Here is a 56,376-nt window from a genome sequence, read left to right as displayed (position 1 = left end):
CTTTTTTTAAGAGTAGTGCTGCGATTGGAAAAGCGACGTAGAGAGGACCAGCTGCAATTCCGCCTAATAATAGAGAGAATAAGATTCCATATATGCCGGACTTTTCTCCCATGTATTTCATTAGCGTCTCTTTCTTCACCCACTGATCGAGTAACCCTACAAATATTAGGACAGGGGGGAGTAGAAATAGCATATCTAAAATGCTATTCCCTGTTAGTTGTAATGCGCTCCATCCTAAAGATTGATTTATAAAAGTTAATAAGAGAAGCCCTAGTAGTAAGATGAAAAAGAAGCGATATCTTTTTAGTTCTTTCATACCATCACCACCCAAATAATATAGGAGAATAGGAGAGACATGAGTAATGCAGATGCATTACGTGCATAAGCAAATCTTCGTCCGAATATCTTTTGTTCCATCGGCAAGGTTGTAATTCCTACTGACATGAGTGTAGACATAAGTGCCGCAACTTGAGGAAGACCTGCGCCATGTTGGACTAACGTATTACCAAGTGGGAATACGACAAAGCTTGGAATGAGTGCAACGGATCCGAGTATTGCAGAATAAATAATACCTAAGAATCCAGACTGTTCTCCAATGATGGAAGAGATGAAGGATGGCGTTAAGATAGAAAGTGATAGCCCGACGAAAAGCATAATGGAGAGCATGGCAGGGAGAAGGTTTTGAAATATTTTCCATGATTTTAAAAGGGCAGCTTTCGTTTTATTCCGATCCTTCATAAAAGAAATCCCCGTAAGAATAATGGCCAAAGTGTAAAGGATAGCGCCATTAATCATGATCGGATTCCTTTAAGTCTTTATATTTGTCTAAGAAAAAGGTTAAGTTTTTCATTTTTTCCTCAATATCCATTTGAAAATCTGCTAATTGTTCTTTTCCGGCTGTAGTAATTTTGTACATCTTTCTCGGCTTATCTTGAACGGATGTACTTACATAAGATTCAATCGCACCTTCGTTTTCTAATTTCTTCAGCGTGCGGTAAAGAATGGCACTATCGATTGGATTGACCGGAAGTTCTTCTTCACATTTCTGAAGTAGTTGCCCGCCATAGTTATCACCTTCTGCTAAAAATAACAAAAGAAATGCACCTGTATGTCTTCCTGTATGTTTCATGAATATACCTCCTAGAATGAATTGGAATTTATACTGTTAATGACAGTATACTGTTGTTAACAGTATATGGTGCATGAAGTGCTATGTCAATTTTAAAATGTTGATTAGTGCAAAGGGTGATCCCTATTTTCATCTTTCTAAATAACAAAATAAAAGCCTACTGTTTTCTTGTGACAGTGGCTTTCATAGTTGGTAAACTACTATATTACGCTTAGAGAATCTCGCACTTTGATAGTAACACAAATAGGTTAGTCACATATTGAGAAATAAAAAAAGACACTCTCAAGAGTGCCTCCCCTTAGCAGCCGAATCCGCCGCCCCAACAGCTAGCCCCAACGATGATTAATAAAATAAAGAGTACAACAAGTAAAGCGAATCCGCCGCCGAAACCGCAGCCTCCACCACAACTACCGCCATAGCCCATATTAACTCCTCCTTCCATAAAGACCATTTAATAATGGATTTAATTCACTTTATGTTTTTCCGGATAAACTTGAGCAGGTCCCTTTGAAAAATAAAAGTACTAGGTATTTTAAGAGAGTTGACGAGCGTATTTTGTCACGAGTATTCCGCTTATTACATATGTTATTTTATTCTGTGTATTGGGGGAAGGAGGATCTTTATGGCTAATTCTGAGATGATTTTACGTTTACTTACGGATTTAAAGATTGAACAGCAAGCTTTAAGAGAACAGCTGGAGAAAATGCAAACAGCTTTGACTATTCTTGAAGAAAAACAAACTACTCCTGAAGAGAAATCAACTATTCTTGAGGAGAAACCAGCTGCTCCAAAGCAAAGAGCTTATTCTGGACGCCCAACATCGTTTCGTGATTGGAGAGCATCTTCTCAAAAGAATTAAGGGATAATGTGATAGTAAGTTACACGAAATCACAAATAAAAAAGTACAGTCTACTGTAGTTAATACAAAGGCTGTACTTTTTGTTATGTTAGGTGATTTATCTATTTTGACTATTCCACTTTTAACTCGATCCCTTTACCCAACGTATCTCCACTAACTTTTAAAGTTAATCCTTGCGTATTTTTCGGTACATCGAATACAATGTTCCCTTCCGAATTTTCATGAGGATTAAGAACACCAAATTTTAATGTAGCGGTATTGGCAGCTTTAAGTATTAATTGAAATTCATTAGAAATGTGATATTCTCTTCCGATTCCGTCAATTAATTTAAAGTTGTTGCTATTTAGTGTAATGGGTTCCTCTTTATCATTATGCACTCTGACGTCTAATACTTTAAATACACCTTGTGCTTTAATTTCTCCATTACCGATAACATCTAATGAATCGACAGGGCCTATAGATATGTATACATCAGAAGAATTTCCACTGGTTGGAAATTCTTTTTGAGGATCCTTGTTGCTAAGTTCATCATTCTTTGTTTCTTTAGATGTCTCTTGTTCGTTTTTCGTGTTACTGCTAGATGTATCATGTGAACCGCAAGCTGATAATCCAAATAAGAATGTGCTACATAATAATGATGTTAATAACCTTTTGTTCATATTTTGTTCCTTCCCTCCAAAATAAAGCACTTTCATGGGTGCCATAATGATTTAATAAATTTATATTTTTCTTTATATGTATTAAATGGTACATTTTATTATATTGGTTTTGGGATAAAAAGGAAACTTAATGCAAATAAAAAAGACACTTTGCAGTGTCTTTTTTATTTGAGTTATGCGCATTGCTAATTAAGACGTTAGTTTCTCAGCTTGAACATGAGTAACTATGTAGGGTGATTTAATTATAACATTTTAACCAATAATGGGTCTATATGGAATTTGTATAATGGGTGGGTATTTCTTAATTGTTATTAATTTAGGATATTACAGCATGAAAGATGCGAAGAAATAAAGTGAAACTTTAATCAACACACACTAATCGTTTTTTTTTACTATATAAGTTTTGAACCTAAGGAATTAAAGTTAGTTGAGCAACTTTGTGTAGCGGAAGGATTATTTGTATTTCACACTAAAGACTGAAAGTGATAACGTGTTGTGTAAATAACTAATTTGAATGACTTGAATGTATAAACCTAAAAACTTTCCTTTATGGAGAGATTTTTTATTATAAAGAAAAGACACCCATATAAGAGTGTCTTTTCCAATAGTTTTTTAGCAGAAGCAAGAAGCTCCAACAATGATCAATAAAATAAACAATACAACTAGTAAAGCAAAGCCGCCACCACAACTACTGCAACTACCACCAAATCCCATAATAGTTCCTCCTTTAATAAGAGGGGAAAACAAGGGGTCACTCATGTATTTTAACGGATTCAAATTACTTTATGTTTTTTACGCAATAATTGAGCAGGTCCTTTTGAAAATAAAGAAAAGACACCCTAAGGTGCCTTTCTCTGACTTGAACCATCTTAATTTTAATAATATATATTGGACTCTCATCCGAATATTATTTTACCATGTTAAGTTATTTTGTCCATTGAGAAATAAAATTTAAATCTATGTTTTGTTGTTTTTGGAAATATGCCATATCGATAATTAAAAGACACGTTTTAGTGTTTGAATTATTTATCTGCTTAAAAGTTGAAATTAAAAAGAACCCCATAAATGATAAACCATGCCACTAACAAAAAACACTAATACTAAAAACAAAACAATTAAAGCAAGTACTCCATTTGGATTATGTTCCATAAAATTAGCTCCTTTTAGATTTATTTTTATCCGGCATTAACTGCCTGTAAACACCCGATTGGTGAAGGCTGATAATTAGTGGGGAATGAACACTCTCCACTGATTAAAGTTTCACTTTATATAGAAAAAAGCCTTTAGTCGTAATTATGGCTAAAGGCTTTGAGCATTATACTTTTTAGTTTATAAAATTTGGAACTGAAAGTGTACTAGCTTGATAATGAAGCCTGGCTATTAGAATTGAAAAATTTTAGTTTTATTATAATTAATAGAAATGAGGGTAGTGTGAATATAAATCCGCTCCAAATAAGCTGGTGAATACCTAGGTTTGCAATGAACCAGCCTCCAATTGTTGTTCCTAGAGTAATTCCGAGATTTGAGAATGAAACGAATAGACTATTACCAAATTCAGGCGCTTCTTTTGCTTCGCTTATTAACCATGTTTGACCAACAATTAATCCGCCAGCATGTACGATTCCCCAAATGAATACCATAAAAATCATTGGAACAAGGTAGGCACCTAAATAATAAACCAATATGTAAACAACAGAATATAGAATTGGGAATGATATTATAGTGTTTATTGTACTTTTTTGCAGGAGACTACCAAATAAATGATTACCTAAAATCATAACTACACCAAATATGAATAGCATGATACTGATGAGAGATCCATTCATAGAAGTTACTTTTGCAAGGTACTCGGCGAAGTAGCTGTATACGGAAAACATAGCTGCAAAAAGGAATGTGACGGTTAAAATATTTAACCATAATCCTGGTTTGCCGAGTATACGAATTTGTTTGCCGAAGGACATTTTTTCTTTAACAGGCATAGAAGGAAGTGAGATTAATATTCCAATGAATGCAAGAGCGTTAACAAGCGCTCCGAATAAGAAAGCAATTTCTAGTGAAAATTGGTCTGCAAGGTAAGAGGTTAATGGTACACCTAGAGCAAAACCAACTGTAATTCCCATAAAAACTTTTGTAACTGCTTGACCACTTTTTTCAGGAGGGACAAGTTTAGCAGCAGTTACAAGAGCGATTGAAAAGAAGAGTGGGTGAAGAGCTGCTGGTAAAATACGAAAAATAAGCATGATTTCAAATTGTGTTGTATAAGCGTAGATTATATTTGAAATAACAAAAACAAAGATTGCTATTAATAAAATTATTTTGCGGTTAATACTAGAGACGAGCAGAATTAAAAACGGACCAGAAATAGCAACAACTAGTGCGAATATACTTACTAAAAATCCCGCTTGTGCAGTTGAAATACCAAATTTCTGAGTGATTTGTGGTAATACACCGACAATACCCATCTCGGTAGTAATAATTCCGAACACACCTATTGCTAGTGTCAGAATAAGTAAAGGATTTACTTTTTTCATATGTAAAACTCCCCAATCTTATCATTATTTTGAAAGAAAAATCGACTCATTAATAAAGAAATGAGCATGATTAGATGCAAATAGTATTAGAATTATGTAATGTTACATACAATAACAGATATCTAAATAACTAGATATGATATATTAAAAAAATTTCTCCTTTCTATGTTTCTTGCTTTTATAGGTAGTGCAATTTTATAAAAAAATAATTGGATACCTGTAAAAAAGCAGAAGATGTAAAAGCTACTAATCAATTGGTAGTTTGATTAGTAGTTTTTACTTTATAATTCGTTTTGGACGTATTCAGAAAACGCTTGTATTGTTTTTTCATTTCGACGATAGTATGTCCATTTTCCAATTCGATCAGAGTCTAGTAGCCCTGCCTTTTTCATAGTTAATAAGTAACTAGAAATAACCGATTGGGCTAAGCCAGTTTTAAGCTGGATATCTCCTACACACACTCCAATCTGAAAATTAATTCCTTGTTCTACATAAGGTTTTTCGTCGAAATGGTTTTCTGGATTTTTTAACCATGATAAAATTTGACATCTTGTTTCATTTGACAATGCTTTATAAATTAATGAAGGTTCCATAAGGATATTATATCTACTTTTATAGATTTGTAAATGGGTTTTGTTGATTTTAAGGGGAAGAGGTATATGTATATTCTTTTAAATGTGAATGAGATGCTCTATTATGGGGGCTTTTTTCTGGATGTGAATTTATAAAAGTTGTACTTCTGTATGAATTTGGAATATGATTGTTTAAAGAGTAGGTGATGAGTACATGCAGGAAACAAAACAATTCCCGCTTATATCTGGAAATCTCTCATTAGATTTAGTAAATACAGAGCTAGTTAGGCGTGGACAACGTTATGATTTATTAATAACGGATGAAGATGTATTAGAATGGCTACATGTAATAAAGGTTAATCTGCCTTTTTGGAATGAAAAAACACTTATAGGAATTCAAGAGCGCATGAATCAAGTTACATCTAGCATATTAGAGGCAAGAGAAGTATTGAGAAAACAGTTTGAGGCAATTGCCGATCAGCACGAAATTTCTAATGATTTTATTACGTATTTAGAAAAACAAATTGAGAAGGCACCATTTACATATAAAGTCATTGAACAGCGTCTAGTACCTGTCCCAGTTGGAGAAATTGAGGATGCACTTGTATCGTTAATTGCATTTGATGCGTTAACGTTAATAGCAGAAAATAAGCTTATTTCTCTTAAAAGGTGTTCAAACCCCGAATGTGTTTTATTATTTATAGATAAAAGTGGAAAACGAAAATGGTGTTCTATGAAAATATGTGGGAACCGGAAAAAGGTAGCAAAATTCCAGGATCGAAAATGTGAAGAAGTTTAGGGGATCAACTTATAGCGGTTGATCCTTTTTTTCTGCATTTTTAAACTAACCCCTAAAATGATTATTGACTGGTTAGTTAGTTTAAAATATAATTGTTGGTAAATAAAGGAGGAGAATGATGAATAATATAACAGCATCTAAGCAGAAAGAGGCTCCACCAATAAGTGTACGATATTTTTCAAAAATGAAAGGGAAAGGAAGAAGTCCATTACAAGTAAACATAAAGGACTCTTTGACGGGACTATTAGGGGGATTTTTAACAATTCTCACCTTAACATATTTAACGAGTATAACGTCTACAGAATTGTTAATGGCTCCATTTGGGGCGAGTTGTGTATTAGCGTTTGGAGTTTGGAATGCACCGTTATCTCAGCCGCGTAATATTATTGGAGGACATTTGATTTCAACTTTCATTGGCCTATCAATATATCATTTGTTTGGGAATGAATATTGGACAATTGCTTTAGCAGTGGGGATGGCAATAGCCGTTATGATGTTAACAAGAACAACGCATCCTCCGGCAGGGGCCGATCCAATTATCGTTATTTTAGGAGCAAATAGTTGGAGTTATTTAGTAACGCCGGTTTTAGTTGGTTCCGTTGTTATTGTAGTTATTGCTTTATTTATTAATAATATGAGTAGTAAAAGGAGCTATCCAACTTTTTGGATATAGTTTGTATAGTATGTTTACTATGTTTCATTTTTTATATAGAAAAAGCCTTTAGTCGTAATTATGACCAAAGGCTTTCATTCTCATGCTTTTTAGTTTACAAAGAAAAGACACCCATATAAGAGTGTCTTTTCCGATAGTTTGTTTAGCAGAAGCAAGAAGCTCCAACGATGATTAATAAAATAAACAATACAACTAATAATGCAAATCCTCCAGAAAAACCGCAGCTTCCACCGCAACTACCACCAAATCCCATAATAGTTCCTCCTTTAATAAGAGGGGAAAACAAAGGGTCACTCGTGTTTTTTAACGGATTCTATTTACTTTATGTTTGACGCATGAATGTGAGCAGGTCCTTTTGAAAATAAAAAAGACACCTTGAGGTGCCTTCTGTCCAATGGATTTTATTACTCTTCGCCAGTGTAAAACTCTTTTATCAGCTTTATGTCATTTGTATCCGGATTAAACTTAAATATTTTAATTTGATCATATTCGTCTTTAGTGGCAAATGTATTCTCACTAATTTGGGTCATATTGCTGACCTTTAAGGCAGGATCGCTACCATGGTCAGTGATTTGCACAGTTTTCTCACGATCCCAAAACGCAATGACAATGATCAAGATGATAAGGCATACACGTATGTTACGTAGTTCTCTCGATACAGTATTCTCCATTTAATAGTCTCCTTTGTAGTTTAATAGGTTTTGTTTATAAAAGAGATAATTATTATGAAAATAAATAAAAAAGACACTTGAAAGTGTCTTTTTTATTTGAGTTATGCGCATTACTTAATAAGACGCTAGTTCCTCAGTCCGGATATGAGTAACTATGTAGGGTAATTAAATTATAATATTTTAACCAGTAATGGGTTTATATGGAATTTTTATTATGATTATGTTTATTTATTAAGAATGATAGATGTACCAGGCCGGGGAGATCGGAATTTGATCAATGAAAAGCAGTGGAAAAGGCAAAGAGCATACTTTATTCCGTATTATTAAGAGAGGATAGAGCTAGATTTCCCTTTACACAAACATAACGGTATAATATAGTTAAGTTAAGTGAACTTAACTATTAAATGAAACAAAATAACAGCATGGAGGAAGAGTGCTATGACTAGAACGTATAAAGAAATAATTAATGAAATGAACCGAGCCTATAATGAATTCTACATTTTACTATTTCAGGAGTTGAAAGATGAGTACGGTCTTACAGGACAGCAAGAGAGTATGCTATTTCATATTAATTTAAATGAAAACACGACAGCAAATCACATTGCGACTACGTTTAATATATCGAAAAGTGCTGTCAGCCAAGTTTTATCGAAGTTAGAAAAGCAGAAGATGATTTCGAAACAAGTTAATCCTAACAATAAACGGGAGTATTTCCTTGCACTTGGTCCAAACGGTAGTAAGTATATAGAGCGGTTGTCTGAGTTAGATGATGTATTAATTGAAAAATACTTTTCTAAAATCGATATAAATGCTTTAGAGCAAATGACTGATACGTTAACGAAAATAAATAAAGTGATATTAGAAGAAAAACAGAAGGCTCTTGATTGTAATGAGTAAGAACTTAGATGAAGCAATGAGTAGAAAGGAGGAGAAGCATGTGATGAGTTACATACCAAATATGATGACGATAGCGAATTTTATTTGTGGGATATTGGCCATTTATTCTGTTTTTGTTCACGATATGTATGGTGCAGTTATGTTCATTATTACAGGTATGGTATTTGATCTTTTTGATGGCATGGTTGCTCGGAAACTAGATGCTGTTTCGGAAATTGGCGGAGAGTTAGACTCATTTGCGGATTTAGTTACCTTTGGCGTGGCACCGTCTATTCTTGCATATAGTGTCGCTTTAAAAGATTTGCAGTCTATCGGATTGTTATGTGCGCTTGCTTACAGTGTGTGCGGAATGCTTCGGCTTGCAAGATTTAACACGCAGCAAAGCAAACTGCCGACATTTATCGGCATGCCCATTCCATTCGCGGCAATGTGTCTTCTTATTTTATGCTTTTTAAATAATCCAGTTTCCGTGGCGTTTGGTACATGCGTACTTGCTTATTTAATGGTGAGTAAAATCAAATTTCCTCATTTTAAAAAAGATATATCTGAAAGCTTGAAGTCCGAAAAATGGAATTGATGATATGGAATTACAATGAAAAAGATGTAGGAGCATAACATGATTCGTATGGCATTAAGATCATTTAACATACAAATATATTGTTTGCTAGGCGTGATGTTAGTAGGATGGTTGCTGACACCTTTTTCAGCCCAGTTTATAGGGATAAGCATTGGCCTTTTAGTTAGTATGTACTGCGCCTGGATTTTAGGAAGGCGTATTGAAAAGTTCGGAGACAGCATCGTAAAAAAAGAAAAAGCACCGATGCTCGGAATGATGAACCGGTTTGCAGCCGCAATACTCGGTGCAATTATTATGTATGAAATTGAACACCATGAGTTCATGTGGACATTTGCTGCTGGAATTATGGGTGGGTATTTCTTGATTATTATTAATTTAGGGTATTACAGTATGAGGGATGGGAAGGAATAGATTAGTACATTTTAAATTAGAAATTAACCTCCGCCTCAAGCATAGAAAGATATACTTGAGGCGGATTATTAACACTTACAATAAAATCACTACAATTCCCCCAAAATAAAACAATGAAAGCAAGTACTCTATTTTGAGTATGTTCTATAAAACTAGCTCTTCTTATTTTTTATTTTTTTAAACATAAATTTGTAAATTAACCATGTAATAATTATTACCACAGGAGTAATTAATGCACCGTTAAACATTTTTTGATATATGTATAACATATTTAAAATTAATAAAGAAATTATTGTAATAATCATATTATATTTTGAAAAGGTTTCTACGAATTTAGAATGTGCAAATAACTTTTTGTATATAAAGTAAAAGATTACAAAAAGGATTGTTGTTACTAAACTAAAAACACTAATTTGAAGATAAAATATAACTATTAAATTTGTTACTGCTATTATCATTAACCAAAAAATTATAAAAAAATTAGATAAAACTTCTACACTTACTAATAGAGCTCCTAGCGTTGCAATAAAAGCAGCAATTTTATTTGAGGAATCATCTTTGTTATTAGAAGAATTTTGTCTATTCATGAATAAAAATCAGCTCCAATTTTCTTTATCCCCTTTAAAATAGATAATCATTTGTATATAAAACAAATTATATATAAATGATTATCTATTTTATATTATCAGAATTTTGTTTTGTGTGGAATTGTATTATGTGGTTGTTAGGCTTTTTTACCTAGGTACAATGTGAAGATTTAAGAAAAATTTTATGTTTACCCCACTCTTTATTTTAAAACTTTTTCCTATCCTATAAATGAGTTACATCAAGAAGGAGATTAAAAACGAAAAAGTCATAAATGAAAATGTAAAGTTAGGGGATTCCACATGCATACAGGAGTTTTGATTAGTTATTTGTACACTTATTTTTTTACTATTATTTTTTGTATTATGTTTCAAATTGGAGTTTATTTTAAAGCGAAAAACAATATATCTATTCGGCATTTTCTATGGGTGTATGTTTTTCTATTCTACCTTTCGTTAGTGTATAGGGTGACGCAGATCGCGACTGTATGGGATATAAGTAGATATGAAACGTGGATTCGTGTAAATCAAATTAATTTGACTCTATTTGATACGGCAGGTAGTACTACGTATCTTTTGAACATTTTCCTGTTTATGCCGTTAGGTTTTTTATTACCGACTATTTGGCCACATTTTAGAAAAATGAAAAACACCGTATGTGCGGGATTCTTTTTTTCATTGGCAATTGAGTTAAATCAATTACTAAATAATAGAATTACAGATATTGATGATTTATTTACGAATACCCTCGGGGCGATTGTTGGGTATTTATTATATAGAGCTTTATTTAAACTGATATTAAAAAGAGAGGGGAAAAAGCTTGATACCAATTCTTCTCTAGTTATAAAATACGAGGCTATTTTTTATTTAGTGTGTTCATTTGTAGGTGCGATGTTAATTTATTATCCAGCTTTATTTGGAAGACCTGTCATCATTCAGTGAGGTGATTATGCTCTTGTGAGATATACTAGTTTATAAAAGGATTCAGTTCTCTAGGCTCAAACAAGGTAAAATGTGAATGGCTTATCCCTTTTTCTAACTTAACAGATACAGTTTATGTATTACATGATAGGTAGGTGTAAATGTGTTAAGTGTTCAATTATCTCAATACTTACTAAAAGAGTCTCAATCTGCGCTTCATACAGATGGAAAACGAGTGTATACGTTAAAAGATGAAGGGTTCTCACCGTATCCTATCTATTTAAATCACCCTATTATGATAGGAGTGGGGACGAAGTGGAATCAGCATACAGGATTTGAAGAAATCATTAAAGGGTTTATAGGCACAAATAATAAATTTCCTATGTATATGTTATTTGAAACTTATTTGCGCGGTGACTTTATGGAAAGGCTTTTAGAAGAGAAGAAATTCCAATTTGAGCTGGTTTTTACTAATAAGAAGAGGGATACGAACTTTTTTAAAGTGTTACTTACCAATAGTGATGATATAACTACACTTATGAAGTATTTCTTCCAATCAGCACAAGATTCCCTCTATACGTTATTAAGCTATTCAGCAGACTGTAAGATTATCGGTAATGGTACTGGTGAGATTAAAATAAAGGCTGACAGTTTCTATCCAAGCTTTTCATTTATGTATGATGCGCAAGAATTATTTGTTATTGGTGGAGAAGAGAAATGGTCAGATATCGATTATATAAAAAGAATTTTCCATTTTGAGCATATTACAGATGAGCTAACTATTGATTTAAGAATGTGAGAGATGAGAAGGAATAGATGAGTAAACCCTCAAGTATAGAACGATATACTTGAGGGTTTTTATTATATAAATTTTTAGTTTGTAAAATTTATATAGATGTCTTTACATAAAAAAGTTTGATCATTTTATACCGGCGTATCTTCCTCACTTGCGCCCGATTGTTGAATAATGAAATATGAAAAGATCTTTATAAGCGGAACACCAGTTATTGACGTTTGATAATTCTCTTCCAACTATCATTCCTTCATAAACAAAACGTTTAAATATGCTAAACTCTCCTGTAAAAAAGCTTGATGCTCTTCAATACCTCTCCTTTTACACCAACCAATTGCATTAAACGCATCGGTAAAGCGATAAAATGGTAAAACTTTTTGTAAATCAATAAGTGGACGAATGGACTCATAGCCTTTTTGATACGCATCCCGTGTTCCGGGATATTTCATGAGAATATCACTATTAATTTTTGTAAAGTCTATTTCGGTTGCACCAATTCGGGCACTTTCAAAATCAATGATGCCGACTACTTGATTTTCATGAACTAAAATATTACCTGGTCGAAAATCCATATGTATAAAACTAGGTCCATCTGGAGCTGGAAGTAATTTCACTTGACGGTCAAAATGCTTCAATGATTGTTCGTATAAACAAGGATCAATCACTTCTTTTACATCTTCTGCAAAGGAATAGAATTGTCGCTCAATAAACTCAGACCATTTCCCATATACATTGGAAACGGAACTTTTGAAATCCTGCTCATTTGGAATGATTGCATGCAGCATTGCGTGGTGTACTCCGATATCATAAGCTAAAGCCGTATCCACCTTCTCTGTAATCGGAACACCGTTGATTTCGGATAATAATAAAGCACCAGTGACATCGTCATTACCTTCCCAACAGTCTAACATTTCTGGTACAGGTAGCTCATTGCGTAATCGTTTAAGTACAGTATACTCACGTTCAAGTTTTACTTTAGAATAAGGAATTTTTATATATACAGTACGATGATTAATCAGCTGGATTTTATATACAGTCGAACTAAAAGACTCAGGAACGTTCTCGACTGCTAACACATTCAACTTAAATTTATCTATTACTTGTTGCAACATATCCATTAGAAAAACCCCATTTCTGTACTGGTTATCTTTTTCAGTACGTCTAACAATATAACATATATATCCATTATTTTTGGACATCTCAATCTATTAAATGTCCCTTTTTCGGGGTTCGCTTCATTTCGCTAGAAGGCTTTTCTTTTTTTCCCGAGAATGAACAGTAATATATAATCTAATTTCCGTGAATGTAATAGGGAGGCAGTGAAATTTGAACAGGAAAATTTGGTTTGTATTTACTTGTTTTGCTTTTTTAATAGCTAGTTATATTGTTGTCCAATATTTTATTATGAATGGATTTCAAACCGGACTTGTAAAAGTGAAGCTTGTGTATGGAGCTAAATTAAGTGAGTTCTGGTATATGATGTTATTTATACATATTACAACTAGTATAGTAGCATTAGTAATTGGTCCGTTTACATTATCCACTAAATTTAGAGAAAGGAATATCAACCGTCATCGAATAGTTGGGAGAATCTATATGGTTGGTATATTATTAGGAGGAGTTTCTGGACTATACCTATCCTTTTATGCTACGGGAGGATTGGTAGCGAAGATAGGTTTCGGTTTGTTATCCGTATTTTGGCTAACATCAGCATATCAAGCATTACATAGAGTTAAGAATAAAAAAATTAAAGACCATCGGAATTGGATGATTAGAAATTATTCTTTAACCTTTGCAGCAGTTACATTAAGAATTTTGCTACCGTTGTTTATAGTTCTATTTGGAATAGAGCGGTTTGAACTTAGTTACGCGGTTATTGCTTGGTTAGCGTGGGTACCCAATTTAATTGTTGCAGAATTATTCATAAGAAAAAGAATTAATAAAGGAAAATACGAGGGAAATGAGGATTTACATTTTTGATGTGAATTTGCTGTAATATTGAGGGCAAAATTTTTCAGTAATTCAATGTTTTTTAATAGATGAATTACGCTTTGTAAATTCAAAAATTACGTATACGGGTAAGCGCAGCGGATATTTCAAGGTGGGGAATGATAAAGAGTTTTTCATGTTTAAGCGTGGTGGCATATGAAAAGTAGGGGAAGTGGCCTTTCAATAATTATACGTACAAAATAGGAGGGCCAATTGAAGCCATCCTATTTTTATTTGTATTACCAACTAACAGTTTCCGTACTTTCCTTCAACCACTTCACCCAATCCAAATCCTCTACCTTAAGCAAACTGAGCGAAACACCTTTCATATCTAAAGAAGTTAACAGCGTACCGACCTTTACGAATTTAACTTGTAATCCTTCAAGTTCACACAAACGGCGAATGTCATTTGCGAAAATGTATTGTTCCATTAATGGAGTGGCACCGAGTCCGTTAATGAGGATGGCGAAGTTATCACCTTTTCTCCAGCGATAAATGCTTTTTAGTTTGTTCATCAGTTCGATCGCTAATATTTCAGAAGAGGATAGTGCTTCTTTACGATAACCTTTTTCGCCGTGAATGCCGACGCCGTAAAAGACTTCATCATCATTTAATGAAAAAGAAGCTTTTCCTTTTACAGGATCGTTTGCAGGTGAAAGGGCAACTCCTAATGTGTGTAAGTTTTTGATGACAGATTGCCCAAGCATTGTTAATTCTTCTAAAGAATGGCCTTCAAGAGCCGCCGCACCAAGTATTTTTTGAACGAAAACAGTGCCAGCGACGCCGCGTCTTCTTTTATTAAAAGAAGCATCATCTTCAATTGAAACGTCGTCATTTACGATGATGTGGTCAATTTTTCTTCCTTCTTCTTTGGCAATTTGCTTCGCTGCTAAAAAGTTTTCTACGTCATCCTTAAAGTTTTTAATGATGAATAAAATATTCTTATCTTGTGGCATTAAGCGAGTTGCTGCCACAATTTGTTCCACTGTAGGCGGAGTGAAGATGCTTCCGTTTACTGCCGCTGTAAGCATTCCTTTTCCTACATAGCCAATATCAGCAGGTTCATGTCCGCTTCCACCGCCGCTTATAATGACAACGTTTTGTTTCAGTTTTTCGATATCTTTTACATAAATGATGTTATTCGTTTCGTCGTAATTTACTTTGTCGTTATGTTCAAAATAAAAGCCATGCAGCATATCTTGAACGATATTTTGTACATCATTCATAATCTTTTTCATTGCTTTTGCCACCCTTTAATTACTTTGCTGATTGCTCCAGTAATAGTAGTAATTGATTGTTTATCATATTTTTCATGAGAGAAGACATAATGGACGGATCTACTTCGCATTTGCTTTCAATCCAATCTTTTATCGTTCCAACGAAGCCGTGACTATAAAAGGAGGCAATCGTATTTTTTGTCTCATCAGAAAGGTTGAATCCACAGCTCATAGATAGTTCATCAATAATCTTCATATATAAGTTTTTCGTATGTTCAAATAAATAGTGATTAAACGAGTTTTGTTCAATGACTTTAAAAGCGTTTCGATAAAATTTTTGATTTTCATAAAAGTAATCAAATAATAAATCAAAAATGTTTTCCCACGTTTCATAGTCGAGAAAGTCGATAATATTTTCTTTCGTTTCTTCTCTATAAATCCAGCTTAATAGTTCAAATTTATCTTTAAAATGATAATAAAAAGTTTGCCTACGCATTTGACAGTGTAACATAATATCGCTCACTGATATTTTATGGAACGACTCTGTTTCCATTAAATACTTCAATGAATTCGCGATTATCTTTTTAGAAATTATAGAAGAGGTCATCTGAATCATCCCTAGAATGTTATTAATATAAAAATCCTATTCAAAAATGAGAGCGGTGTCTTTAGACAGATTGTCCATTTTGTCCGTTTACTATAAAACGCTTTCATTTTAACATGAGTAGTAAGAAGAAGATTTCAAATATATCACAATATATTAAAGGAATTGAGGGAGAATCACAATGAAAAAGATTATAAACAAACCAGAAACATTAGTAATGGAAATGTGCAACGGAATGGTGATGGCTCATCCAGAGCTTGAGCTTTTGAAAAAATATAAAGTAATTAAAAAGAAAGAAATGAACGAAAACAAAGTAACGTTAATTAGTGGCGGCGGTAGTGGTCATGAGCCAGCACATGCAGGACTAGTCGGAAAAGGAATGTTAGATGCGGCAGTGTGCGGAGATGTGTTTGCTTCGCCATCACAAATTCAGGTATATCAAGCGATTAAAGAGACAGCTAGTAAAAAAGGTACGTTATTAATTATTAAAAATTACAGCGGCGATATTATGAATTTTAAAAACGGTGCGCATTTAGCGACTGAAGATGGAATTGAAGTCGACTACGTAAAAGTAGACGATGATATTGCGGTAGAAGATAGCCTGTATACAGTAGGACGCCGCGGCGTTGCGGGAGTTATTTTAGTTCATAAAATTGCCGGCGCAGCAGCGGAAGAAGGTATGGATTTAGGAGCGGTGAAAGCTGTAGCAGAAAAAGCAGCAGCTAACGTGCGCACAATCGGTTTAGCGTTAACTTCTTGTACAGTTCCAGCAAGTGGATCACCTACTTTTACACTTGCGGAAGGCGAAATGGAATACGGCGTAGGTATTCACGGTGAACCAGGAATTAAGCGTGAAAAAACGATGTCAGCTGATGAATTAGCTAACCGTATGACAAATGATTTAATAAAAGATTTAGGAGTAAAAGATGGCGAGGAAATCGCGCTTCTAGTAAACGGTTTTGGCGGTACACCACTGCAAGAACTTTACTTATTTAACAACGCAGTTACGAGAGAATTAGCTGCTAGAAACATTAAAATTAATCGAGTGTTCGTCGGTAATTATATGACGAGTATCGATATGGCTGGTATGTCTTTAACAGTAATGAAGTTAGATGATGAGCTAAAAACATTACTATCGAAAGAATGTAATACACCTGCATTTAAAGTAGATGGACCAGTTGAAAGTGTAGAGTACGTGAATGTATTTGAAGATGTAGAAGAGAAGGAAGTTTCCTTCGAAATAGAAACAGCGGAAGAGCACGCTGTGATTAAAGATAATGTCATTACATTAAACAACATGATTTATCTCGTTGATAAAATGAGCGACATTATTATTAAAAATGAAGTGCCATTCTGTGAGTTAGATACACATGCAGGTGACGGCGACTTCGGGATGAGTGTGGCAAAAGGATTTAAGCAATTAAAACGTGAGTGGCATTCTATTGTAGAACAAGAAAACGTAACGATCGGATCATTCCTTGACGGTTGTTCTATGATTATTATGGAACATTGCGGCGGCGCTTCAGGTCCAATTTGGGGCGGTGCATTCCGCGCAGCTAGTAAAGCAGCTGGCGAAAAACGTGAGTTAACAGTGAAAGAGTTCGCTGAAATGCTGCAAGCAGCACTGCAAGGTATACAATCTATCGGTGAAAGATCGTTCGGTAGAGGAGCGGTAGTTGGTGACAAAACACTTGTTGACGCACTTGCTCCATGTGTAGATTCTTGGTTAGCTAGCGCTTCAAACGAAGTAGACGTGAAAACTGCCTTTGAAAAAGGAGCAGAAGCAGCGGTTAAAGGCGCAGAGTATACGAAAGAAATCGTAGCTCGCATGGGCCGCGCCGGTACAGTTGGCGAAAGAAGTTTAGGATATCCAGATGCAGGTGCGCATGCGCTTGGAGTTATCTTTACGGAGATTGCGGGTAGTTTGAAATAGTAATTAGAAAGTCCCTCTGCCTTAAGGTAGAGGGACTTTTATATTGTATTTTAGACTTAGTTTTTTTGTGATTGCAGCTTATCAATTTTCCAGTTTGTTTCTAGAGATTCTAAAGAGCTTTCAATATAAAACATATATTCATCTGCGATACCTGGTACTTTAAAAGCTATTTTCAATTCTACCGTTTCATTTGGTTTAACTTGTATATCAGAAGGGTTTTGGTCAAGGACCTTTCCTTCATAGACCTTTCCGTCTTTCTCATCTTTTAAGTTATATTTTAATTCTGATAGTCCAATCATTTGACCTCGTACATTTTTTACAGAGACATTAACAACGACGGAATCGTTGCTAGCATTTAAATGTGCACTTTGAACGGTGGTCAAGTAATAGCCTCCTTTAAAACTCTCACCAACTAATAAAATACCTTGTTCCAAGCGGCTCATATCTTCTTTTTCTTCAAAATTTATTAATTCTTCATTTTCATTTTTTGCGGTTGGTTCTTCTATTGGACCATTTTCAACGACACTATCTTTTTTATCTTGTGTGCAAGCAGCTGTAATACTGACTAATACTAGAATTAAAGTAAGTAATATGGATAATTTCCTCATAAAATGTATATGCCTCCTTAAGTTTCTCAATTTTGTGCAGCTATACATATTATAAAGCGATTTTATTAAGATTAACATAATATCTCATTATTGGCTCAAAATAGGGGTTATTTTAGACACCTTATTCTTTTTACTTTTAATATACATTCGATTCGTTTTCGCGATATTTGTTAATCTTTTAAAACATTGGCTTAGTAATACCGAGGGGAATTATGGATATATTAATCACATAATCTGTCCCTATCAAACTGATCGTTTTTTGCATCTAATATATTGTAAATATATTTTATTTTGAAAGGATGTGATTATATGGCTCATAAATCTACTGGAGTGTTTCGAGTTCCAGTTTCTGGAAATGGGATTATTCCAACTGCTCTCAACATTATGTTAAACAATGATTCACGCTGCCATACTAGTAATGTAACGGTAACCGTTAAGAGAAGTCGAAACACTTTTTTTCAAGAATCTATTGGATTAATAGTTTTAATGTTAGTTGTTAATGAGTATAGAAAAATTTATCATGCAATGAAAAATGAGAAATCAATAATTATAAAAAATTTATAGAAACACAAAAGCAAAGGTGGAAAACCAAGCTGATATACAAAGCATTACATCAAAAATCCAAGTTGGAAAATCTAATAACTTTGTAATTCCAACGAGAAGAAAAAGTGGCCAAAAAATAATGTTGGTTCGTAATATAAAACTTACCACCGGCTTTTTCAGTCTTTTATCTTCAGTCATATATAATCCCAACTTAAGCTGAATTTTTAACATACAATAATGTACCTATTCAGCGCATTAGCACAATACACAGAAGCTTCTTTCAAAATATTACTTAGTCAATTAATAAAATAAACTTTTAACAGCTTATTTACATAAAATTCGTTATTGGAAGTGAAAGGTGCTTATACATCCAAGCTGTTGATGATAGCTAATATTTGATGATCTGTCCACTTGCCATTAATCTTTACATTTTCTTTAGCTATACCTTCTTTTTTAAATCCTACTTTTTCTAATACACGTATAGATGCTATATTGTCAGGCACAGCTCCTGCTTCAATTCTATGTAGTTTCAATTCTCTAAAAGCAAAGTCTACAACAAGTTGAAGAGCCTCTGTTGTATAGCCCCTTGAATTATGCTCCCTATCTAAGGTAAATCCCGTATAACAGCCTTGGAAGGGATCCCTAGTAATTTGAGTTAATGAAATGTCTCCGATAAGTTTATCAGTTTCTTTTAAAAAGATTCCAAAAGCGTATACTTGGTTTTCATCTTTCTTTTTTAATGCCCGTTCAATGCGTATTTTTTGATGTTCTTCTGTATAAAAGACTTCTGGGAGTAATGGACAAACTCGTTGAAAAAATTCGCGATTTCTAGTATGTAAGTTAGCTAACTCGCTCGCGTCAGAAATTTTGTAAAGTCGAAGATATATTTGCTGTCCTACTAGTTTCATAAAAAACCTCCGATATCCTTTTAATACAATTTTATTCTCGTCAAATCTTATAAATTCCTTTTGTATATTATATTCATGTTAGGTTAACATAATGTCTCATTATCGGTAGCAAAAAAAAGGCGAATCCCTACTTTCAAAAGGAATTCGCCTTTTTCTTTTTCTATAACTCTATTCATCTTTTTATAAATTCCTATCCTGGCGTGGTTTCAAGGTTCTTGTTTGTTACTGAATGAGTCGAAAAACTGTATGAAATCTTGCATACTCTTAGCGTGGTTATTTTCCAAAATGCTGGCGGTATCCCATTTATAGGTTATGAGGAATGGTTTTTTTGTACTATTATCTATTCTTGAATATATTTTATTCTTTGAATTTATCAGGTTTTTCAACTCTAAATGATTTCACCTCACCGCACTCTAAACAAAATGTTGTTAACAGTTTAGAACGCTTTCCCCCTGAAAAGAACCTACTAGGTTCATCGTCCAAACATACGCATGATAAGCACTTCCAACTCGTCCCTCTTTAAAGTTAGTAGAACCACAATTCTCGCATCTTTTATTTTTCATGTTATTTATTCCTCTTTTGGTTCGTATTTATTTTGATGTGTTTTTACAATAGAAGCAAGGCAAATTGGTTATAAATGATGTTTTCGACATGATACAACATACCCCTTTATATATCCCAAAGTAAAACAACATAATACTCCTATAATTCTCTATAACAATATGGTTTTTTATATATCATTTAATGCGTATCGGAAAAATAAGTATTAAATGATTGATTTTTATTATTCTGATGATTATAATAAATAAAAATCAAACAATTCTTATGTTGAGAAGTGGAGGGACGGGCCCTATGAAACTTCGGCAACCTCGTTTTAGACGAAAGGTGCCAAATCCTGCAGGTGAAGAAACACCTGAAAGATAAGAGCGGTTCACTTAGTCAAGAAGGCTACTCTTATTTCGATAAGAGTAGCTTTTTTTATGGCTAAAAGGTAGAGGGGGAATATGTAGTGGAGTATGGTTTTTGGTTACCGATTTTTGGGGGATGGCTTCGAAATGTAGATGATGAATCTATGCCGCCTACGTTTGAGTATGCAAAACAAACAGCGCAAGCGGCAGAACAATTAGGTTTTTCAACAACTCTTATTGCAGAATTAAACTTAAATGATATAAAAGGTGTTTCAGCACCAAGTTTAGAAGCATGGACAACTGCGGCAGCACTTGCTGCAGTAACGGATCGATTAGAGATTATGACAGCTGTAAGACCTGGCTTCCATAATCCAGCAGTTACAGCGAAAATGGCAGCGAATATCGATCAATTAAGTAATGGTCGTTTTACATTAAATGTGGTTTCAGCATGGTGGGAAGAAGAAGCGAGACAGTATGGTGGGGTATTTACCGCACATGATGAAAGGTATAATCGCACAGAGGAATTTGTAACAGTTTTGAAGGAGCTTTGGAAAGAAGAAGCGTTTTCTTATAAAGGGAACTTTTATGAGCTTCATAATACACATTTAAGTCCAAAACCTGTGCAGAAACAAGGAATTAAGATCTATGCAGGTGGTGAGAGTGAGCGAGGAAAAGAGGTAATTGTAAACCACGCGGATGCATATGTGATGCATGGAGGAACAGTGGAAGAGGTGTCTGTGAAAATAGAAGATATGAAGAATCGTAGAAAGAAAGTAACAGAGGAGCCATTGCAGTCATTCGGACTCGCGGCTTACGTCATTTGTCGTGATACAGAAGAAGAGGCATTAGAAGAATGGAGACGCATAACGGACGTGAAAGATGATGCTTTAGGTTATGCGGGTTACCAAGATTTTATTAGTAAATCGCATTTGGAACAGCAAGTGAAGCTAAATGATTATTCTGTATCCAATCGTGGGTTACGTCCTAATCTAATCGGAACACCAGCACAAATTGCAGAAAGGATACTCGCTTTTGAAAAAGTAGGTGTTACGTTATTACTTTTACAATTTTCTCCACAGCTTGAAGAGATGAAACGATTTTCTGAAAAAGTGATGCCATTAGTTGAGTTGAAAAGAAAGGAATTGATTACAAATGAGTAAAATTTACATATTACATGAGAATAAGGAATGGACGGATCATTTGGTGAAAAGGTTGGAAGAACTGGAGTTACCGTATGAGGAATGGTTTTTAGATGAGGGAACACTTTCGTTAGAAAAAGAACCTCCCCAAGGTGTTTTTTATAGCCGCATGAGTGCTTCTTCACATACGAGAGGGCATCGATATGCACCTGAGTTGACTGAAGGAGTCCTTGCTTGGTTAGAGGGATACGGGCGAACAGTATTTAATGGATCTCGTGCATTACGTCTTGAAGTAAGTAAATTGAATCAATATGCAGCATTAAGAAATTTTGGCATACAAGTGCCGAAAACGATTGGTGCTGTTGGCCGTGATAATATAGTAAAAGCAGCAAAGGAGTTAGGGGAAGTACCGCTCATTACAAAGCATAACCGTGCAGGTAAAGGCCTTGGTGTTCAACTTTTTCATTCTATTGATGCTTTAGAACAATATTTGGATGGTCCGACGTTTGAAGAACCTATTGATGGAATTACTTTAATACAGCAGTATATTGAAGCGCCAGAACCATATATTACACGTTGTGAGTTTGTAGGTGGTCAGTTTGTATATGCAGTTAAAGTAGATACATCAGAAGGATTTGAGCTTTGTCCAGCAGATGCGTGCTCTATTCATGATGCTTTTTGCCCAGTAGGAGAAGAGAATAAGAAAGAGTCGTCAACAAAATTTGAAATTATATCGGACTTCCAAGAGCCAATCATTGAACACTACAAAGAATTTTTGAAAGAAAATGAAATTACCGTTGCTGGTATTGAATTTATTCGCAGTTCGGATGGAACAATTTATACGTATGATATTAATACAAACACAAACTATAATTCTGACGCAGAGTCTGTAGCTAATCAATTTGGTATGTTTGAGCTTGCTAAATTCCTTGGAATAGAATTAGAAAAACAAGTAGAGTCAGTTAAATAATGTTGATTAAAAAATAAGGTTCTGGTGCAAACCTTTGCTAAATTAATAGTATCAGTATGTCCAAGTTTAAGAGAGTACTTACAAGGCTTTTAGAGTTTTTGCACCAGCAAGAAAAGTATCAGTTTATATTAAAAAACAGCCCAAGTTCGAATAAGAAATTTGGGCTGTTTGTATGTTGTATTTTCTTTCCTAGCACTACTCCATCGAATCAAGATAAAAGAACGAGTGATTCCATTGTATGGTTATGTGCAAAACATAAACTAGTAGAAGTTTTGTATTTTTTTTATCCTACGTATCCCACCCTGCACGAAAAAATATTTCTCAACATTTTATTTGTTGAAAAAGATTGAATATTCTCTATAAAGAGAATATTATGTTTCTATCGGCAAAAAAAACGATAATTCGCAGACACTGGGGAGGAAATGCATTGAAAAAGAATAAGAAGTTAAAACCGTTATCAGTTTTAGCAACAGCGGCAGTACTAAGTAGTAGTTTTGCTTTTGGAAGTCATGCAGCTTATGCTGAGACACCGACAACATCATCTCTACCAATAGATGAGCATTTAATACCGGAGGAGCGTTTGGCAGAAGCGCTAAAACAACGAGGCGTAATTGATCAATCTGCATCACAAGCTGAGACGTCAAAGGCTGTCGAAAAATATGTTGAGAAAAAGAAAGGGGAAAACCCTGGGAAAGAAGTCTTGACAGGAGATAGTCTTACGCAAGAAGCTTCTGATTTTATGAAAAAAGTAAAAGATTCAAAAATGAAGGAAAATGAACAGGCGCAGCAGCCAGCAGTAGGGCCAGTAGCTGGACAAGGTGCAGCATTGAATTCTAGTAAATTAAATGGAAAAGTCCCTACTGCACCAGCGAAGCAAGAAGAGTACAATGGTGCTGTTCGAAAAGATAAAGTACTTGTTTTACTCGTAGAATTTAGCGATTTTAAGCATAACAATATTGATCAAGAGCCAGGATACATGTATTCTAAGGACTTTAATCGTGAACATTATCAAAAAATGTTATTTGGTGATGAACCATTTACTCTATTTGATGGATCGAAGATTAATACATTTAAACAATATTATGAAGAACAATCTGGTGGTAGCTACACAGTTGATGGTACTGTAACGGAATGGCTTACTGTTCCAGGAAAAGCTTCAGATTATGGTGCGGATGCGGGAACTGGACATGATAACAAAGGTCCTTTAGGGCCACGTGATCTTGTGAAAGAAGCATTAAAAGCAGCGGTAGCAAAAGGAATCAATTTAGCAGACTATGATCAATTTGATCAATACGATCAAAATGGTGATGGAAATAAAAACGAGCCAGATGGTATTATTGATCATTTAATGGTTGTACATGCGGGCGTTGGTCAAGAAGCTGGCGGCGGTAAGTTGAAAGATGATGCGATTTGGTCTCATCGTTCAAAACTTGGATCAAAACCATATGCGATTGATGGCACAAAATCTTCTGTTTCGAATTGGGGCGGAAAGATGGCTGCATACGATTATACAATCGAGCCTGAAGATGGAGCGGTTGGTGTGTTTGCGCATGAGTATGGTCATGATTTAGGCTTACCAGATGAGTATGATACGAAGTACTCAGGACAAGGTGAACCTGTTGAGTCATGGTCTATTATGAGCGGCGGCAGCTGGGCTGGAAAAATTGCAGGAACAGAGCCAACAAGTTTCTCACCACAAAATAAAGAGTTTTTCCAAAAGAATATGAAGGGCAACTGGGCGAATATCGTTGAGGTAGATTACGATAAACTTCGCACGGGAGTCGGTGTTGCAACATATTTAGATCAAAGTGTTACAAAATCAAAACGACCAGGAATCGTTCGTGTTAACTTGCCAGACAAAGATATTAAAAATATCGAATCGGCATTTGGTAAGAAGTTTTATTACAGTACAAAAGGAAATGACATTCATACAACACTTGAAACACCAGTATTTGACTTAACAAATGCAAAGGATGCTAAGTTCGATTATAAGGCATTCTACGAACTTGAAGCGAAGTATGATTTCCTTGACGTATATGCGATTGCAGAAGATGGAACGAAGGTACGTATTGATAGAATGGGCGAAAAAGATGTAAAAGGCGGCGTGGATACAACTGATGGTAAGTGGGTTGATAAATCATACGATTTAAGCCAATTTAAAGGGAAAAAAGTAAAACTACAATTTGAGTATTTAACAGATATTGCAGTAGCTTATAAAGGATTTGCGTTAGATAATGCTGCATTAACTGTAGATGGAAAAGTTATTTTCTCAGATGATGCAGAAGGCCAGCCAGCAATGACGTTAAAAGGATTTACTGTATCTAACGGATTTGAACAGAAAAAAAATAACTACTATGTAGAGTGGAGAAATTACGCTGGTTCTGACACGGCGTTACAACATGCGCGTGGTCCAGTGTTTAATACAGGAATGGTTGTATGGTATGCGGATCAAAGCTTTACAGATAACTGGGTAGGCGTTCATCCAGGTGAAGGATTCTTAGGAGTAGTAGATTCTCATCCAGAGGCAATCGTAGGTACATTAAATGGACAACCGACTGTGAAGAGCAGTACGCGTTATCAAATTGCTGATGCGGCATTCTCATTTGATCAAACGCCAGCATGGAGAGTAGATTCGCCAACTCGCGGTATCTTTGACTATAAAGGATTACCAGGCGTTGCAAAATTTGATGACTCTAAGCAGTACATCAACAGCGTTATTCCAGATGCAGGACGTAAGTTGCCGAAGCTAGGATTGAAGTTTGAAGTAGTAGGTCAAGCTGAAGACAAGTCTGCAGGTGCAGTTTGGATTCATCGATAGAATAAGGTGAAACTAAGAGGAGCTGTCTTATAAGTCGGTGAAACCGAATTATGGACAGCTCTCTTTTTATTGTGGAAACGGGGCAGTTTAGTTTAGGAACCAGTTTGTTGGAAAGAAAGATATAAAATTCATTTTCAATAAAAACGAAAAAGTTATGTTGCAAAAAGGAATAGGCCTATTAATTATATGAAGAAAGGCATGTATTGTGTTATTAGACAAAAATACTTGATACACGAATGTTACCGTCACTCGCTTTCCTCATTATTATAAGCTAATAGTGGTTCGTACATCATTATAGCGTGATTCTCCGTTACATATTGGTCTTCTATAAACTGTTTCTGTTGATTATATACTCTACGTTGAATAACATTATGTCGTATATAACCACCCCAGTATGCAGATTGGATTGAGTGTTCTTTTTCATAAACTTCATATTGATAAAGCTGCGGATAGGCAACTCTCCATTCACCGACTAAATGTTTATCTGTGATATAAAGGTGAAGTTGATACGATTGGTCCGTTTCATTTTTGATTTGTAAATCTAAATAGTTATAAGAACAAGTTGCTCCGCTTCCAAATGGTTGAGTACGCTTGGAATCAGGAAAGACATCAAAACTATGACGATATCGCTCTGTTACTGTCAATGGTGTATGTAAGGTCATCCAATATATTAAATTTGAAAGCTGACAAAGTCCTCCTCCAATGCCTGCTCGAAAAGATCCATAGTGCAGTATCATACCTTCTACATACCCTTTTCTCCTCGTAGGCTTACCTATTAAACGCCAGTAAGAGAATGTTTCTCCCGGTCTAATGACGATACCATTTAGTTGTTTAATAGCAAACTTCAAATTAACAACTTTATTTTGTTGATACCACATATCTACATCTTTGAGCTTACGAAGTAGTATCGTTCGGTGCTGAATCGCTGTATAGGGTAACTTTTCTTGTTGAAACGTTTTTGCATATGTTTTTCCGTCTACTAACCACTGAATGTACCTCTTTGTAGAGTAATACCATGTCCCTAGTAGAATGCGATACTTAGACCGCTGTTTAGGACGTAAGTTCACTAAATTCATTTTATTTCCTCTCTCCATCAATAAGTTGTACTTTTTTTAGCTGCATAATAATTAACATAGATAGATAAAAGACGCAAAAGAACAGGATAATTAATCTAATGGGGACTTTATTTTTTCCATTTTCAAATTGCTTATAGTGATGTGAAAATCCGCTTCAATACGATAAATTCAAATAACACATTATAAATATAAAGGACAATCTTTAAAAAAAAATAATGAAAATTAAAGAAATTCTAAAGTATTAATATGTTTTTACTAAATATGGATTGATAATAAGTTGTTTTTTGAGACTTTACTAGGTTCTGTTGCAATGCTTCTTAGTAAATAAAAAGTTAAGTTAATTACAATGAAAGATTATGCAACTCTTAGTAATTGCTGTAATTCATTGTACGTCGAAAAACCGCAGTCTAGTCCCTGACTGCGGTTTCGTTTATATAGAGATAGAGTCAAAATTCTATACTTTCGGAATTTTTCACACAAGCAAACCATTGACCTATTATCTCGTTATGATGCTCAATAATTTGAGACGCCGATAATAATGTAGAGTTATATGTACTATGTCCATTCTTTACAAGAGTAACGTCATATCCTAAGCTGTATGCACGCCGGCATGTTGCATCTATGCAAATTTCAGATTGAATTCCTGCTATAACAACTCGTTTTATATTTCTCATTTCTAGCTCTTGTTGAAGACTCGTTTTATGAAAAGAATCCGGATGATTCTTTTCAAGAACGACATCTCCTGTTGCTGGAGCAATTGATTTATGAATTTCCCATCCAGGTGTCCCTTGACTAAGTAAGGAACCAGACTTCCCGTTAAACTTCATATAAAAAATAGGGGCTGAAGCAGAACGGGATTTAGAAATCAATAATTGAATAACTCTTAATAATTCCGTTCTATTATATAGGACTTTTCTCTCTTCGAATGAACCTACCTGTACATCAATAATAAGGAATGCTGTACAGCTTTTCATCATAAATACCCTCCTAATACTTGGTTCAAAAATACAAAAGTGAAATATATGCAAACTACAATGCTATGCGTATTTAATGTATCCAAAAGTTCTAAAGAATATTGCATGGAGGTATGAAGTGGATGCAAATAATTACAATTAGTAAAAACTGTTTTAAATAAAGGACATGAAATTGGCAATCATACAATGAATTATGTTAAAAGGTATGTTCTCAGGATTCTATTGCGATTTTAATGGGGATAGCATTGTTTTTATAGGCTACATTTTAGCGGAATAAAAGCTCAAAAAGCGATATGTATATTAACAATGTTACATTAGTATTTTTCTTTTTATTTATCCCGCTATTTGCGGGCAGTAAGACTCCCACCTTAAAATGCGGCTGGAGCAAAGAAGTTAGGTGGGAGTGGGGCTGCCCGTAAACGCCCGATTGGTGCGGGCTGATAATCAGTGGGGGATGAACAAAACCCCCATTGATTAAAGTTTCACTTTATATACTCACAAGTAAACTAGCATAATATTAATACGAAAGAATATAGTAATATGAGTTTTTGCATATTTTTAAATTTAATATATCCTCCGAAAAGTTTTAATTGTATAATGTGTTTTGTCATATTCTTTTAGATTTTTCGACAAAAAATAACAAAAATAGAAGACGTATTGGGAGAATGCATTATGTACATAAAACTATTAAAATCAATTACATCATTATCGCTTATTGGTGGTGCTTTATTATATACAAATGGCAGTGATGTGAAAGCTGCTGAAGCGGGCGTTTTTTCTGATGTACCAACATCGCATTGGTCCTATCCTGCGATTAAAGATTTAGCGGGTAAAAATATTATTTCAGGTTATGGAAATGGAAAATTTGGTTTTGGTGATGTTGCGACGAGGGAGCAAGTTGCAGCTTTAATTTATCGTGTGTTAGTACCGAATAAGCAAGGTGGTACGTTTAGTAATGATGGTGCCCGTTATGTATTAAAAGATGGGGCTACTTTAAATAATCCGTATCGTGATATTAGCTCAGGTTCTACAATGTTTCCAGAAGAGGTTTTAACGTTAACGAAATTGGGGATTTTTAAAGGTGATGGAAATGGCGGTTTTAGACCGAAAGATTCTGTTAGCCGCGCAGAAATGGCGCAAATTATTAAAAATGCGTTCCAAGTTTCAGCTAAACAAAAACATACATTTAATGATGTTCCAAATGGATTTTGGGCAGAAAACGCGATTAGTGCGGTGCAGTCAAACGGGATTGCATCTGGTACAGGAGACGGGAAATTTGAACCAGCTAAAACGGTAACGCGTGAACAGTATGCACAGTTTTTATATAATGCATTGAAATATAAAAAGCCTGAAGTTGCGGTGCCAGATACAGGAGATGCTGCATTATTAGCAGCATTTAAAGATGAAGTGCAAAAGCGTATTAATGCGTACGAAACGAATATTACACTTCCATATAAAACGAAAAATAGTAATCAGGAAGAAGTAATGAAGACACTTTTTAACGCCTATAAAGAAGTTGCAAGTAAAAATGAGTATACCAATTATAATAGATCGAATGTTTCATATGGAATTTCTGGATCATCTGGAAATTATACGTTTACGTTAAAGATTACATATCGTGAAACGAAAGAACAAACGGAATATGTAATGAAGCAAGCGAAGGCAATCGTTTCTTCTATTACTCAAGTTGGAATGGATGATCACGAAAAAGTGAAGGCGATTCATGATTATGTAGTAAAGCATGTTTCTTACGATATGTCTTATAAGGCTTACACAGCATATGAGGCACTCGCGAATCGTTCTGCCGTTTGCCAAGGTTACACACTATTAACCTATCAATTATTAAAAGAAGCTGGAATTGAGAATCATTTTGTAGTAGGAACTGGAGACGGTCAGCCTCATGCTTGGAATTTAGTGAAAATCGATAGTAAGTGGTACCATCTTGATACAACATTTGATGATCCAGTGCCAGATGTACAAGGCCGCGTAACGTATTCATATTTCAACTTATCAGATGAGCAAATTGCGAAGAATCATGTGTGGAACCGAGGGGATTATCCGCAAGCTACTACAAATTATTATGATACACTGACGAGTAAAATTGTAGGGGGAAACTCTAAATCAGCTGTGTACCAACAAATGTTGAAAGATACAAAGTTAAGTTATTTAGGGAATGAATACATCGCAAATAGCTATAATGAATTAAAAAGTAAAATGCAGCAGCGCTATAGTGCAAAGCCAGAGAAGATTGAGGTTCTTTATAAGCAATCAATGGATGGTTCACTACAAGATGTGAAAAAGGCGATTGGAGAAATCGGTTATCCACAAGGATCAAACCGTGTTTCGTATAAAGCAGAGCCGTATAATGCAAAAGAAGGGTATTCTTTGGTGACGATTACGTTTATGTATTAAAAAAACCTAGATCCTATGGGGTCTAGGTTTTTTTTTATACCTTAATTTGACATATACAGTCTAACTGTATAAAATAAAACTATACAGTTGAACTATATAGTTTGGCTATATATTTATCGTTACATTGGAGGTCTTTATGAATAGAGATAAAAATTTACCATTAACGGAAACAACGTATTACGTTCTTTTAGCTTTATTAGAGCCAGCTCATGGATATTTAATTATGCAAAAGGTGGAGGAACTTAGTAATCATCAAGTGAAAATCGCGGCGGGTACATTATATGGTGCGATTGAAAATTTATTAAAACAAGGGTTAATAGAGTCGGTAAAAAGTGAAGATAAACGAAGAAAAGTGTATGTCATTACTGAACGCGGGAAAGAAGTATTGCATTTAGACTTTATGAGAATGCAGCATATTATTGGGGTTACAAAAAGCTTATTAAATGTATAGTTAGGGGGAAGCGATGATGTGGAGATTGAAATTCTTTTTAGACTTTGAGAAAGAGGAAAAATGGTTAGAAGAGATGGCTTGGAAAGGCTATCAATTAAAAAGTAATACATTCGGTTATAAATTTAGAATCGCAGAACCGGAAGATGCGACAATTAAAATAGATCATAGAATATTTAATAGAAGAAAAGATTTTATTAATTACTGTACATTATTTGAAGATAGTGGCTGGAAGCATATAGCCGGTAATTGGTGGTCGGGCACGCAATATTTTAAAAAGGTAGATGAGGAAAGTGAAGATGACATTTTTTCAGATCAAATGTCACGAGCAGGGAAGTACAAGCGTCTATCTAAAACATTTTTAGAATTGGCGATATGTTATTTGCCGCTGTTAATCCTATTTATGTTTAATAATACAATTGATCTAGGAGCGATTTTAAATCCGAAAGACTTATACTATACACCAGGATTATGGGATATGCACGGTGCAGCATTTTTAGGATCATTCTTATTTGAAACACCATTTGCATTAATGAGGGGCATTTCATGGTTGTTTATCCCAGCTGCGATTGGTATGTTTTTCTTTTTCTCATATAAAGCAAATAGGTTGTATGAAGAGAGAAAATACTAGGAGGACCCCCTTAAAGCTGATGCTTTGAGGGGGATTTTTTTGAATTTGTAAATGCTATACTTGGTTGTAATTAATATTAATTCCTTTTGTTGGTGTTTGAATGTGATATCATTTTGATAATAATATTCCTTAGGAGGATGATTAACATTAATATACTTTTAGGTATTATTGGAGCAATTGCTTTACTTGCTTTTATTATCCATCCAGGCGTTCCAGACAAACGTGCTCCTCTAAAAAATAAACTTGCAGTAATCCTTCCATTGATTGTTATATCCGGTTTAATTTCCTTGTATATAATTAAAACAAGTACTTATCAAGTAACGTTAAGGTAGGTAGAGAAGTATATATATCTACTTTTTACCTATATGTAGTTTAGCAAAGAACCTCACCAGAACTTCCGCTGCGGCTTCTCCTTCACGATAATCACTTACTAATTCCTTTGGCTTAATATGTAAGATATACAGTATAAATTATATTGATATGTTACGCCGTTCAAAAAATCTGCTTTATAGAGCGTGCCCCATGCTCATCAACTTAAAAATTTAGAGTTACTCCAAAACGAAAAAATGAACTTTTTTATTACCCCTCGACAAAATATAACAATATACAAATAAATTGTTTGCTACTATGAGATGAGAAATCTTACATTTTAAAAAACTATTTAAAATAATTAATACAGATAGGCGGGGAAAAATGAAACGAAAGTTACTTACGGCGTTAACATGCGGCACATTGCTTATGGGAATGGCTGCTTGTAGCTCAAATGAGAAGACTACAACTGAATCAGAACCTAAACAAGAAGAAAAAGTTCAGGAAAAACCGAAAGTTCAAACCATTCAAAAGCAACCAAAAGATAGTTATGTAGTAAGTGAAGATGAATTATCTAAAGTGGCACAGTCGATTGGGGAAATCCAAAACGAACAAACTATAAATGACATGATGATACATATGTCTTTACAAAAACTCACATTCAATGGGAATAATCTTCATGTTCCTGGTACCCGTGATGTAGGGCGATTTCAAATGACCAAAGAAAACATTCAATACTTAAAAAACAACTTAAATGTTATCAATAATGATGAAAGACAAAAATATGAATCTATTCTGAACAAATGGTACGATGAAAATTTCGAATCTGCAGTGGAAGACTATATAGAAATTCAGTATTTACGTTCTGGAAAAAAGCAAAGTGTGGAGGGATCTAGACTAGCTAAAAAAACTGATAGTGATGAAAAAGAATTTATTCTCCATTTCTTTGGTCAAGTAGGATTAGATATTCATAATAAAGAGTGGAAACATGGAGATTTATAGAAATAAAACTGAATTTCACTCCACTAGGAAATACAATGTTTTTACTCTGCAATACGGTATTTCCTTCGGGGGTAGTGTCATATCGGCCTAGCATGTGGTTTTATCCCTAATTAATAGCTTATTCTCTTCTATATAATTTTTTTAAATATAGATTTTATTGCAAATAAAGAAGCTGAATTTTGTTTAATACTATTTTTTACGGAACAAAATAATGGTCTTGAATACAGTTCCATTGGGGGTTGTTTATAATGAGATTCAATAAATACACAGTAATGCTTATTTTTCTAGCCATTGGCTCAAATTTCGCATTATCTATGTGGCTCAAGCAAGGACTTTTAGGTGTCATCGCCGCTATTGTCCTCTTGTTAATCGCCGTATGGATTACAAAAAGACCTAATACAGACGACCGGCATAAATAAACTATTGTATTTCTCAATGAACAAAACAACTTAACATGGTAAAATAATATTTGGATGGGAGTCCAATATATATTATTAAAATTAAGATTAAGATGGTTCAAGTCGGAGAAAGGCACCTTAGGGTGTCTTTTCTTTTTTCTAAATGAGAGTTTTGGCTTAAAGAAGATAAATTTTCAATGGATTATTGCCATGAATATATTGATAAAGTTCATCAATATATTTGTAGAAAGGAGGAATTCCAATGAAGAGAGATGATAATAAGATTGGTCACTTTACATCTGAAAAAGGAAAGGAAGACTTTCAAATTGCCTACGATGAATCAATGGCACTTCTTCCAAAACCTAACGATACGAAAGATATAAAAACTAAATACGGCACAATTCGTGCTTATTACTTTACTAAAGAGGAAAACAAACATAAGGAGCCAATACTCTTACTCCCTGGACGTGGTGCATCTACTCCAATGTGGGTACCCAATTTAGAAGGGCTAAGGGAGAAAAGGCCTGTTTACACGATAGATTTACTCGGTGAACCTGGAATGAGTGTACAAACGAAGGTGATTGAAAACCAAAAACAACAAGCAGAATGGTTAAATGAAGTAATTGAAGGATTAGGTTTAAAAAAAGTGCATATCGTGGGTGTCTCAATTGGTGGTTGGACAACAATGAATTTGGCCAGATATAATCCAGAGCATATTGCTACGGCTAGTTTATTGGACCCAGTCTTTGTATTTACGCAAATGTCCATAAAGATGATTCTAGCATCTATTCCAGCTTCCGTCCCTATTGTACCTAAGTTTATAAGAGAAAAGATGTTGAGTTATGTTTCTGGAGGAGCAGAAACAAATGATGATGAGCCTATCGCTAAGTTAATCGAGTCGGGTATGCGTAACTATAAACTTAAAACGCCAGCACCTGATCTATTTAGTAAAGAAGACTTAAAAAATATCAATATTCCAATACTTGCATTAATGGCTGAAAAAAGTATAATGCACAATTCAGTAAAAGCAGTTGAAACTGGGAAAAAATACGTTAAAGATATCGATATAGTTAACTGGAAAAATGCATCTCACGCAATCAATGGTGAGTTCTCTAACGAAGTTAATGCTAGGATTCTTGATTTTGTAGAAAAATATTCTAATGACAACTAAGTTGAAAGTGGAAAATATGTTGTAATAACAACTTTATCTCTATATAGCTATTTAGGGGGATTTAGCTCGTTTTTCTATCGGTTATTGGAGTCTGTGTAGTAATGGAATATAAACGAAAATCCCCTTCAAATCCTTTGGAGGGGATTTTCTAAAATACTGGAGCTGCCCTTTATAAAAGTAATTATGAAAAATAATAAATATATCTAATGCATTATTAGATTTTCCTTATATTATAGTATTGAGAATTTTATAAGGAGGTGAAAAAAGAATGGACGAGCATGTACAACCTCAACTTTCGCCACCATGGATCACATATTTTAACGAACTCAGAAATTCAATCGGAGCTGATCCGACTGTAACAGTAGGTCCGCTAATACCGACTGGTGGGAATTTTATTATTTTAGTACAAACTATGGATATTGAAAAAGCATTTGCATTAGCTACACTTCTTAAACCTACAGTGCAATTTGGCAATGTAACTGTAACTATTGTTGTTAGTGTTATTGGGGATGGAATTGTAAATCCAATTCCTTGTCCTTTAGACGCTTTTGAAATTGCACACCTTTTTCAAGTAGCTTTAGAAAACAACTTGTATTTTGAGCAAGTTGTTGTACAGCCACAGTTCCCAGGTGGATCTAATGTTATTTTTCCAGTTTTTGCAGCAAAAGTAATTCAGTTTGTTAATGATGATATTTCCAATCTATGTCAAACGTTCACAGAAGTCGCTGCAAAAGTTTTTCGTGATGTAATGAATGATACTATTTGCGGTATACCAATTTTATTTTCGACAAGTTGTATTACAAGTACTGAAATTAGTGAAGAAACGGTTCAAAATACAGATACAGACCCAAAATTGTTTTATTAATTTATAAAGACATTTTCAATTTAAGAAAATGTCTTTGTTGTTTTTTGAAGTTCGCCCCCTGGTCCGGGTGTAGTAGCTCCTCTTTGAACCATCTCAAGTTTGATAATAGGGGGGCTCGCCACATATCTATCAAGCTGAAGGGGATCTTTTTTTAGCTTTAAAAAAAATCCTTCATCATTTTAACGTCTTTAATATTCACCGTCACACCTTCTACTTTATTTTTCTTCTCATCTTTAGCGATCGTAATTTGTTCCTTATTATCAACCCACACAAGAAACGCTTCTTTTGAGTCATCTTTATACGTAACGGTTATAGTAGAATGTGCAGATGCTCTCTTTTTTTGATCTAGTGTGATTGTTTTCGGTGTTCCGTTTTGGACTGCTGAAGCGATTGATTGTATCATTTCCTCGTTATCTGTTTGAGATTTGGAACTAGTATTACTTGTTGTTTTAAGCATCTCAATGTTTGTAATGTCTGCAGAGTTTAATGGAATGGCATTTTTCGTATTTTCTTGCTTAGTTTTTGGAGTATTATTTGTAGTAGAAGTGCTTGTACAACCTATTAAAGTTAAAGATAGAACACTTAGAGCACATATGTAAGTGAGTTTTTTCATTTTATCTCCTCCTCTAATTCAATTATAACAATATTCTGTTAATTTAGGTAGTTATTGTAAGGGAAAGGTAAAATAATATTTCATCCTTACAAAATTGTCACATTCATGTAAGGTAATTCAATAGATTAGATACTTTTTCCATGTCATAATAAAGACATAAGAAAGCTAATCAAAAAACTATAAGTTATTAGGAGAGTGTCAGTCATGATTGTAACAACAACGTCTGGAATCCAAGGTAAAGAAATTATTGAGTATATTGATATTGTAAATGGTGAAGCTATTATGGGTGCAAATATTGTTCGTGATTTATTTGCTTCAGTTCGTGATGTTGTCGGTGGTCGTGCTGGTTCTTATGAAAGCAAGCTAAAAGAAGCTCGTGATATCGCGATGGATGAAATGAAAGAACTTGCAAGACAAAAAGGTGCGAACGCTATCGTTGGTATTGACGTAGATTATGAAGTTGTTCGTGATGGAATGTTAATGGTTGCTGTAAGTGGTACAGCTGTACGTATATAAGTAAATGAAAAACAGGCTCACCCCTTGAAGTTTATGCTTTGAGGGGATTTTTTTATTTTTCTTTCGTTCATGACTAAAGTTAAAATAGAGAAGGGCTGATGTACTAACTCGCTTATTTCAAATGTAGTATATTTATATATGTTTAATAAAATTGTTATTTGAGGTAATGAGAGAATTAGTGGTATGAATAACTTTAGAGGCGGTTAAGGGGAATTTCCAATTTGTAATAAAAAACGGAGGTACCGAAAACCTTTAAGAGAGTTTATAGAAATAAACGATTGAGCACTTAAAGAGTTATAGTACATAAAATGTATAATGCATTGGGGGTAGTTACATTATGTTTTGGTTAGGATGCTTTTTAGGATACATTGTAGGTTCCATTATTACTTGTGCACTATTTTACTTTGGTTATAGAGCCGAGGAGAACAAAAAAGCGGATATGCGAAAGAAGGAGGAGAGAAAAATCAATAAAAAAGGTGTATAGGATGCGGAAGGTAAGGTGATAACATTGATGCAAAAATAAAGGACAGTTACATATTTTATATAATTACTATGTACTGTCCTGCTTATTCTTTTGGATTATGAAAAATTGTTTCCTGTCTTGCTATAAATTTCATAAGCAAAAAATCCAAATAAATAGCCTATTCCAGCTCCTAAACCAACTGTAAACAGTGAATAATCCGGGAAAAATATGTCGACAATTATACCGATTAAACACCCCAAAAGCATTCCCATTGGTATTAAACTATCTAATAAAACTTGAGCGTTTTTTGATTTTTTCTTACCTAAGTTACCGTTGTTATATTTATGTTTAAGCCTTCCAATCACATATACTACAATTCCTCCAACTATTACAACAGGTGCAATTGCTGTAAGTAACCACATGTAGAATCTCCTTTCGCTTTTTAAAAGAATTATACCAGATACTTACAATTGTATGCCGCTAAACGTACGGTCTAGTCTATTTAAAAGGTCAATGAAAAGGACTTCTTCAATTGTATTTAATAACTCGTCAAAAACACTTTTCCCTTTGTTTTTTCAGCAGACTGCACAACATCAACCGCAGTTTTCACATCTACTAAGTCATACGTAGAATGTACCGTCATGAAACGTAATTGTTTATCCTCTACTAAACGAATTAAGTGACGAAACGTTTCCTGCCATTTATATGGCGAAACGTCTTTATTCCAATGTCGTAAATGAAATATGTTAGCATGCACTTTTGCTTTCGTGACAATCTCTGCCCAGTTTACTTGTATTCCTGATAGAAGGCCTATAGTTAAAAAGTGTCCATTTGGACGTAAACAAAACGCTAGTTCATTTCCATCCGCTCCTCCAATAGAATCGATCGCAGCATCTGCACCGACTCCATTTGTTAATTCCATAACGGTTTCATGTAGCGGGGTAGTGGAAGTATCTATCACATGATGGGCACCAAGTTGAAGCAATTCCTCTGTATGTTTACTATTTCTTGTCACTGCAATGAGTCGGAAATTTAAAATTTTTGATAACTGAGCAAATAGATGACCAATAGCGGATCCACAAGCATTCACTAATAAAACATCATTACTTTGTAAGTTTAACGTTTCTGTACATGTAACCCACGCTGTAAGGGGATTAATATACATTTGTGCCGCTGTGAAATCATCAATGGAATCATCAATGGAATCAGGTATAGGGACTACAAAGTCAGCTGATGTTGTAACAAATTCTTGCCAAGTACCTTCCCCGCGTAAAGGTAAAACACGTTTACCGATAAGGCCTTTAGAAACGCCCGCACCCACATCTTCTACAATACCAACACCTTCATAACCAGGTATATTAGGTAAAGAAATTCTATGTGCGTACGCTCCGGTTATTGGAATTAAGTCAGATGGATTAATCGGTCTGACTAGCATACGAACGAAAACTTCATTATCTTTTAATGGTTCTATATTTTTATATTCAACTTGTAATACATCTTTTGGGTTACCAAACTTATGAAATTGAATGTGTTTTCCGTGCAAGATAAACGTTCCCCCTTAGTGTGATTGGGTTAATTATAGCATTTTTAGTTTAATTGATTATTTCAGTAGCACTAAATAAAGAAAAGCAGACAGTCGTCGTTTATTCATTTAATAAAATTGTAGAAAATGGTATTGCTGTATATAAAAAATTTAATGAAAAATAGGCTCGCTTTATGTTTTGAGGGGACCTTTATTGTGCAAATATTAAAAAGATATATTAATTATGTAGCATTGTATGGAGTGTTAAATTGATTTCCTAAATAAGTTATTAGGTACATATTAATATAATAAAAAGACGCCCTTGTGAGCGTCTTTTTCCAACTTGAGATAGATGTATCATTATTGTTCTGCTAGGGTATATAATTCTCGTTTGAAGTTTTCTCACACAAATGATCTGTGTATCAATTTGTTTTTGATATACAGATCATTTGTATGATAATTCTTATAGATAATTGCTGAATCATAATCTTACATAAATGCTTTTAAAAGTTCTTGAACCAATGGAATTACTCCACCTACAAATTTTAAAACTGCCATTGCGATTTCCATATGATTGCCTCCTTTTTTAAATAGTAAGTTTGTAATAAATATTTATATCATCATTATAGTGAGCGCTTACATAAACATCAATGCATTTCGATATGCAACATTTCATATTTGTATTTGGTAATGAGGATGTAGAGGAATCGGTAACTTACCCCGCTATTTGTGGGAGTCGGGCTGTATGTAAAAGCCTTCATTTTATCAAAATGTAAGTTGCATCTTGTATAATGTAATGGTGGAGGTCAGATATGAAAAAAATAAGTTTAAATATAGATTTGGATACAAATGTATTGGAAGTGGTATTTATTCCAAGAAGGTTTATTATTTTATGGATCATACTCGTATATATAGCGTCAATTCTTTTAGAATTTCGTAATAATATTTTCTCTATAGATAGTTTTTTCTTTACAATAGTCATTGTTATTCATACTATTTTTCATTGGCATGCGAGTTCATTAAAGAATAGGCAATTGTTGTACTTCTTTTTTGTACAACTTTTCATTGTGTTTTTGGCTGCATTTATTGCAACAAATGCTTCGATAGCGATTTTTGTTGGATTAACTCCTATTTTAATCGCCCAAAGTTTATATGTTTATAACAATATATTTAAAGTAATGGCAGTTTTTACTCTTATGTATGCAATATTTTGTGCTGCAATTAGTATTAATTATGGTGTGAATAAAGTAGCTATTCTTCTCTCTATGTTTCTTTTAGTGTTAGCAATTATTGTTCCTTTTTCTTATATTAATAAGCAGCAATTTGATGCACGTAATCGTATACAGAGCTACATCCAAGAGTTAGAATCTGCATATATGAGAGTGGAAGAATTGACATTAGCTAATGAAAGGCAGCGAATGGCAAGAGATTTACATGATACGTTAGCACAAGGTTTAGCAAGCTTAATTATGCAATTGGAAGCAATAGATGCCCATATGCAAAAAGGGAATACAGGACGATCTCAAGAGATTATGAAACAAACTATGATAAGAGCGAGACAAACTCTACATGATGCAAGGTTGGTTATTGATGATTTGCGTCATACTACTAATTCATTTAATGAAGCAGTAGAGGAAGAGGTTCAACGTTTTTCTGAAGCTACGTCTATACAGGTGAGATTTACTATTCAAAGCCCCCCGCATATTTCAAGCTTAGTAAAGGAGCACTGTTTATATGTAATTAGTGAATGTTTAACGAATATCGCAAAACATTCACAGGCAACAGATGTAAATTTAAAAGTTGAATATATCGATGATCTTGAAAAACTTACTATTGAAGTTGAAGATAATGGAATTGGGTTTGACACTGGATATATCGGTAAGAATCCTGGACATTATGGTTTGATTGGCTTAAATGAGCGTGTTCGATTGATTAAGGGAGAAATACATATATTGAGTGAAAAGATGAAGGGTACGAAAGTGTATATTCAAGTGCCTATAAATAAAGAAGGAGATAGCCATGAAGTATAACGTATTAATTGTGGATGATCATTTCGTTGTAAGAGAAGGTCTGAAACTAATAATAGAAACGAGTGATTCATTTCAAATTATAGGTGAGGCTGCAAATGGAGAAGAAGCCCTTTCTTTCATAGAGAAAAAGGAGCCTGATGTCATTTTAATGGATTTAAATATGCCTAAAATGAGTGGTTTAGAAACAATTGAGGCTTTGAATAAAAAACAAAACTATACGCCGATTATCATATTAACTACTTATAACGAAGATGAATTAATGTTAAAGGGAATTGAGTTAGGGGCAAAAGGATATTTGCTAAAAGATACGGATCGTGAGAATTTGTTTCGAACATTGGAAGCGGCTATTCGAGGTGAGATTTTACTACAACCAAATATTATGGAAAAGATAGTGAAGTATAAAAGGAAAGAAGTACATGCTGATAAGGTTGAAGGGAATAACTTAACAGAAAAGGAATTGTTTGTGCTGAAAGCTATTGCACGCGGATATAAGAATAAAGAAATTGCATTCGATATGGGGATAGCTGAGCGAACGGTAAAAGCATATTTAACAAATATATACAATAAATTAGGTGTTAATTCCCGATCAGAAGCAGTAGCTGTATCTATTGAAAGGAAGTTAATTCATTTTTAAAACATTATATATGCCCAATCGTACATTATAGGCCTGCCCTTTTGTACGATTTTTTTATTTCTTTCTCATGTTATGCTTCAGAAAGTATGAGAGATTTAAGAACAATCTAATTGCATTACAATTACAGACGTTTCTAATGTAGGAAAGGAAGAAGAATAATTAAATGGAAACTTTGCTTTTAATTCCTGTAGTAATTTTCTTTATTTGGCTGCAAAGCAAACAAAGAAAAATAAACTGGATAGATATCATAACTTTTCTCATGATGATAGGGATTATTACTTATACGGCGCCGCAGCCAATGACTAGGGATTTACAAGCAGAGTTACTGGCAGTTACGCTTTTTTCTTTCGCTATTGGTATTTGGCAAGGTGGGGGAATTACAGTCTGTTATGAGGATGAAATTTTATATATTACAAATGGAAAACAGTATTCCATTTCATGGATTCTCTTAATAATTGGCAACATAATTATTATTAATATATTTGAAGGTGGATTTACATTTAATGGACCGTGGTTTCTTTTGTGTAGTGTTGTCATTACATCTGGGGTGAAAACCAGTATTCTATGTATTCTGTACAAATTAACAGTGCGGAATTGAATGGAAAATCAAAGCTGTTTTCTTTTATCCCAACATAAAACGTATTGCTGTAAGTTCATTAAAAGACTGTAGTTGATAAAAAATGAGAAGGAAGTATTGGAAGAATGGGGGAGTTAACGTAGATGTTTCTACCTATTACTATATTTGATAGGTTTAGTTGGCTGGGGAATGTTGCTTTCTCTTCAGAAAAGACTAGCAGGAATCGAGCGCTTTCGAGTGCTGAAGAAAGAGATGTTAATTTGTGTAATAAGAACTGTATAGGTTCAGTTAATAATATGCATCAAAAAATAACGATAGATTCTGTGGAATATGGTGATAATTGTGTATTGGGCCGTGCAGAACCTCATTCAACAATTGTCATAACAAGTAGTGATATGTATGTTGGAAGTGGACGGGTTAATGAGTATGGAGAATTTAAAATATATACAAATGATTATCTGGAAGAGTATTTGGTACTAGAGATTCAGTTGATAATGGGCGGTTTCTATCAAGGAAGTATAACGGTAAAGTTAAAAAGTTAAGGGATGATGATTTTCTTTTTATTTAGTAAATAAAAAGGAAGCAACCGTAGTCGCTTCCTACATCTATTAAGCCGAAGCTTTCTTCATTCTCTCAAGTAAGCTAGATAAAATATGCGTACGATAAGATTCTAGTTTTTTACCTTCATAAGTACGGATACCTAATTTTTTAAGTTCTTTTACATACCAACCTTTGCTTCCGAAATACATGTGATCGCTCCCCTTCAACTTTGTTTATTTGTTCTGATTGCATATGGAGGTACAGGTAATATAATGAAGGAAATGAATTTCGCGCGAAAATGGTTAACTTTGTTGCAAAAGACATATATACTAAGGATAGTATATAACGAGGTGGGCAAGACGTGATTATAGAGAAGCACGAAATTCAAATTGACCAAATTACGAGCGGTAAAGTGAATATCTTTACTTTCTATAGAAATAGAAAGCAAGTTGATGATCATTTTTTACGTTTACAAGAACCATCGCTTACAGCAAACTACTTCTTCCATTTTCATTTTGATGTAGAGAGCTTGCATCTACTGCAGGAAGAGTTTCCAGGCGTATATCCGTACGACGGTAGTGAAACGATTCACGACTGGACGGAAAAGATGAAGAAAGAATTGCAACATCAGATCCAAACAGGTAAATGGAATAAACGCGTACGTATCGGTAATCGCATTCTAGATGTGGCGTTTACGTGGTGTGACGAAGATATAGTAGAGTGAAAAAGAAGCGGATGACGCTTCTTTTTTTAGCGCTGGAATAAAACGAGCTTACCTGCAGAAGATGTGCAGCGATGTGTTTTTTCGTACAATCCTTTTTCTTGTAAAATAGATTCACCTTTTGCTTTCGCTTCTTTTTCAGTTGCTGCCTCGAATGATTCGTCTAATGCTTTTGAACCATCTTTTTCAAAGACTGTTAGAACGTATACTCCCATGAAAATTCCCTCCAATAATTAAAATCAGAATCTTATAACTATTTTGTCATAAATCGCTAGAATATGCAAAGAAATATATGACATTGCATGTTACAATAAAGTGACACTTTAATAAGTAGGGGAGTCTTTTCATCCCCTGCTTATTGTTAGTGGAACCAATCGGGTATTTAAGGGCAGTTTGCTTTCAGACTGACTTCTTAGGTTTACTGCCCGTTAATACGGGGTAAAGTGAAACTTTAATAGGTGGGGGGATTTTTTATCTCCCGCTTATTACTAGTTTTCACCAATTGAGCATTTATTGTTTGTGTTCATGCGGATAAAATGAAACTTTTGAACTATAGAAAGGATCGTTATTTGTGAAACAAGTGAAGTTTATACATGCGGCTGATTTGCATTTGGATAGTCCGTTTAAAGGGATGGAAATGAATGTACCGCAGTCTGTTTGGGAGAGAATGAAGCAAAGTACGTTTGAATCGTTCGAGCGTATTGTTGATAAAGCGATTCAAGAGCGCGTTGATTTCGTATTACTAGTGGGGGATTTGTATGATGCGGAGACGAGAAGTTTGAGAGCGCAAGTGTTTGTGCGTGAGCAAATGAAGAGACTTTCGCAGTACGATATTCCCGTTTTTATTATTCACGGTAACCATGATCATTTAGGGGGAAGCTGGGCAGCGATTGAGTTTTCGGAAAATGTTCATGTGTTTACCGAGCCTTATGTGGAAGAGAAGTCATTTTATAAAAATGGTGAGCTGTTAGCTTCTATTTACGGGTTTAGTTATTTGCAGCAAGCGGTAACGGATAATATGACAGCGCAGTATACGAAAATGAGTGATGCGCCTTTTCATATTGGCATGCTTCATGGAAGTGTGGAAGGGGATGCAGAGCATAATCGCTATGCACCGTTTCAAATTCGTGAGCTGAAGGAAAAGCAGTTTGATTATTGGGCTCTTGGCCATATACATAAACGTGAAATTTTATCAGAAGAGCCTTATATTATTTATCCAGGCAATATACAAGGGCGTCATCGTAAGGAAATGGGCGAGAAGGGTGCGTACCTTATTGAACTTACGAAACAAGGATCGCATTGTTCATTTTTCCATACGGCGGATGTTGTATGGGATGAAATTGAAGTGAATATTGATGGACTTGAAACTGTTGATGAACTTATGACTGTCGTATCAAGTGCGATGAATGATTGCCGAAGAGAAGAAGAAGGGACGCTTTTAACTGTCGTATTTACAGGACAGGGGCCACTTTCTCCGTATTTACGTGATGAAAAACGTGTGGAAGAAATTTTTCATATTTTAGCAGCTGGAGAAGAGCGAAAAGACTTTGTATATGCGATGAAGTGGAAAAATGAGACGGTTTCTTTTGCGGAAATTGAACATTTGAAAGAGGAAAATCATTTCGTCGGTAGTGTGCTAAAAGAGTTAGAAGCTTTTACAAATATGGACGGAGTGTTGCGCACCATTTGGACATCTCCTGTAGCGCGTAATAGCATTGAAGCTTTTACGGAAGAAGAGAAGAAAGAGATTCAAAAGGAAGCGGAAAATATTATTTTAGAGCAATTATTCCAGCAAGAGAGGGATAAGAAATGAGAATTGAAAAACTCCATATTTATGGGTACGGAAAATTAGAAAATGTGGAAATGGATCTTTCATTGCTGACGGTACTGTACGGTGAAAATGAAGCGGGGAAATCGACAATTCGCTCGTTTATGAAAAGTATTTTATTCGGTTTTCCAACGAGAGGACAGCGCCGTTATGAACCGAAAGAAGGCGGAAAGTATGGCGGAGCGGTTACTGTTCAAACAGAAAAGTACGGCCGTTTAAAAATTGAACGATTGCCAAAGACGGCAGCTGGTGAGGTGACCGTTTATTTTGAAGACGGGAAAACTGGCGGCGAAGATATTTTAAACGATATATTAAGCGGTGTGAATGAAAGCTTATTTGACTCTGTTTTTTCATTTGATATGCATGGTTTGCAAAATATTCATCAGCTCGGCGAAGCGGATATCGGTAATTATTTATTTTCGGCAAGCGCAGTCGGAAGCGATGCGTTATTGCAGTTAGATAAAAAATTAGAAAAAGAAATGAATCAGCGTTTTAAGCCGAGTGGTCGTAATCCTGAAATTAACGTGTCACTGCAAGAGATGAAGAAAATTGAGGAAAAGATGAAAGAGTGGCAAGGGAAGATTGGCACGTATGAAAAACAGGTCGAGCAGTTAAAAGAAAGTGAAGAGAAACTTGCTTCTGTTCGTGCGGAAAAAGAGTCAGCCGAAAGACGAAAGCAAGACTATGAAATATTAGCGGCGCTTGAGCCTCTCGTTATTGAAAAGAGTGCGCACGAGAAAGTGTTAGAAAACGAGAACGGGCAGTTTCCTGTAAACGGAATGGTGCGCTATGAGGCGGTAAAGGCAAAGATAGAACCGCTCCAAGTACAAGTAGATTCACTTCAAAAAAAGATAGAAACAGTGCAATCAGAAATTGATTCCACAGAAATAGATGAAGCATTTTTACAAAAAGAAAGTTACGTAGAAGAGCTTCGTATGCAGCACATGTCTTATGAAAATGCACGCCAAGAAATGCGTGATATGACGGGAAGTATTACGAATATAAAAGAAGAAATCGCAGAATTACAGCAGCAAATTGGAGCAACTTTTGAACAAGAGATGGTTCTTTCATTTGATATAAGTTTAGCAACGAAAGAATTAATTACGCAAACTGTGCAAAAGGCGCGTGAATTAGAATCGCAAAAAGTGCAACTAGATGAACGTTTTAAAACGGCTCAAGAGCAATTAGAAGAGCAAGAAGAAAATATAAGACAGATTCAGAAACAAATGTTAGCGGATGAAGAGCGAAATGCGTTAGTTGAGAAAGAAAAATTGTTCCAAGATGCGGCGTTTATCGGTATGGGCGCAGAGAGAATGAAGCGTAAGTATGAAGAGAAAGCAGGATTTGCTAAGCAAAAGAAAAAACAGTGGCAAAGAGTTTGTCTTCTTTTACTTCTTATTAACACGCTTGTTTTATTCACGAGTCTATTTATAGATAACCGCGTGCTATTATTTATTAGTGTCATTGTTTTTGTAGGGATTGTTTTAGCACTCGTTTTATATAAAGATCCATCAAGCGGATTACAAGAAGAACTCCTTACTCTTCAGCAAAGTGCTGGCGGAAGACAAAGTGAAGAAGCGATGTCCGTTCGTTATCAGTTAGAAAAGGATGAAGAGATTCGAAAGTTATTTGAGCGAGAGTCTTATAAATTGCAGCAAATGGAACGAGCTTATGATAAAGTCGTTTCATCATATGAAGAATGGGAGCGAGAAACTTTCCAAATAGGAGAACAAGTAGATGCGTATAAAACGCGCTATATGTTTCCTGAATTTTTTACGTATGCACACATATTGCCGGCATTTGAGCGGATTGAAAGAATACAGCAATTGTATCGTGAATTAGAGAAACAAGGCACGCGGAAATCTTCATTATATGAAATGATTTCGCACTTTGAACATAAACTAGAAACTGTTATCGGTAGTGCAGAGTATAGTAATTTGCACGAGGCACAAATTCGTATGCAAAATGAGAAAGAAAAGCGTCAAACTTGTAAGCAGCTGAAAGAAAAACTGGCGGAATGGCAAGAAGAATATGAGGTCATGCAAGAGCAATTGAAACAACTTTTAGTAGAGCGAGACGGTTTATGGCATATCGCAGAGTCTACAAATGAAGAGATGTTTTTAGAAGCAGGTAAACTGGCGGAAAAACGTGAAGATGCTGAGAAGCAAGTAGGACGTTTATTACCGCAAATTGATTTGCTAGAACAGCGTTTAACGAGTTTATCATTAGCGGAACATTATGAGGCTGACGGTTATGATGAAAAGTTAAAGCAAGAAATGACATCCGCGAAAAACTGTCTGACGAAAGAGAAAGAACTGACGGAGCGTATTGCGAAACACCGTATGGAAATTGCGAATTTAGAAGAAGGTAGTACGTACGGTGATTTAATGCATGAATGGGAAATGAAAAAAGCGCAAGTACGTGAACAAGTGAAGAAGTGGGCTGCATATGCAGCGGCAAAGACAGTATTAACGAAAACGAAGCAATATTATCATGAAGTGCATCTTCCGCGTATTTTACAAAAATCAGAAGAGTATTTCGTCTATTTAACAGGCGGACGATATAGTAAAATATTCTCACCGTCAGAGGCGGAGCCGTTCATTGTCGAACGTAATGATGGTATGCGTTTTTACAGTCATGAACTAAGCCAAGCGACAGCGGAGCAGTTATACTTATCGCTGAGATTTGCACTAGCGAAAACGTTTGAGCATGATTATCCATTTATTATTGACGATAGTTTCGTGCATTTTGATGCGATAAGGACGAATCGAACGATTGAACTTATAAAGGAAATTGCGAAAGATAGACAAGTTATCTTCTTTACATGTCATGCGCATTTACTCGCGTATTTTACAGAAAATGAGATTATAAAATTAACGCATAAGCGTAAAGAAAATGAGTTGTAGTATGCTATACTAAAAGTAATTGATTTGGTGGAGGAATTCGAATGAAAAAGAAAATTGCAGAATATGAAGTTGGTGAACAAGTCGATGTTTTCTTGTTAATTAAAACAGCGACAAAAGGTCTTGCAAGCAATGGGAAACCGTTTTTAACAGTAATTTTACAAGACCCAAGTGGAGATATTGAAGCGAAGCTATGGGATGTATCACCAGAAGTTGAAAAACAATATGTAGCGGAAACAATCGTTAAAGTAGCTGGAGATATTCTAAACTATAAAGGACGTATTCAATTACGTGTGAAACAAATCCGTGTTGCGAATGAAAATGAAGTAACAGATATCTCGGACTTCGTAGAAAAAGCACCAGTGAAAAAAGAAGATATGGTTGAAAAAATTACGCAATACATATTTGAAATGAGAAACCCGAACATTCAGCGTCTAACAAGACATTTGTTAAATAAGCACCAAAACGAATTTTTAGAATATCCAGCAGCGACGAAAAATCATCACGAGTTCGTATCTGGACTAGCTTATCACGTAGTGTCGATGTTAGATTTAGCGAAAGCTATTGCTACGCTATACCCATCGTTAGATAAAGATTTACTATATGCAGGCGTTATTTTACACGACCTTGGTAAAGTATTCGAACTATCTGGCCCGATTTCTACAACGTATACGTTAGAAGGAAATTTACTAGGTCACATTTCTATCATGGTAAACGAAATTGGGAAAGCAGCAGACGAATTGCAAATTGATGCAGAAGAAGTGTTGATCCTTCAGCACATCGTTCTTTCTCACCACGGAAAAGCAGAGTGGGGTAGCCCAAAACCACCATTAGTAAAAGAAGCAGAAATTCTGCACTATATCGACAACTTAGATGCAAAAATGAACATGATGGACCGCGCATTAGGACGTACAAAACCAGGTGAATACACTGAGCGTGTATTTGCTCTTGATAATCGGTCGTTCTATAAGCCGACGTTCCATAATTAAAAGTGTGAATCGAATGGCCTCATTAAGTGTTAATACGCTTAGTGAGGCTGTTTTCTTTATTAAAAATGAAATGAAATAGTTAAAAGGAAATAATTGAAGAAGAATCATTGAAAAGGGTAGGTTCTAAACATGCAAAAAAATGAGTTAGAACAGAAATTATTACAAGAAGAGATGCCCAAGGATTTATATAGTTTAAAGGGTGGATTACCAAACGAATCGTATTGTTTAAATGAACAGAATGGAGTATGGAAAGTATATTATAGTGAACGAGGAACAAAGAGTAATCTTAAGACATTTAATTCTGAGACAGAAGCATGTGAATACTTCTATACTAGTTTAATTGAGATGTTAAAAGGAATGGGTGTAATTTAAACCTGAAATAAAAGTGCATTTCCGTTTGGGGATGCTCTTTTATTTTACTAACTTTATTTCACATACACATAGGTTCTATTTGCAATTAAGCAGATTTTATTTTACATACACATTATTATACTAATCTAAAGTTTCTGTATTTACATTTTTTTCTTTTTATCTCATAATTTTAATTGGGAAAAGGGAGGAAAGAAATGGTTCAAATCAAAGTGACACCTGAAATGCTAGAAGAAGTTGCTAATTGTGCAAGTAATACCCGAATCGCATTAGAATCTATACATAATAATTTATGAAATGAAATTGATCATTTGTGTTTTCAATGGATTGGTGCCTCTAATCAACAATTCGTTCAAATGTTCAATGATGCGAGACCAAAAGCTTTTACATCTATCAATTCAATTATACAAGTGGAAGAAGATTTGAAACGAATTGCTGAAAAATTCCGTAATGCAGATAATCAAGATGTTACATTGGAAGAAGGCGCAATGTGTGGTAAACCTTCTTCGGAGGAAAACGGATTTGATGGTGGAAAATTAGCTCGTGACATAGCCGGAGAATTGACCGGTGAATATGATCTCAAACGTGTTTGGAATGGCGTAGATCCCTCGACAGGCGAGAAAATTTCATGGTTGGATCGAGTTGGAGCTGGTGGAATGATGGTTTTGGGTATTACACCAGTTGGAAAACTTGCTAAGGTTGCTAAAGGTGCTAAGATGACTGCCAAGGCTGTTGAAAGCGCTAAGGCCGCTGAAGCTGCTAAATCTATTAGGGCTGCTGAAAATTATAAAAACCATCTTGAAAGACAAGATAAAGTATTATCTCGTAATGGTGCATATCGAAAAGTGAAACGTGATGCCGGAATTCCTAATTCTACTCCGCATCAAAAACCTGTTCATGTGTATGATGGAACAAGTGAAAATAGATGGGTAGAGGAATATACTAATTTTAAGGGTCAAAAAAGATTTATTGTTGAGCATCAAGAAGATAAAATGGGAAGAGGTCCTCATTTTCATATTGCAACAGATAGAAAAGGGAATCCGATGGATAAAGGAAGATATGATCAGCTTGACGGACATTATCCAGAAGATTTTGTGGGGTATAAAAAACAGAAAAAAAATAAAAACTAAAGGTGTGAAAAAGTTTGAGTAATTTAAATAAAGGTCGCATGGAGATTCTTAAAAGAAAAGCTCGAAGAAAAGAACTTATAAATGAACTATCTAGTCTTGTTACTGTTTCTGAAGAATCATTTATGGATGCCGAAACAAATGATTTATTTTGTAAAGGATTATTTAGTAAGTTAGAAAAAGTTTCAGACAAAAAGAAAATTGGTGATACCAATTATAAAGAAAATAGAAAGCTCTCAATAGAGCTATTAAGTGAACTCATTAATACCATTAATTTCCCAGTTAACCAAGGGAGATTATTTTTCTTTACAGAATATGACCTTGAAGCAGTTGAGCTGAATATTGATGAAATATTTGATAATTTAGAGGATTTATCAATCAAATCAGGTTTTTTAATTGGCAGTGGAGATTTTGTATTAGTTGGTGATGATTTAGATTTCGGCTTATGTATTGAGAGAACGGAATATTATTATGAATTCAGTATGTGGGGATTAGCGAAAATTTAAAGTATGACAATAAACAAAACCACCTTTTTAATAGGTGGTTTTGTCTACTATTTCACATATAAATTGGCTTCATTTTCTGTTAGACAAGTTTTATTTTATATGTTCACATTTTTTATCTCATAATTTCAATTAGGAAAGGGAGGAAAAAACATGAAATATATGGCGTATGTAGAAAAAACCAATAAGCTAATGGAAGAGGAAGTTACAATAAATATTAACGGTATAGTGTTTACGGGATTCTCCACTGTTTGTCCATATAAAATTGAAGAGGGAAAAAGTTATCCTGTTATTCTCGACATTACAGTTTTCGATAATATTGAAATAAACGAAGGAATAGATGGAGTTAAAAGTTTAAAAAGGAGTGATAATTCTTTTAAGTATCGTATTAGTGGAATGTTAAATCATGGGTTTATTGATGCAGGGATTATTATTACAGACGAAGATGAAATATTCCCGGAACACAGTGAATACTTTAACAAGTATGTTGAAATTGAATTTAATAGAATCAACATTGAATTTTTAAAAGAAGGCTAGTCATTTTCAAAAACTTCAAACTAGAAATCAGGAAATTATTTTTCTCAGACAACTCCAAACATGAAATTCAATATAAATAAGGGGGGCTTATTTATGGCAATATGTTTATTAATGACTAAAGAATTTGAGGATGAAGAGATAGTTGTTTATCAATACTATCCTTCTGAATCACCCGCTAAAATAGGTAAGATGCACTATAATAAAAAGGAACGAATGTTCTATGACATAGAGCAAGCTCCAGTGGATTCATTAAATATGAGAGAACATTATTTTAATTGTGCGTGTATTATGATTGTGCGATGTCTTAGAAAGAACGAGGAATTTCCAGATAGCATGGCATATCAAGCATAATTAAAAGAACATAAAAAAAGCCACCCAACAGGACGGCTCTTATTTTACTTAACCTCATACTACCAACCTCTACGATCAAGGTATCCTTTCATTCCATTTGGCATCCTATTCTTAGTGATGGTAATCGTATTTTTTATCTTTCGCCGTATACGGAATAAGAAGCAGACAATGCATCATATATATTTGAAACAAAAAGAAGTACGAAAACTTGGAGAAGATGCAGAATAAGAAGACCGAGATAGCTTAATAGTGCCAGCGGAAGAAGCAAGAGCAACGCTAATAAAATGGGAGCTAACATTATCGAAGTTTGAAAAGAGAAGGTTCAACAATGGTTTTCCCGTATTCATAAGAACAGTGATATTATTCCAATTCATGAGAAAGTTAGATATGGAGAAGAAACTGCTTCAAATGAGGAGTTACAGCTGATGCGGAAGTGGATACATGAAAACGTAAGGAAAAGTTTATAAAAATGGCCTTAGCGTTGTAAATCCACATTTTTATAACGCTATCCTATATAGAAATTCACCATTCTCCAGTCTAAAATGTTATGCAATAAAAAATGTCTCGAATTTGAGATATTTCACTTGCTTTTTAATCACTTGAGGTGTAAAGTGATAGTAACGAAAGCGATTGAGTCATATGAAAAACATACACTCAGTTGCTTTTGATTAAAAAAACAAAGTAACTTATTCAGTAAAAACTAAGATGAATTTACAAAAACATAATGAGTATAAATTGAAAAGCTAAAAACCATATTACTTGTGGGAAATGTTATTTTTTTTAGTTATCACTTGACTAGTAAAACGAAACGGAGGAATAAACAATGTATGAAATTAAAGGGCATCATCACATTTCAATGGTTACGAAAAATGCAAATGAAAATAATCACTTTTATAAAAACGTGCTTGGTTTACGTCGCGTGAAAATGACAGTAAACCAAGATGATCCATCAATGTATCACTTATTTTATGGAGATAAAACAGGAAGTCCAGGTACGGAGCTATCGTTTTTTGAAATTCCTTTAGTAGGAAAAACATATCGCGGTACGAATGCAATTACTCGAATTGGATTACTCGTTCCGTCAGAGGATAGCTTGCATTACTGGAAAGCACGATTTGAGAAATTTGGTGTAAAACATAGTGAAATTACAACATATGCAAATCGTACTGCTTTGAAATTTGAGGATGCTGAAGGTCTTCGTCTTGTACTACTCGTTTCAAACGGAGAAAAAGTAGAGCATTGGGAAACTTGGGAGAAATCAGAAGTTCCTGCTGAACATCAAATTCAAGGAATGGGTTCTGTGGAAATGACAGTTCGTAGACTTGATAAAATGGCGAGTACACTTACAGAGATGTTTGGTTATACAGAGGTTAGCCGCAGCGAAGAGGAAGCAATTTTTCAGTCCATTAAAGGAGAAGCTTTTGGAGAAATCGTTGTGAAATATTTAGATGGTCCTACTGAAAAGCCGGGCCGCGGTAGCATTCACCATTTAGCAATTCGTGTGAAAAATGATGCAGAGCTCGCTTATTGGGAAGAACAGGTGAAACTAAGAGGTTTCCATTCTTCAGGAATCATCGACCGTTTCTATTTTAAAAGCTTATATTTCCGTGAATCAAACGGAATTCTATTTGAAATTGCGACAGATGGACCAGGATTTACAGTTGATGGAGATGTGGAGCATTTAGGAGAAAAACTTGATTTACCACCGTTCTTAGAAAATCAGCGAGCAGAAATTGAAGCGAATTTAGCACCTATTGAAGAGAAGTAATAGAAGAGAAAATATAATTTAAAAAACCATTGGAGGAATATAAAATGAACCAATTAAAAGGAATTCACCACGTTACAGCAATTACAAGTAGTGCAGAAAAGAACTATGAATTTTTCACTCATGTTTTAGGAATGCGTTTAGTTAAAAAAACAATAAACCAAGATGATATTCAAACGTATCATTTATTCTTTGCAGATGATAAAGGTAGTGCCGGAACAGATATGACATTCTTCGACTTCCCAGGTGTTCCAAAAGGTGTACACGGTACAAATGAAATTTCAAAAACATCATTCCGAGTTCCAACTGATGCAGCATTAGCATATTGGGTGAAACGTTTTGACCGTCTTGAAGTAGAACATACAGGCATTAAAGAGCAATTTGGTAAGAAAACTCTTTCTTTCGTTGATTTTGATGATCAACAGTATCAATTAATCTCAGATGAACTGGATAAAGGGATAGAATCAGGTACACCATGGCAAAACGGACCAGTTCCATTAGAATACGCAATTACTGGTTTAGGACCTGTATTTATCCGTATTGCGAACTTTAGTTTCTTCAAAGAAGTGTTAGAAAAAGTTCTATTATTTAAAGAGGTTGCTCAAGAAGGAGAATTCTATTTATTCGAAGTGAACGAAGGTGGAAACGGTGCTTCTGTCATTGTAGAACATAATACGGTTCTTCCTGAAGCACAACAAGGTTTTGGTACAGTGCACCATGCCGCATTCCGCGTAGAAGATCGCGCTGTATTAGAAGAATGGATTGAGAGAATCGGTAGCGTAGGGCTTCCTTCATCTGGTTATGTAAACCGCCACTTCTTTGAGTCATTATACGCAAGAGTTGCGCCGCAAATTTTATTCGAGTTTGCGACAGATGGCCCAGGTTTTATGGGAGATGAGCCATACGAAACACTTGGAGAAAAATTATCTTTACCTCCATTCCTAGAGCCAAAACGTGAAGAAATCGAAAAATTAGTTCGTCCGATTGATACAGTGAGAAGTACGAAGGAATTTATTAAAGAGTAAAAATAGAGATAATAAGTAGAAGAGCAAGTAGTTTTAGCGGATCGCTGGAATTGCTTGCTTTTTTGTTTGGTATATAAAGTGTTCTTATAAATGTTTGGTGTAATTAATTTGAAGTGATGTCCCTCTGATTTCTTCTTATCACTTTTCTTTAAATCGAATTTGTATTTAAATATATATTCATCTTTTTATTTCATAAATCCTTTTGGATCATTAATGGAATTTAGCTACCGATAAGTAAGGGTGTATGAACTAACTCTGTATAGGCTATTCCCATTAATCATAGACATTTCTAAGGTGCTATTTATGTAAAGTAAAAGTATGATAAAGCGTTATTAGCAAAAATATATTAAATGATTCATCATACAATTCTATGGTATGAAAACGCGAATTTTATACACTTAGACATTTTCTAACAATGAAATCTCATCTTTGTTACTCTAAAAAAACAACTAGCCCCCACAAGAGGTGTTAGTTAACGTAAAATTCGCTATCGTTAGTTAATCTTTTTTGCTTTATAGATTTGGAATTACTCCTACTTTGACCAGCCTCTCTCCCTCTTCTTGATGAATTGAAAAACATAACATATAACAAATGTATTTAGAAGGCTATTAAAAGTCCTCTAGATTGTTTAGCTGGAGGACTTTCGTGTTCACATAATTTTCGTTCTCGGAAGTTCTACACTGTATGTTCGGGATGGAAATCTAATGAGTTAGTTCAGATTACGAAGGTCAGGCGTAGTGTTTTAATATAGAGTTGGAGTCGGAGGAGAACAATGGAAAGAAACAATATCGTTTATGGCAACCGAATAATGATTCCATCTTCCGCCGAAAAACCTATAGCCATAAATTCTTTCGTGCCCAACAGTCGTCAAAAAAAACCAGAAATTGTCGCCGTTTCTAAGCCGCAGATACGTAAATCGAAATAAATAATTTTGAAGAACCCAAGGACTCTGGGCATAGAGTGGCATTTGTCGTATATATACCATGATTCGAGGTTCACTCCTTATTGAAATTAGACTTATAACTAATTTTATGCTCAGGGTTAAAGCTTAGATTGGATGTATGCCTAGTAGCCTACTTAAATTCAATTTTGAATGTATATAGTATACATAACGCATCATTATCGGTAGCAAGAAAAAGGCGGATTCCTTGTGAGAGTGGGGATCTGCCTTTTTCTTTTTCTTTTTCTATGACTCTATTCATTTTTTTATACATTCCTATCCTGGCGTGGATTTTTTCCGAAATGCTGGTGGATTTGCTTTATTAGTTGTATGGTTTATTTTATTAATCATCATTGGAGCTGCTTGCTTCTGCTAAAAAAACTATTGGAAAAGACACTCTTATATGGGTGTTTTTACTTTATAAAATTCACATAAATCTGTCCTTATAGGGAAAATATGTAAGGTATTGTGCTGGAAAGTACTTGCCTATTCTAAATAAGGAGTGAGATGAATGGCTGATAAAAATGAACGTAACCGTGTCGATAATGATGCTGGCGAAGCGGTAGGAACTGGTGTCGGTGCTGTCGCTGGAGCTGCTTTGGGTTCTGTTCTTGGTCCACTTGGTACCGTTGCAGGAGCTGTTGCAGGAGGAGCGATGGGTAACGTAGTCGGCGAAGGTGCCGATGAGGCTAATGACAGTGTTGCGAACCGAGAAGATTAGACTTTAACCAAAGTGATGCTGAATGAATTGGATTCCCAAAAAGGGAGTCCTTTTTTATTAAGTTAATTCAGCTTTTTTAGGTAAATTCCCAGTGAAATTGTGAATCAATTCACTTAAAGTAACGGGTGCGTTAGTTCACCAAGCTATAAGCAGTAATCATAATCATTTTCTTGATCTTCCGCAATCGGGCACTTTAATGGAGAAAAGATCACAAAAATGATCAAACTTTATTTCAAAGCTACAGTATTCATTATTTCTGGTATTATAGTCGCATTAACATACATATACAATTCTAATAAGTAATACAATCAAACTAGATTAGCAAATCAAGGAAGGCACCTTAGGGTGTCTTTTTTTATTTCTAAAAGGACCTGCTCAATTCATGCGTAAAAAACATAAAGTAAAATGAATCCGTTAAAATACATGAGTGAACCTTAGTTTTCCCCTCCCATTAAAGGAGGAACTATTATGGGCTTTGGTGGTAGTTGCAGTAGTTGTGGCGGCGGCTTTGCTTTATTAGTTGTATTATTTATTCTATTAATCATAGTTGGAGCTTCTTGCTTCTGCTAAAAAAACTATCGGAAAAGACACTCATATATGAGTGTCTTTTCTTTATGGGGTACTGACCCACACCCATCAACTTAAGGGATATTTTTATACAAAATGCGATCTTTTCACGTAGTATTTTATTATCGTTTATAGA

The 56,376-nt window shown here is 34.7% G+C and carries 63 protein-coding genes, 7 pseudogenes and 1 riboswitch (1 of these 71 only partly in view); of the genes and pseudogenes, 43 read left to right on the top strand and 27 right to left on the bottom strand.

Annotated features, from left to right (window positions below):
* From JDS80_RS23730 to JDS80_RS23715, 4 genes are all read right to left on the bottom strand, one after another.
* Positions 1-316, bottom strand: partial view of a permease gene (locus JDS80_RS23730; protein WP_000661316.1) — the 5' portion only. The gene continues 212 nt to the left of window position 1, outside the view; the window shows 316 of its 528 coding nt (coding positions 1-316); the start codon lies at positions 314-316; its stop codon lies off the left edge, out of view.
* Complete coding sequence (locus tag JDS80_RS23725) at positions 313-795, bottom strand: hypothetical protein (protein ID WP_199640134.1); 483 nt, start codon at positions 793-795, stop codon at positions 313-315. The genes JDS80_RS23730 and JDS80_RS23725 overlap by 4 nt, the downstream gene beginning before the upstream one ends.
* A complete protein-coding gene (locus JDS80_RS23720) occupies positions 788-1,129 on the bottom strand; it encodes a PadR family transcriptional regulator (protein WP_199640133.1) in 342 nt (113 codons plus the stop codon). The genes JDS80_RS23725 and JDS80_RS23720 overlap by 8 nt, the downstream gene beginning before the upstream one ends.
* A gap of 298 nt (positions 1,130-1,427) precedes the next feature.
* Positions 1,428-1,553 carry a YjcZ family sporulation protein gene (locus JDS80_RS23715; RefSeq protein WP_000540377.1) on the bottom strand — a complete coding sequence of 42 codons (126 nt, stop codon included), beginning with the start codon at positions 1,551-1,553 and terminating at the stop codon, positions 1,428-1,430.
* A gap of 198 nt (positions 1,554-1,751) precedes the next feature.
* Between JDS80_RS23715 and JDS80_RS23710 the strand changes: the two genes are divergently transcribed.
* Positions 1,752-1,988, top strand: a complete 237-nt coding sequence (locus JDS80_RS23710; RefSeq protein WP_000013685.1) for a hypothetical protein — start codon at positions 1,752-1,754, stop codon at positions 1,986-1,988.
* A 110-nt stretch (positions 1,989-2,098) separates the two neighbouring features.
* Here JDS80_RS23710 and JDS80_RS23705 read toward each other — a convergent pair whose 3' ends face one another.
* Entirely contained in the window at positions 2,099-2,647 is a 549-nt protein-coding gene (locus tag JDS80_RS23705; protein ID WP_199640132.1) for a DUF4352 domain-containing protein, read from the bottom strand.
* Positions 2,648-2,927: 280 nt separating this feature from the next.
* On the opposite strand from JDS80_RS23705, the pseudogene JDS80_RS31605 reads away from it, so the two are divergent.
* Positions 2,928-2,999, top strand: a pseudogene (locus JDS80_RS31605) (ATP synthase subunit I); the annotation flags it as partial.
* A 260-nt stretch (positions 3,000-3,259) separates the two neighbouring features.
* Here the strand turns inward: JDS80_RS31605 and JDS80_RS23700 are convergent.
* The 3 genes from JDS80_RS23700 to JDS80_RS23690 form a co-directional block, all read right to left on the bottom strand.
* Positions 3,260-3,361, bottom strand: coding sequence for a YjcZ family sporulation protein (locus JDS80_RS23700; protein ID WP_000505688.1), 102 nt, complete (start codon positions 3,359-3,361; stop codon positions 3,260-3,262).
* Positions 3,362-4,002: 641 nt separating this feature from the next.
* Positions 4,003-5,178 (bottom strand): MFS transporter, encoded by a 1,176-nt coding sequence (locus JDS80_RS23695; protein ID WP_199640131.1) that lies wholly within the window; start codon positions 5,176-5,178, stop codon positions 4,003-4,005.
* Between the two features lie 281 nt (positions 5,179-5,459).
* Entirely contained in the window at positions 5,460-5,771 is a 312-nt protein-coding gene (locus JDS80_RS23690) for an ArsR/SmtB family transcription factor (RefSeq protein ID WP_199640130.1), read from the bottom strand.
* Positions 5,772-5,964: 193 nt separating this feature from the next.
* Between JDS80_RS23690 and JDS80_RS23685 the strand changes: the two genes are divergently transcribed.
* Together JDS80_RS23685 and JDS80_RS23680 are read left to right on the top strand one after the other, a co-directional pair.
* Positions 5,965-6,549, top strand: a complete 585-nt coding sequence (locus JDS80_RS23685; RefSeq protein WP_199640129.1) for a CGNR zinc finger domain-containing protein — start codon at positions 5,965-5,967, stop codon at positions 6,547-6,549.
* A gap of 118 nt (positions 6,550-6,667) precedes the next feature.
* Complete coding sequence (locus JDS80_RS23680; RefSeq protein WP_199640128.1) at positions 6,668-7,222, top strand: HPP family protein; 555 nt, start codon at positions 6,668-6,670, stop codon at positions 7,220-7,222.
* A gap of 142 nt (positions 7,223-7,364) precedes the next feature.
* On the opposite strand, the gene JDS80_RS23675 is transcribed toward JDS80_RS23680, so the two are convergent.
* Together JDS80_RS23675 and JDS80_RS23670 are read right to left on the bottom strand one after the other, a co-directional pair.
* The gene (locus tag JDS80_RS23675) at positions 7,365-7,475 is read right to left on the bottom strand and encodes a YjcZ family sporulation protein (RefSeq protein ID WP_000505686.1); all 111 of its coding nucleotides are present in this window, start codon (positions 7,473-7,475) and stop codon (positions 7,365-7,367) included.
* A gap of 151 nt (positions 7,476-7,626) precedes the next feature.
* Positions 7,627-7,893 carry a YmzC family protein gene (locus JDS80_RS23670; RefSeq protein ID WP_199640127.1) on the bottom strand — a complete coding sequence of 89 codons (267 nt, stop codon included), beginning with the start codon at positions 7,891-7,893 and terminating at the stop codon, positions 7,627-7,629.
* A 438-nt stretch (positions 7,894-8,331) separates the two neighbouring features.
* On the opposite strand from JDS80_RS23670, the gene JDS80_RS23665 reads away from it, so the two are divergent.
* The 3 genes from JDS80_RS23665 to JDS80_RS23655 are packed head-to-tail and all read left to right on the top strand — an operon-like array spanning position 8,332 to position 9,778.
* Entirely contained in the window at positions 8,332-8,790 is a 459-nt protein-coding gene (locus JDS80_RS23665; protein ID WP_199640126.1) for a MarR family winged helix-turn-helix transcriptional regulator, read from the top strand.
* Entirely contained in the window at positions 8,783-9,367 is a 585-nt protein-coding gene (gene pssA / locus JDS80_RS23660) for a CDP-diacylglycerol--serine O-phosphatidyltransferase (RefSeq protein WP_199640125.1), read from the top strand. The genes JDS80_RS23665 and pssA overlap by 8 nt, the downstream gene beginning before the upstream one ends.
* Before the next feature lie 39 nt (positions 9,368-9,406).
* Positions 9,407-9,778, top strand: a complete 372-nt coding sequence (locus JDS80_RS23655) for an ATP synthase subunit I (protein ID WP_199640124.1) — start codon at positions 9,407-9,409, stop codon at positions 9,776-9,778.
* Between the two features lie 152 nt (positions 9,779-9,930).
* Here JDS80_RS23655 and JDS80_RS23650 read toward each other — a convergent pair whose 3' ends face one another.
* Positions 9,931-10,365 carry a hypothetical protein gene (locus JDS80_RS23650; RefSeq protein WP_199640123.1) on the bottom strand — a complete coding sequence of 145 codons (435 nt, stop codon included), beginning with the start codon at positions 10,363-10,365 and terminating at the stop codon, positions 9,931-9,933.
* A 300-nt stretch (positions 10,366-10,665) separates the two neighbouring features.
* On the opposite strand from JDS80_RS23650, the gene JDS80_RS23645 reads away from it, so the two are divergent.
* Positions 10,666-11,304 (top strand): VanZ family protein, encoded by a 639-nt coding sequence (locus JDS80_RS23645; protein ID WP_199640122.1) that lies wholly within the window; start codon positions 10,666-10,668, stop codon positions 11,302-11,304.
* Positions 11,305-11,446: 142 nt separating this feature from the next.
* Complete coding sequence (locus JDS80_RS23640) at positions 11,447-12,082, top strand: hypothetical protein (RefSeq protein ID WP_199640121.1); 636 nt, start codon at positions 11,447-11,449, stop codon at positions 12,080-12,082.
* A 236-nt stretch (positions 12,083-12,318) separates the two neighbouring features.
* On the opposite strand, the gene JDS80_RS23635 is transcribed toward JDS80_RS23640, so the two are convergent.
* On the bottom strand, positions 12,319-13,194 hold the full coding sequence (locus JDS80_RS23635; protein WP_199640120.1) for a phosphotransferase family protein: 876 nt from the start codon (positions 13,192-13,194) through the stop codon (positions 12,319-12,321).
* 208 nt (positions 13,195-13,402) lie between these two features.
* Here JDS80_RS23635 and JDS80_RS23630 point away from each other — a divergent pair, with 208 nt between their 5' ends.
* Complete coding sequence (locus tag JDS80_RS23630; RefSeq protein ID WP_199640119.1) at positions 13,403-14,056, top strand: DUF2306 domain-containing protein; 654 nt, start codon at positions 13,403-13,405, stop codon at positions 14,054-14,056.
* Between the two features lie 248 nt (positions 14,057-14,304).
* Here JDS80_RS23630 and dhaQ read toward each other — a convergent pair whose 3' ends face one another.
* Together dhaQ and dhaS are read right to left on the bottom strand one after the other, a co-directional pair.
* Complete coding sequence (gene dhaQ / locus JDS80_RS23625) at positions 14,305-15,303, bottom strand: DhaKLM operon coactivator DhaQ (RefSeq protein ID WP_199640118.1); 999 nt, start codon at positions 15,301-15,303, stop codon at positions 14,305-14,307.
* 19 nt (positions 15,304-15,322) lie between these two features.
* Positions 15,323-15,889, bottom strand: a complete 567-nt coding sequence (gene dhaS, locus JDS80_RS23620; RefSeq protein WP_199640117.1) for a dihydroxyacetone kinase transcriptional activator DhaS — start codon at positions 15,887-15,889, stop codon at positions 15,323-15,325.
* A gap of 178 nt (positions 15,890-16,067) precedes the next feature.
* Between dhaS and dhaK the strand changes: the two genes are divergently transcribed.
* Positions 16,068-17,819: a dihydroxyacetone kinase subunit DhaK gene (gene dhaK, locus JDS80_RS23615; protein WP_199640116.1), complete on the top strand. Its 1,752-nt coding sequence runs from the start codon at positions 16,068-16,070 to the stop codon at positions 17,817-17,819.
* A gap of 56 nt (positions 17,820-17,875) precedes the next feature.
* Here the strand turns inward: dhaK and JDS80_RS23610 are convergent, their stop codons facing one another.
* The gene (locus JDS80_RS23610) at positions 17,876-18,427 is read right to left on the bottom strand and encodes a hypothetical protein (protein WP_199640115.1); all 552 of its coding nucleotides are present in this window, start codon (positions 18,425-18,427) and stop codon (positions 17,876-17,878) included.
* Between the two features lie 309 nt (positions 18,428-18,736).
* Here JDS80_RS23610 and JDS80_RS23605 point away from each other — a divergent pair, with 309 nt between their 5' ends.
* Positions 18,737-18,991 (top strand): hypothetical protein, encoded by a 255-nt coding sequence (locus JDS80_RS23605; protein ID WP_199640139.1) that lies wholly within the window; start codon positions 18,737-18,739, stop codon positions 18,989-18,991.
* Here the strand turns inward: JDS80_RS23605 and JDS80_RS23600 are convergent.
* The 3 genes and pseudogenes from JDS80_RS23600 to JDS80_RS23590 all read right to left on the bottom strand — a co-directional run.
* Positions 18,989-19,168, bottom strand: a pseudogene (locus tag JDS80_RS23600) (CPBP family intramembrane glutamate endopeptidase); the annotation flags it as partial. The gene JDS80_RS23605 and the pseudogene JDS80_RS23600 sit on opposite strands and share 3 nt — an antisense overlap.
* Before the next feature lie 164 nt (positions 19,169-19,332).
* The gene (locus JDS80_RS23595) at positions 19,333-19,878 is read right to left on the bottom strand and encodes a GNAT family N-acetyltransferase (RefSeq protein WP_199640114.1); all 546 of its coding nucleotides are present in this window, start codon (positions 19,876-19,878) and stop codon (positions 19,333-19,335) included.
* A gap of 357 nt (positions 19,879-20,235) precedes the next feature.
* Positions 20,236-20,441: pseudogene (locus JDS80_RS23590) on the bottom strand (hypothetical protein).
* A gap of 257 nt (positions 20,442-20,698) precedes the next feature.
* Positions 20,699-20,805: riboswitch (SAM riboswitch) on the top strand.
* 82 nt (positions 20,806-20,887) lie between these two features.
* On the opposite strand from JDS80_RS23590, the gene JDS80_RS23585 reads away from it, so the two are divergent.
* The 3 genes from JDS80_RS23585 to JDS80_RS23575 all read left to right on the top strand — a co-directional run bounded on the left by JDS80_RS23585 (position 20,888) and on the right by JDS80_RS23575 (position 25,713).
* A complete protein-coding gene (locus tag JDS80_RS23585; RefSeq protein WP_199640113.1) occupies positions 20,888-21,946 on the top strand; it encodes an LLM class flavin-dependent oxidoreductase in 1,059 nt (352 codons plus the stop codon).
* The gene (locus JDS80_RS23580; protein ID WP_199640112.1) at positions 21,939-22,895 is read left to right on the top strand and encodes an ATP-grasp domain-containing protein; all 957 of its coding nucleotides are present in this window, start codon (positions 21,939-21,941) and stop codon (positions 22,893-22,895) included. The genes JDS80_RS23585 and JDS80_RS23580 overlap by 8 nt, the downstream gene beginning before the upstream one ends.
* Before the next feature lie 427 nt (positions 22,896-23,322).
* The gene (locus JDS80_RS23575; protein ID WP_199640111.1) at positions 23,323-25,713 is read left to right on the top strand and encodes an immune inhibitor A domain-containing protein; all 2,391 of its coding nucleotides are present in this window, start codon (positions 23,323-23,325) and stop codon (positions 25,711-25,713) included.
* A 245-nt stretch (positions 25,714-25,958) separates the two neighbouring features.
* Here the strand turns inward: JDS80_RS23575 and JDS80_RS23570 are convergent, their stop codons facing one another.
* From JDS80_RS23570 to JDS80_RS23565, 3 genes and pseudogenes are all read right to left on the bottom strand, one after another.
* Positions 25,959-26,789, bottom strand: coding sequence for a VanW family protein (locus JDS80_RS23570; RefSeq protein WP_199640110.1), 831 nt, complete (start codon positions 26,787-26,789; stop codon positions 25,959-25,961).
* A 354-nt stretch (positions 26,790-27,143) separates the two neighbouring features.
* A pseudogene (locus tag JDS80_RS32375) lies at positions 27,144-27,230 on the bottom strand (IS6 family transposase); the annotation flags it as partial.
* A gap of 5 nt (positions 27,231-27,235) precedes the next feature.
* Positions 27,236-27,766 (bottom strand): cysteine hydrolase family protein, encoded by a 531-nt coding sequence (locus JDS80_RS23565; protein WP_199640109.1) that lies wholly within the window; start codon positions 27,764-27,766, stop codon positions 27,236-27,238.
* Between the two features lie 669 nt (positions 27,767-28,435).
* Here JDS80_RS23565 and JDS80_RS23560 point away from each other — a divergent pair.
* From JDS80_RS23560 to JDS80_RS23530, 7 genes are all read left to right on the top strand, one after another.
* Positions 28,436-30,175 (top strand): S-layer homology domain-containing protein, encoded by a 1,740-nt coding sequence (locus JDS80_RS23560; protein WP_199640108.1) that lies wholly within the window; start codon positions 28,436-28,438, stop codon positions 30,173-30,175.
* A 136-nt stretch (positions 30,176-30,311) separates the two neighbouring features.
* On the top strand, positions 30,312-30,626 hold the full coding sequence (locus JDS80_RS23555; protein WP_199640107.1) for a PadR family transcriptional regulator: 315 nt from the start codon (positions 30,312-30,314) through the stop codon (positions 30,624-30,626).
* 16 nt (positions 30,627-30,642) lie between these two features.
* Complete coding sequence (locus JDS80_RS23550; protein ID WP_199640106.1) at positions 30,643-31,254, top strand: DUF2812 domain-containing protein; 612 nt, start codon at positions 30,643-30,645, stop codon at positions 31,252-31,254.
* A 137-nt stretch (positions 31,255-31,391) separates the two neighbouring features.
* Positions 31,392-31,586, top strand: a complete 195-nt coding sequence (locus JDS80_RS23545) for a hypothetical protein (protein WP_199640105.1) — start codon at positions 31,392-31,394, stop codon at positions 31,584-31,586.
* Positions 31,587-31,947: 361 nt separating this feature from the next.
* On the top strand, positions 31,948-32,565 hold the full coding sequence (locus tag JDS80_RS23540; RefSeq protein WP_199640104.1) for a DUF6241 domain-containing protein: 618 nt from the start codon (positions 31,948-31,950) through the stop codon (positions 32,563-32,565).
* A gap of 660 nt (positions 32,566-33,225) precedes the next feature.
* On the top strand, positions 33,226-34,134 hold the full coding sequence (locus JDS80_RS23535; RefSeq protein WP_199640103.1) for an alpha/beta fold hydrolase: 909 nt from the start codon (positions 33,226-33,228) through the stop codon (positions 34,132-34,134).
* A gap of 268 nt (positions 34,135-34,402) precedes the next feature.
* Positions 34,403-34,999, top strand: a complete 597-nt coding sequence (locus JDS80_RS23530) for a hypothetical protein (protein WP_199640102.1) — start codon at positions 34,403-34,405, stop codon at positions 34,997-34,999.
* A gap of 157 nt (positions 35,000-35,156) precedes the next feature.
* Here JDS80_RS23530 and JDS80_RS23525 read toward each other — a convergent pair whose 3' ends face one another.
* Positions 35,157-35,612: a hypothetical protein gene (locus JDS80_RS23525; RefSeq protein ID WP_199640101.1), complete on the bottom strand. Its 456-nt coding sequence runs from the start codon at positions 35,610-35,612 to the stop codon at positions 35,157-35,159.
* Positions 35,613-35,816: 204 nt separating this feature from the next.
* Between JDS80_RS23525 and JDS80_RS23520 the strand changes: the two genes are divergently transcribed.
* A complete protein-coding gene (locus JDS80_RS23520) occupies positions 35,817-36,128 on the top strand; it encodes a YbjQ family protein (protein WP_071747895.1) in 312 nt (103 codons plus the stop codon).
* A 337-nt stretch (positions 36,129-36,465) separates the two neighbouring features.
* The gene (locus JDS80_RS31275; RefSeq protein WP_206774666.1) at positions 36,466-36,612 is read left to right on the top strand and encodes a hypothetical protein; all 147 of its coding nucleotides are present in this window, start codon (positions 36,466-36,468) and stop codon (positions 36,610-36,612) included.
* Between the two features lie 95 nt (positions 36,613-36,707).
* On the opposite strand, the gene JDS80_RS23515 is transcribed toward JDS80_RS31275, so the two are convergent.
* The 3 genes and pseudogenes from JDS80_RS23515 to JDS80_RS32145 form a co-directional block, all read right to left on the bottom strand.
* Entirely contained in the window at positions 36,708-37,013 is a 306-nt protein-coding gene (locus JDS80_RS23515; RefSeq protein ID WP_199640100.1) for a hypothetical protein, read from the bottom strand.
* A gap of 116 nt (positions 37,014-37,129) precedes the next feature.
* Positions 37,130-38,134 (bottom strand): zinc-dependent alcohol dehydrogenase family protein, encoded by a 1,005-nt coding sequence (locus JDS80_RS23510; protein WP_199640099.1) that lies wholly within the window; start codon positions 38,132-38,134, stop codon positions 37,130-37,132.
* A 468-nt stretch (positions 38,135-38,602) separates the two neighbouring features.
* Positions 38,603-38,789: pseudogene (locus JDS80_RS32145) on the bottom strand (hypothetical protein).
* Positions 38,790-38,925: 136 nt separating this feature from the next.
* Between JDS80_RS32145 and JDS80_RS23505 the strand changes: the two are divergent.
* The 4 genes from JDS80_RS23505 to JDS80_RS23490 all read left to right on the top strand — a co-directional run bounded on the left by JDS80_RS23505 (position 38,926) and on the right by JDS80_RS23490 (position 41,896).
* Positions 38,926-40,143: a sensor histidine kinase gene (locus JDS80_RS23505; protein ID WP_071747892.1), complete on the top strand. Its 1,218-nt coding sequence runs from the start codon at positions 38,926-38,928 to the stop codon at positions 40,141-40,143.
* A complete protein-coding gene (locus tag JDS80_RS23500) occupies positions 40,133-40,777 on the top strand; it encodes a response regulator (protein WP_199640098.1) in 645 nt (214 codons plus the stop codon). Before JDS80_RS23505 ends, JDS80_RS23500 begins: the two co-directional genes overlap by 11 nt.
* A 163-nt stretch (positions 40,778-40,940) precedes the next feature.
* Positions 40,941-41,375: a hypothetical protein gene (locus JDS80_RS23495; protein ID WP_098889521.1), complete on the top strand. Its 435-nt coding sequence runs from the start codon at positions 40,941-40,943 to the stop codon at positions 41,373-41,375.
* A gap of 122 nt (positions 41,376-41,497) precedes the next feature.
* Positions 41,498-41,896 (top strand): Ig-like domain-containing protein, encoded by a 399-nt coding sequence (locus JDS80_RS23490; RefSeq protein ID WP_098889522.1) that lies wholly within the window; start codon positions 41,498-41,500, stop codon positions 41,894-41,896.
* Between the two features lie 66 nt (positions 41,897-41,962).
* On the opposite strand, the gene JDS80_RS23485 is transcribed toward JDS80_RS23490, so the two are convergent.
* Positions 41,963-42,103: a YflJ family protein gene (locus JDS80_RS23485; protein WP_000273535.1), complete on the bottom strand. Its 141-nt coding sequence runs from the start codon at positions 42,101-42,103 to the stop codon at positions 41,963-41,965.
* A 152-nt stretch (positions 42,104-42,255) separates the two neighbouring features.
* Here JDS80_RS23485 and JDS80_RS23480 point away from each other — a divergent pair, with 152 nt between their 5' ends.
* Positions 42,256-42,618 carry a hypothetical protein gene (locus tag JDS80_RS23480; RefSeq protein ID WP_071747888.1) on the top strand — a complete coding sequence of 121 codons (363 nt, stop codon included), beginning with the start codon at positions 42,256-42,258 and terminating at the stop codon, positions 42,616-42,618.
* Positions 42,619-42,644: 26 nt separating this feature from the next.
* Here the strand turns inward: JDS80_RS23480 and JDS80_RS23475 are convergent, their stop codons facing one another.
* Positions 42,645-42,830 (bottom strand): YhzD family protein, encoded by a 186-nt coding sequence (locus JDS80_RS23475; RefSeq protein ID WP_000539551.1) that lies wholly within the window; start codon positions 42,828-42,830, stop codon positions 42,645-42,647.
* 356 nt (positions 42,831-43,186) lie between these two features.
* Here JDS80_RS23475 and JDS80_RS23470 point away from each other — a divergent pair, with 356 nt between their 5' ends.
* From JDS80_RS23470 to JDS80_RS23410, 14 genes and pseudogenes are all read left to right on the top strand, one after another.
* Positions 43,187-44,428, top strand: a complete 1,242-nt coding sequence (locus tag JDS80_RS23470; RefSeq protein WP_199640097.1) for a metallophosphoesterase — start codon at positions 43,187-43,189, stop codon at positions 44,426-44,428.
* On the top strand, positions 44,425-47,349 hold the full coding sequence (locus JDS80_RS23465) for an ATP-binding protein (RefSeq protein ID WP_199640096.1): 2,925 nt from the start codon (positions 44,425-44,427) through the stop codon (positions 47,347-47,349). The genes JDS80_RS23470 and JDS80_RS23465 overlap by 4 nt, the downstream gene beginning before the upstream one ends.
* 41 nt (positions 47,350-47,390) lie before the next feature.
* Positions 47,391-48,335, top strand: coding sequence for a 3'-5' exoribonuclease YhaM (gene yhaM / locus JDS80_RS23460; RefSeq protein ID WP_000726646.1), 945 nt, complete (start codon positions 47,391-47,393; stop codon positions 48,333-48,335).
* 129 nt (positions 48,336-48,464) lie between these two features.
* Entirely contained in the window at positions 48,465-48,707 is a 243-nt protein-coding gene (locus JDS80_RS23455) for a hypothetical protein (protein WP_071747885.1), read from the top strand.
* 194 nt (positions 48,708-48,901) lie between these two features.
* Positions 48,902-49,834: pseudogene (locus tag JDS80_RS23450) on the top strand (WXG100 family type VII secretion target).
* A 14-nt stretch (positions 49,835-49,848) separates the two neighbouring features.
* Positions 49,849-50,337: a YxiF family protein gene (locus JDS80_RS23445; RefSeq protein ID WP_071772318.1), complete on the top strand. Its 489-nt coding sequence runs from the start codon at positions 49,849-49,851 to the stop codon at positions 50,335-50,337.
* A 150-nt stretch (positions 50,338-50,487) separates the two neighbouring features.
* On the top strand, positions 50,488-50,871 hold the full coding sequence (locus tag JDS80_RS23440) for a hypothetical protein (RefSeq protein ID WP_199640095.1): 384 nt from the start codon (positions 50,488-50,490) through the stop codon (positions 50,869-50,871).
* 93 nt (positions 50,872-50,964) lie between these two features.
* Positions 50,965-51,222 (top strand): hypothetical protein, encoded by a 258-nt coding sequence (locus tag JDS80_RS23435; protein ID WP_071772320.1) that lies wholly within the window; start codon positions 50,965-50,967, stop codon positions 51,220-51,222.
* 87 nt (positions 51,223-51,309) lie between these two features.
* Positions 51,310-51,689 (top strand): annotated as a pseudogene (locus JDS80_RS32140) (hypothetical protein); the annotation flags it as partial.
* 356 nt (positions 51,690-52,045) lie between these two features.
* On the top strand, positions 52,046-52,990 hold the full coding sequence (locus JDS80_RS23430) for a ring-cleaving dioxygenase (RefSeq protein ID WP_199640094.1): 945 nt from the start codon (positions 52,046-52,048) through the stop codon (positions 52,988-52,990).
* Between the two features lie 44 nt (positions 52,991-53,034).
* Positions 53,035-54,012 carry a ring-cleaving dioxygenase gene (locus JDS80_RS23425; protein ID WP_199640093.1) on the top strand — a complete coding sequence of 326 codons (978 nt, stop codon included), beginning with the start codon at positions 53,035-53,037 and terminating at the stop codon, positions 54,010-54,012.
* A gap of 1,226 nt (positions 54,013-55,238) precedes the next feature.
* Entirely contained in the window at positions 55,239-55,328 is a 90-nt protein-coding gene (locus tag JDS80_RS23420) for a YjcZ family sporulation protein (protein WP_071772323.1), read from the top strand.
* 135 nt (positions 55,329-55,463) lie between these two features.
* Positions 55,464-55,673, top strand: a complete 210-nt coding sequence (locus JDS80_RS23415; RefSeq protein WP_071747880.1) for a glycine zipper domain-containing protein — start codon at positions 55,464-55,466, stop codon at positions 55,671-55,673.
* Positions 55,674-56,141: 468 nt separating this feature from the next.
* Entirely contained in the window at positions 56,142-56,243 is a 102-nt protein-coding gene (locus tag JDS80_RS23410) for a YjcZ family sporulation protein (protein ID WP_000505688.1), read from the top strand.
* The last annotated feature ends 133 nt before the right edge of the window (positions 56,244-56,376 follow it).

The organism is Bacillus cereus group sp. N8 (assembly GCF_016483685.1).
GTDB lineage: Bacteria > Bacillota > Bacilli > Bacillales > Bacillaceae_G > Bacillus_A > Bacillus_A proteolyticus.
This window is presented reverse-complemented; position numbering and strand designations above follow the sequence as displayed.

Excerpts from the sequence above, each read along its gene's own strand:
- JDS80_RS23725 (WP_199640134.1), bottom strand. The coding sequence starts at position 795 with ATGATTAATGGCGCTATCCTTTACACTTTGGCCATTATTCTTACGGGG.
- JDS80_RS23720 (WP_199640133.1), bottom strand. The coding sequence starts at position 1,129 with ATGAAACATACAGGAAGACATACAGGTGCATTTCTTTTGTTATTTTTA.
- JDS80_RS23715 (WP_000540377.1), bottom strand. The coding sequence starts at position 1,553 with ATGGGCTATGGCGGTAGTTGTGGTGGAGGCTGCGGTTTCGGCGGCGGA.
- JDS80_RS23710 (WP_000013685.1), top strand. The coding sequence starts at position 1,752 with ATGGCTAATTCTGAGATGATTTTACGTTTACTTACGGATTTAAAGATT.
- JDS80_RS23705 (WP_199640132.1), bottom strand. The coding sequence starts at position 2,647 with ATGAACAAAAGGTTATTAACATCATTATTATGTAGCACATTCTTATTT.
- JDS80_RS23700 (WP_000505688.1), bottom strand. The coding sequence starts at position 3,361 with ATGGGATTTGGTGGTAGTTGCAGTAGTTGTGGTGGCGGCTTTGCTTTA.
- JDS80_RS23695 (WP_199640131.1), bottom strand. The coding sequence starts at position 5,178 with ATGAAAAAAGTAAATCCTTTACTTATTCTGACACTAGCAATAGGTGTG.
- JDS80_RS23690 (WP_199640130.1), bottom strand. The coding sequence starts at position 5,771 with ATGGAACCTTCATTAATTTATAAAGCATTGTCAAATGAAACAAGATGT.
- JDS80_RS23685 (WP_199640129.1), top strand. The coding sequence starts at position 5,965 with ATGCAGGAAACAAAACAATTCCCGCTTATATCTGGAAATCTCTCATTA.
- JDS80_RS23680 (WP_199640128.1), top strand. The coding sequence starts at position 6,668 with ATGAATAATATAACAGCATCTAAGCAGAAAGAGGCTCCACCAATAAGT.
- JDS80_RS23675 (WP_000505686.1), bottom strand. The coding sequence starts at position 7,475 with ATGGGATTTGGTGGTAGTTGCGGTGGAAGCTGCGGTTTTTCTGGAGGA.
- JDS80_RS23670 (WP_199640127.1), bottom strand. The coding sequence starts at position 7,893 with ATGGAGAATACTGTATCGAGAGAACTACGTAACATACGTGTATGCCTT.
- JDS80_RS23665 (WP_199640126.1), top strand. The coding sequence starts at position 8,332 with ATGACTAGAACGTATAAAGAAATAATTAATGAAATGAACCGAGCCTAT.
- pssA (WP_199640125.1), top strand. The coding sequence starts at position 8,783 with ATGAGTAAGAACTTAGATGAAGCAATGAGTAGAAAGGAGGAGAAGCAT.
- JDS80_RS23655 (WP_199640124.1), top strand. The coding sequence starts at position 9,407 with ATGATTCGTATGGCATTAAGATCATTTAACATACAAATATATTGTTTG.
- JDS80_RS23650 (WP_199640123.1), bottom strand. The coding sequence starts at position 10,365 with ATGAATAGACAAAATTCTTCTAATAACAAAGATGATTCCTCAAATAAA.
- JDS80_RS23645 (WP_199640122.1), top strand. The coding sequence starts at position 10,666 with ATGCATACAGGAGTTTTGATTAGTTATTTGTACACTTATTTTTTTACT.
- JDS80_RS23635 (WP_199640120.1), bottom strand. The coding sequence starts at position 13,194 with ATGGATATGTTGCAACAAGTAATAGATAAATTTAAGTTGAATGTGTTA.
- dhaQ (WP_199640118.1), bottom strand. The coding sequence starts at position 15,303 with ATGAAAAAGATTATGAATGATGTACAAAATATCGTTCAAGATATGCTG.
- dhaS (WP_199640117.1), bottom strand. The coding sequence starts at position 15,889 with ATGACCTCTTCTATAATTTCTAAAAAGATAATCGCGAATTCATTGAAG.
- dhaK (WP_199640116.1), top strand. The coding sequence starts at position 16,068 with ATGAAAAAGATTATAAACAAACCAGAAACATTAGTAATGGAAATGTGC.
- JDS80_RS23610 (WP_199640115.1), bottom strand. The coding sequence starts at position 18,427 with ATGAGGAAATTATCCATATTACTTACTTTAATTCTAGTATTAGTCAGT.
- JDS80_RS23605 (WP_199640139.1), top strand. The coding sequence starts at position 18,737 with ATGGCTCATAAATCTACTGGAGTGTTTCGAGTTCCAGTTTCTGGAAAT.
- JDS80_RS23595 (WP_199640114.1), bottom strand. The coding sequence starts at position 19,878 with ATGAAACTAGTAGGACAGCAAATATATCTTCGACTTTACAAAATTTCT.
- JDS80_RS23580 (WP_199640112.1), top strand. The coding sequence starts at position 21,939 with ATGAGTAAAATTTACATATTACATGAGAATAAGGAATGGACGGATCAT.
- JDS80_RS23570 (WP_199640110.1), bottom strand. The coding sequence starts at position 26,789 with ATGAATTTAGTGAACTTACGTCCTAAACAGCGGTCTAAGTATCGCATT.
- JDS80_RS23565 (WP_199640109.1), bottom strand. The coding sequence starts at position 27,766 with ATGATGAAAAGCTGTACAGCATTCCTTATTATTGATGTACAGGTAGGT.
- JDS80_RS23560 (WP_199640108.1), top strand. The coding sequence starts at position 28,436 with ATGTACATAAAACTATTAAAATCAATTACATCATTATCGCTTATTGGT.
- JDS80_RS23555 (WP_199640107.1), top strand. The coding sequence starts at position 30,312 with ATGAATAGAGATAAAAATTTACCATTAACGGAAACAACGTATTACGTT.
- JDS80_RS23550 (WP_199640106.1), top strand. The coding sequence starts at position 30,643 with ATGTGGAGATTGAAATTCTTTTTAGACTTTGAGAAAGAGGAAAAATGG.
- JDS80_RS23545 (WP_199640105.1), top strand. The coding sequence starts at position 31,392 with ATGATTAACATTAATATACTTTTAGGTATTATTGGAGCAATTGCTTTA.
- JDS80_RS23540 (WP_199640104.1), top strand. The coding sequence starts at position 31,948 with ATGAAACGAAAGTTACTTACGGCGTTAACATGCGGCACATTGCTTATG.
- JDS80_RS23535 (WP_199640103.1), top strand. The coding sequence starts at position 33,226 with ATGAAGAGAGATGATAATAAGATTGGTCACTTTACATCTGAAAAAGGA.
- JDS80_RS23530 (WP_199640102.1), top strand. The coding sequence starts at position 34,403 with ATGGACGAGCATGTACAACCTCAACTTTCGCCACCATGGATCACATAT.
- JDS80_RS23525 (WP_199640101.1), bottom strand. The coding sequence starts at position 35,612 with ATGAAAAAACTCACTTACATATGTGCTCTAAGTGTTCTATCTTTAACT.
- JDS80_RS23520 (WP_071747895.1), top strand. The coding sequence starts at position 35,817 with ATGATTGTAACAACAACGTCTGGAATCCAAGGTAAAGAAATTATTGAG.
- JDS80_RS31275 (WP_206774666.1), top strand. The coding sequence starts at position 36,466 with ATGTTTTGGTTAGGATGCTTTTTAGGATACATTGTAGGTTCCATTATT.
- JDS80_RS23515 (WP_199640100.1), bottom strand. The coding sequence starts at position 37,013 with ATGTGGTTACTTACAGCAATTGCACCTGTTGTAATAGTTGGAGGAATT.
- JDS80_RS23505 (WP_071747892.1), top strand. The coding sequence starts at position 38,926 with ATGAAAAAAATAAGTTTAAATATAGATTTGGATACAAATGTATTGGAA.
- JDS80_RS23500 (WP_199640098.1), top strand. The coding sequence starts at position 40,133 with ATGAAGTATAACGTATTAATTGTGGATGATCATTTCGTTGTAAGAGAA.
- JDS80_RS23495 (WP_098889521.1), top strand. The coding sequence starts at position 40,941 with ATGGAAACTTTGCTTTTAATTCCTGTAGTAATTTTCTTTATTTGGCTG.
- JDS80_RS23490 (WP_098889522.1), top strand. The coding sequence starts at position 41,498 with ATGTTTCTACCTATTACTATATTTGATAGGTTTAGTTGGCTGGGGAAT.
- JDS80_RS23485 (WP_000273535.1), bottom strand. The coding sequence starts at position 42,103 with ATGTATTTCGGAAGCAAAGGTTGGTATGTAAAAGAACTTAAAAAATTA.
- JDS80_RS23475 (WP_000539551.1), bottom strand. The coding sequence starts at position 42,830 with ATGGGAGTATACGTTCTAACAGTCTTTGAAAAAGATGGTTCAAAAGCA.
- JDS80_RS23465 (WP_199640096.1), top strand. The coding sequence starts at position 44,425 with ATGAGAATTGAAAAACTCCATATTTATGGGTACGGAAAATTAGAAAAT.
- yhaM (WP_000726646.1), top strand. The coding sequence starts at position 47,391 with ATGAAAAAGAAAATTGCAGAATATGAAGTTGGTGAACAAGTCGATGTT.
- JDS80_RS23455 (WP_071747885.1), top strand. The coding sequence starts at position 48,465 with ATGCAAAAAAATGAGTTAGAACAGAAATTATTACAAGAAGAGATGCCC.
- JDS80_RS23440 (WP_199640095.1), top strand. The coding sequence starts at position 50,488 with ATGAAATATATGGCGTATGTAGAAAAAACCAATAAGCTAATGGAAGAG.
- JDS80_RS23435 (WP_071772320.1), top strand. The coding sequence starts at position 50,965 with ATGGCAATATGTTTATTAATGACTAAAGAATTTGAGGATGAAGAGATA.
- JDS80_RS23430 (WP_199640094.1), top strand. The coding sequence starts at position 52,046 with ATGTATGAAATTAAAGGGCATCATCACATTTCAATGGTTACGAAAAAT.
- JDS80_RS23425 (WP_199640093.1), top strand. The coding sequence starts at position 53,035 with ATGAACCAATTAAAAGGAATTCACCACGTTACAGCAATTACAAGTAGT.
- JDS80_RS23415 (WP_071747880.1), top strand. The coding sequence starts at position 55,464 with ATGGCTGATAAAAATGAACGTAACCGTGTCGATAATGATGCTGGCGAA.
- JDS80_RS23410 (WP_000505688.1), top strand. The coding sequence starts at position 56,142 with ATGGGCTTTGGTGGTAGTTGCAGTAGTTGTGGCGGCGGCTTTGCTTTA.